The organism is Streptomyces sp. NPDC126499, from assembly GCF_040302485.1.
In the GTDB taxonomy this organism is placed as follows: Bacteria; Actinomycetota; Actinomycetes; order Streptomycetales; family Streptomycetaceae; genus Streptomyces.
Genome location: NZ_JBEOUO010000006.1, coordinates 113,330 through 168,927, shown reverse-complemented (window position 1 = coordinate 168,927; position 55,598 = coordinate 113,330). Strand labels below are relative to the sequence as shown.

Sequence of the window (55,598 nt, the reverse complement as noted above, 5' to 3'; positions counted from 1 at the left end):
CGCCCGGGCGGAGGGCGGGGCCGGGGGCCGGTCCTCCGCCGCCGGGACGGGCGCGGGGGCCCGGTTCGGGGCGGGGCCCCGGGGCGCGCTGCTCGCGCGCCCCGTGGTGCTCCTCGTCGGCATCGTGCTCGCCTCGCTCAACATGCGGGCCGCGCTGGCGAGTGTGTCGCCTCTGGTCGGGGAGATGGCGGAGGCGTACGGGCTGTCCTCGGCCGCCAGTTCCCTGGTCACCTCGGTTCCGGTGCTCTTCCTGGGCCTGGGCGCGCTGGTGGCGCCCTGGCTCGGCCGGCGGTTCGGCGCCGAACGGATCCTGTTCGCCGCCCTGTTGCTGCTCGGCGCGGGCATCCTGGCGCGGGTGCTGCCGTCGGCGGCCGCCCTTTACTGCGGCGGCGTCCTGGTCGGCACGGCCATCGCCCTGCTGAACGTGCTGATGCCCGGTCTGATCAAGCGGGACTTCCCGGACCGGGCCGCGTCGATGACCTCCGTCTACACGGGCGCGATGATCGCGGGCGCCACGCTCGTCGCGGCCTCCTCGGTGCCACTGGAGCGGGCGCTCGGCGGCTGGCGGGCCTCGCTCGCCTTCTGGTCGCTGCTCGCGGTGGTGGCGGCCGTCGCCTGGCTGCCGCAGGTCGTGCTCGCCCGGGGCGCGGGCCCTACGGGGCACGGCGCGGGGGCAGGCGCGGACCCCGCCACCGGGCCGGTCCGGTCGGTGTGGCGTTCGGCGCTCGCCTGGCAGGTGACCCTGTTCATGGGCCTTCAGTCGCTGTGGTCGTACGTCCTGATCGCCTGGATGCCGACGATCTTCACGGACCACGGCATGAGCCGCTCCGCGGCCGGTGTGGTCTTCGCCTTCAACAACCTGATCCAGGTCGCCGGCGCCTTCGCCGTCCCGCTGCTCGCCGGCCGGATGCGCAGCCAGCGGCCCCTGGTCGTCCTGGTGACGACGCTGGTGGCCGCCGGCTACGCGGGGCTGATGGTCGCGCCGGTGGAGGGGGCCTGGCTCTGGGCGGCGGTCCTCGGGGTGGGCCAGGGCGGGGCGGTGGGCCTCGCGCTCACCCTGATCGTGCTGCGCTCGGGCGACGCGGTGACGGCCGCCCGGCTCTCCGGGATGGCCCAGACCGTCGGCTACCTCCTCGCGGCGGCCGGCCCCCTGGCCGCCGGCGCCCTCCACCAGGCCACCGGCTCCTGGACGCCGCCGATCACCGCCGTGCTCGGCGTGTGCGCCGCGGCGCTCGCGATGGGCCTGCTGGCGGCCCGGAACCGTACGGTCTGAGTCCGCGAGGTCCGGGCCGCGGCGACGGGAGACCGCTACTCCTCCCCGGCGAGCGTCAGCGTGCGGAGCTTGTGGCCCGCGAACCAGGTGGCCGCGACCGTCACACCCGCCAGCAGGGCGATGGCCGTGGGCAGGCCGACCTCGGAGGAGACCAGGCCGTCGCCGGTGACCTTCTCCGCGAGGGCCAGCGCCCACTGCTGCACGCTCAGCGTCTTGGCGCCCGAGATGAGGGAGCCGAACAACGCCTCCCAGACCAGGGCGTAGACCAGGCCGATGACCACGGCGTGCCGGCTGACCGTGCCGAGGAGGAGGAAGAGGGCGCTGTACGCGATGGAGGCCACGAGCGCCGCGACGGTATAGGCGACCGCCACCTGCTGACCGTTGCCGTTGAGGATGAACCCGGCGAGGAGGGTGGGCAGGGCGGAGAAGACCATGGTGACCGCGACGGCGACGATCAGCTTGGTGAAAATGATCGTCGGCCGCTTCACCGGCTTGGCGAGGAGATAGACGATGGAGCCGTCGTCGATCTCCGGCCCGATGGCGCCCGTGCCGGCGATCACGCCGATCAGCGGCACCATCGTGGCGAGCGCGAACCCGCCGAGGACATCGGCGGCGACCTGGTCGTCGGCGCCGTTGAAGGCGCGGATCGCCGCCGCGATCACGAGCAGGAGTGCGGGCAGCACGAAGAGGATCAGTGCCCGGCGGCGGCCGAGCAGGGCCCGGTAGGTGAGCCGTGCGACGGTGGGGTTGTACATCGGTCGGGCTCCTTTCAGGCCGTGACGAGATACGAGAAGACGGATTCGAGGGACTCGTCCGAGGGCGAGACCGTCAGGAGCCGGATGCCACGCTCCTGGGCGACCCTCGGCAGCAGTTCGGTGAACCGGCCGAAGTCCACGGCCTGCACGCGCAGGCCGCCGTCGACGTGGTCGACCTCGATGCCGGCCGTCGACGGGTCCGCGATCAGCGCCGCCGCCAGGGCCCGGTCGTCGTCGGAGCGGACGAGATAGCGGTGCGGCCGGTCGGTCATCAGCCGCCGGATGCGGCGGAAGTCGCCGGAGGCCGCGTGCCGTCCGGCCACGATCACCTCGATGTGCGAGGCGAGCTGCTCGACCTCCTCCAGGATGTGCGAGGAGAACAGCACCGTGCGGCCCTCCGCGCCCATCCGGCGCAGCAGGTCCATCAACTGCATGCGCTGGCGCGGATCCATGCCGTTGAAGGGCTCGTCGAGCAGCAGCACGGACGGCTCGTGGACGAGGGCCGAGGCCATCTTCACGCGCTGCCGCATGCCCTTGCTGTACGTGGCGATCTTGCGGTCCTGGGCGTACTCCATCTCCACCGTGGCGAGGGCCCGCTGGGCCTCGGCGTCGCCCAGGCCCTGCAACTCGGCGTTGGCGACGACGAATTCGCGGCCGGTGAGGAAGTCGTACATCGCCTCGCGCTCGGGGACGACGCCGATCTCCTTGTAGACCGCCTCGTTGCGCCAGATCGTCGTCCCGTCGAGGGTGACGGTGCCGGTGGAGGGAGCGAGGAAGCCGCCCATCATGTTGATGAGGGTGGACTTTCCGGCGCCGTTGGGGCCGAGGAGTCCGGTGACGCCGGGGCCGATGGTCATGGTGACGTCGTTGACGGCCACGACGTTGCCGAACCAGCGTGAGACGTGATCGATGTGGAGCGTTGTCACAGCCCGACCTTTCGGTAGCGGCGCATCAGGACGCCGTACGAGCCGGCGATCAGGGCGAGGACGGCCAGCAGATAGACCACGCCGGCTCCGCCGCCAGGCGCCGCGTCCGTCCCTCCGGGGAAGGAGGAGGGCGCGCCGAGGAAGGCGGTCTGCACGCCGTCGATGAGGGTGACCGGCGAGAAGAGTCCGATCCACTGGATGGCGTCGAGGTTGTCCGTGCCGTAGGCGATGCCCTGGAGGGTGGAGACCGCTCCGTAGGAGATCACGAGCACGGCGATGACGGCGGCGACGCCGAAGCCGCGCCGCGGGGTGAGGGCCGCCATGACCAGGCCGATGCCGCCGAAGAGCAGCGAGAGCAGCACCACGGAGGCCAGGCCCTGCCCGAACAGCTTGGTCTGCTCGGCGAAGTCCATCTTGGCGAGCAGCGCGCCGATCCAGAGGATCAGGAGCGGGGCGGCGGTCAGGACGAACAGGGCCGAGGCCATCGCGCCGTACTTCGCGAGGACGTAGTCCAGGCGCTCGATCGGGCGGGAGAAGTACAGCGGCACCGTGCGGAAGCGGAGGTCGCGCGAGACGGACTGCGGTGCCTGCGCGGCCACGAAGATGGCGATCACCAGCTGGAGGTAGATCGCGTACTGGGTGTACTCGATGGACAGCTTGCTCTGCTTTCCGACGACCGCGACCGCGACGATGATCAGCGCGGGCACGCACATCACCGCGAAGAGGATCATCGGCAGCACCTTGGACTTGGCGCTGCGGCCTAGTCCGTAGGCGCCGCGCAGCGACTGCGAGAAGAGCGAGCGGCGCGCGTAGTCACGGCCGAGGCGCGGCCCGTCGTACGCGCGGTAGCCGATGTTGTGGATCCGCGTGGTCTCGGGGGTCCGGGAGCTCATCGCGTCGGCACCTCCTCCTGTTCCGTCGCCTTGAAGACCTCGGCGATGTGGTGACGGCGCTGCTCCATGCGCACCAGGCCGAGCCCGAGGCCGGCGACGGTGTCGCGGACGAGGTCGTAGGTCTCCTCGCCAACGGCCTCCAGGAGCAGGACGTGGCCGGCGCCGGGCAGGCCGTCCTCCACGCCCGCGTGGAGGGTGACACCGGCGGCGGCGAGGGCGGCGCGGAGCGCCTCGGTGCCGTCGGGGTGGGTGTCGGAGTCGGTGACCTCGACCGCGAGGGTCGTGGTGGACCGGGTGAAGTCGCTGGTGGAGCTGGAGCGCAGGAGCCGTCCGCCGTCGATGACGACGACGTGGTCGCAGGTGCGCTCCAGCTCGCCGAGCAGGTGGGAGGTGACCAGGACCGAGATGCCGAAGTCCGTCCACACCCGCCGGATCAGGCCGAGCATGTCGTCACGGCCGACCGGGTCGAGGCCGTTGGTCGGCTCGTCCAGGAGCACCAGCTGGGGGTCGTGGACGAGGGCCTGGGCGAGCTTCACCCGCTGCTTCATGCCGGTCGAGTAGCCGCCCATCGGGCGGTAGCGCTCCTCGTAGAGACCGACGTGGCGCAGGGTGTCGGCGGTGCGCTCGCGGGCTGCGGTCGGCGGCAGCCCGGACATGCGGGCCATGTGGACGACGAACTCGGTCGCCGAGACGTCGGGCGGCAGGCAGTCGTGCTCCGGCATGTAGCCGACGCGCTCGCGGATCTGCGCGCCGGAGGTCGCGACGTCGAGGCCGAGGACCTCGGCGCGGCCGTCCGTGGCGGGCGACAGACCGAGCAGGATCTTGATCATCGTGGACTTGCCGGCTCCGTTGGCACCCACCAGTCCGGTCACACCGGGCCCGATGTCCAGGGAGAGCCGGTCGAGAGCGGTCACCCGGGGGAACCGCTTGCTGAGGCTTTCGGTAGCGATCACAGTCACGCTTCGACGGTAGTGGCGTGGGTCACGGCGGTCGTCAGCCCAACGGCTCGATCCATGTCCGACCTCAGACGTACAAGCCCGTAGGGGAGTCGATACCTCAGTCGTTTTCCACAGGCTCGTGCACGCCCCTTGACGCCGCCGCCGGGCATTGTCACATTCATCAGTGGCAGGTTACGGACACGTAGCGCTACGGGTGCTCACACGGACGGACGGGTGGCATGACCCCAGCAGTGACAGGCGTACCGACCGCGGAGCTGCGGGGCTTCAGAGAAGTCCAGCGCCTCGCCTACGAGTGCGCGGAGGCCGTCGCGGCGCAGCTCAAGCCGGGCGTGACCGAGCGCGAGGCGGCGCGCATGCAGCGCGAGTGGCTGTCCGCGCGAGGGGTGAGGGACTGGTTCCACCGGCCGTTCGCCTGGTTCGGGGACCGCACCGCCTTCGTCGACTTCAAGATCCCGCTCCAGTTCTTCCCGACCAACCGTCGCCTGGAGCCCGGGATGCCGTTCATCCTGGACATGGCCCCCGTGTACAAGGGCTACACCGCGGACATCGGCTATTCCGGCTGCCTGGGCCTCGACCCGCTCCACGACAAGCTCCTGGCGGACCTGCGGGAGCACCGCGAGCTGATCCTGCGCGAGGTGCGCGAGCGCCGCACCCTGCGGGAGATCTACGAGGACGTGGACCGCCTCATGGTCCGCCAGGGGTACGCGAACCGGCACCGGGCGTATCCCTTCGGCGTCATCGCCCACAAGATCGACCGGGTGAAGGAGCGCCGCTGGTCGCCGACCCTGTTCGGCTTCGGCACCCAGTCCCTCAAGGGCCTGGCGAGCGACGCCCTGCACGGCCACCGGGACGGCTGGTCGCCGCTGTGGTCGCCGTACAGGTTCTCCGACCACCCGCCCAGGCCCGGCCTGTGGGCGGTCGAGCCGCACCTCGGATTCCGGGGGACGGGCGCGAAGTTCGAGGAGATCCTGGTCGTCACCGACTCCCGGGACCCCGAGCAGAGCGCGTTCTGGCTGGACGACGACCTGCCGCACGTGCGGCGCTGGAACGAGGAGAGGGCAGCGTGAGCGTGAGTCTCGACGGGGCGCGGGAGCGCCGGATCCGCACGGGCGGGATAGAGCTGTGCGTGGCCGAGCTGGGCGAGGCGAGCCGGCCGACGGTGCTGCTCGTCCACGGTTATCCGGACTCCAAGGAGGTCTGGTCCGAGGTCGCGGCCCGGCTCGCGGAGCGGTTCCACGTGGTGCTGTACGACGTGCGGGGCCACGGCCGGTCGACGGCGCCGGTCCCGCTGCGCGGCGGGTTCACGCTGGAGAAGCTGACGGACGACTTCCTGGCCGTCGCGGACGCGGTCAGCCCGGACCGGCCGGTCCATCTCGTGGGCCACGACTGGGGATCGGTGCAGTCCTGGGAGTTCGTGACCGTCCCGCGCACCGAGGGCCGGATCGCCTCCTTCACCTCCCTGTCCGGGCCGTCGCTCGACCACTTCGGGCACTGGATCAAGAGCAGGATGACCCGGCCCACCCCCCGCCGGGTCGGGCAGCTCCTCGGCCAGGGCGCCAAGTCCTGGTACGTGTACCTGCTGCACACGCCGGTGCTTCCGGAGCTGGCCTGGCGCGGGCCGCTCGGCAAGCGCTGGCCGCGGATCCTGGAGCGGTTCGAGCGGGTGCCGGCCGGGGACTACCCGACGTCCTCGCTGCCGAGCGACGCGGCGCACGGCGCCTGGCTCTACCGGGACAACGTGCGGGCGCGGCTCTCGCGCCCGCGGGCCGACGCGTACGCGCACGCGCCCGTGCAGCTGATCACGCCGACCGGTGACGCCTTCCTCTCCGAGCGGCTCTACGACGACCTGGCGGCCTGGGTGCCGGACCTGACCCGGCGCACCCTGCCCGCCAAGCACTGGGTGCCGCGCACCCGGCCCGACCAACTGGCGGCGTGGATCGCCGAGTTCGTCGAGGCGAACGAGGACCCGGCGACGAAGGCGCCGAGGACGGCCCCGAAGAGCGGCGTCCGGCCCGAGTACGCGGAGCGCTTCGGCGGCCAGCTGGTCCTGGTGACCGGCGCGGCCAGCGGCATCGGCCGCGCCACCGCCTTCGCGTTCGCCGAGGCCGGCGCCCGGGTCGTGGCGGTGGACCGGGACGGCGAGGGCGCGTCCCGTACGGCGGAGTTGGCCCGGCTCATCGGCGCTCCGGCGGCCTGGGGCGAGACCGTCGACGTCGCCGACGAGCAGGCGATGGAGAAGCTTGCCGCGAAGGTGGCGGGCGAGTACGGCGTGGTCGACGTGCTGGTCAACAACGCGGGGATCGGGCTGAGCGGTTCGTTCTTCGACACCACGAGCGAGGAGTGGAAGCGGGTCCTCGACGTCAACCTGTGGGGCGTCATCCACGGCTGCCGGGTCTTCGGCGCGCAGATGGCCGAGCGCGGCCAGGGCGGCCACATCGTCAACACGGCCTCGGCCGCCGCCTTCCAGCCCTCCCGGGCCCTTTCCGCGTACGGCACCTCCAAGGCGGCGGTGCTGATGCTCAGCGAGTGCCTGCGGGCCGAGCTCGCCGGCCAGGGCATCGGAGTCTCGGCGATCTGCCCCGGCATCGTCAACACCGGCATCACGGCGACCGCGCGGTTCGCGGGAGTGACGGACGAGGCCGAGGAGAAGCGGCGCCAGAAGAAGGCCTCGCGGCTGTACGGGCTGCGCAACTATCCGCCGGAGAAGGTCGCCGACGCGATCCTGCGCGCGGTCCTGCGCAACCAGGCCGTCGTCCCGGTGACCCCGGAGGCCCGCGGCGCCCACCTGCTGTCCCGGCTGTCGCCGGGCGTGCTGCGGTCGCTGGCCCGCTGGCAGCCGCCGGCATAGCGAAGAGCGGGGCGGTCGTACGATCCCTCGACGGGTGAAGGGAGCGGTCGGTGGGAGCGGGTTTGTCCGAGCAGTCAGCACAGCCGGAGTACCGGATCGAGGATCTGGCCCACCACAGCGGGGCCACCGTCCGGACGATCCGCGCCTACCAGGACCGCGGCCTGCTGCCCCGCCCGGAGCGGCGGGGCAGGTCGAACGTGTACGGGGACACGCATCTGGCCCGGCTCCGGCAGATCGCGGACCTGCTGGACCGCGGCTACACCCTGGCCTCCATCAAGGAACTCCTGGAGGCCTGGGACGCCGGGCGCGGGCTCGGTGGGGTGCTCGGCCTGGTCGCCGAGGTGGACAGGCCGTGGACGGACGAGGAGGCCGCCCGGATCTCGCGCGCCGAGCTCGACGCGCGCTTCGGCGGCACGCCCGACGAGGAGGCGGTGCGGGAGGCGATCGAGCTCGGCGTGCTGGAGCGCATTCCCGGCCGCGAGACGGAGGAGTACCTCGTTCCCAGCCCGCAAGAGCTGGCGGTGGCGGCCGAGTTGTACGCGGCGGGCGTCCCGCTGTCGGCGATCACCGGTCATCTGCGGGAACTTCGCGGCCAGGTCGAGCAGATCGCCTCCCGTTTCCTGGAGTTCACGACCGAGCACGTCTTCGCCCGCTATCTGGAGCACCGGCCTCCGACGGACGCGGACGCGGCGGAGGCGGCGACGATGGTGCGGCGGCTGCGGCCGCTCGCGCAGCAGACCGTCGACGCCGAACTGGCGCGGGCCATGCGGCTCTTCGCGACCCGCCATCTGCAGTTCCACCTGTCTCCGGACGGTCCCCCTCCGGAGGACCGGGAGCCCCGTTCCGTAGCGCTTCCGCCGGCCACGATCCGGGCCGTGGAGCGGCTTGTTGGCGCCGAGAACGTGGCCGCGTTCATCGCGGCGGCGGCCGAACGGGAGGTACAAACACGGACATTGGATACCCTTGCCTCAAATGCCGCACCCACCAACAAAGTCGAACAAGTGACGTAAAGGCCCGGGCTGTTGTCCACAGAAACGCCAACTCGCCTGTGGATAAATACAGTTGGCTGTGGAACAAACCTGCGGCTTCAATGAATTCATGAATGACGAGAAACGCACCGTGAAGGTGTCGAAATACCTCTCGAAACACCTGCGCCACCAGCCCGAACGCATCGGGCTCGTGCTCGACCCGCACGGTTGGACCGAGATCGACGCGCTCCTGCGGGCCGCCGCCGAGCACGGCTTCCCGATCACCCGCGACGAGCTCGACCACGTCGTCGCCGCCAACGACAAGAAGCGCTTCGCGATCGAGGGCACCCGCATCCGGGCCAGCCAGGGCCACACCGTGCCGGTCGACCTCGGCCTGCCGGCCGCCGAACCGCCCGCGTACCTCTACCACGGTACGGTCGCCGCCCGGCTCCCCGCCATCCGCACCGAGGGCCTGCGGCCCATGGCCCGCCACCACGTGCACCTCTCGCCCGACCGGGAGACCGCCACCCGTGTCGGCGCCCGCCGCGGCCGGCCCGTGGTGCTCAGCGTCGACGCCGGCGCCATGCACCGGGCCGGGCACGTCTTCCACGTGAGCGCCAACGGCGTCTGGCTCACCGACGCCGTACCGCCGCAGTACATCCGCTTTGCCTGAGGCAGGACTCCCCGGTCGCCCTGAGGCATGATCGTCCCCATGGGAGCCCCGTACCCGCACCTGCCGACCACCGAGTCCGCCGTCGCCGCCATCCGCGAGATCGCCCGGGAGCACGGCCTGGAGCTGCTCGTGACCGACGACATCGGGGCGGACCAGACCTCCCGCCGCACCTCCGCGGGCGCCTTCGCCGTCCTCGACCCCGACGGCTCCCTCCCCCACGAGGCCTTCGTCGAGCTCGGCGGCACTCCGTCGCTGTCCGTCCGCCTCTATCCCGAGGACGACGCCAGGATCACGGTCGAGGGCGTCGACTTCCACGACGTCCCCCGCGACACGGTGCCGGCCTTCCTGCGCGCCGTCCTCGACGGCCTCGCCCACGTGAGGAGCCGGCTCTTCCCGCCCGGCTGGTGGCTGATCGTCCCGCTCCCCGGCGACGAGACCTACAAGGAGCTCGTCACCCCCGCCATGGTCACCCCGTGGCTGTCCCGGAACGTCCGCTGACCTCCGCGTACGCTCGTCGTATGACCCTGCGCCTGAGCACCGTGATCCTCCCCGTCGACCGCTGGCACGCGGGAGGCCGTGCCGCATGGCAGCGGGCCGAGGAGCTCGGATTCCACGCCGGATACACCTATGACCACCTGTCCTGGCGCTCCTTCCGGGACCACACCTGGTTCGGCGCGCTGCCCACGCTCACCGCCGCCGCCACGGCCACCGAGCGGCTGCGGCTCGGCACCCTCGTGACCTCGCCGAACTTCCGGCACCCCGTCACCCTCGCCAAGGAGCTCATGTCGCTCGACGACATCTCCGGCGGCCGGATCACCCTCGGCATCGGCGCGGGCGGCGACGGCTTCGACGCCACCGTCCTCGGCCAGGAGCGCTGGACCCCGCGCGAGCGCGCCGACCGGTTCGCCGAATTCGTACCCCTGCTCGACCGGCTGCTCACCGAGGACGCCGTCACCCACCACGGCACCTTCTACTCGGCCGACGAGGCCCGCAACATCCCCGGCTGCGTGCAGCGCCCCCGGCTGCCCTTCGCGGTCGCGGCGACCGGCCCGCGCGGCCTGCGGCTCGCGGCGCGCCACGGCCAGGCCTGGGTGACGACCGGCGACCCCAAGCTGTACGCGGACGGGACCCCGGAGCAGTCCCTCGCGGCCCTCGGCGGCCAGATCGACAAGCTCGGCAAGGCCTGCGCGGACATCGGCCGGGACATGACGGAGCTGGACAAGATCCTCCTCACCGGCTTCACCCCCGAGCAGAACACGGTGCTGCGCTCCCTGGACGCCTTCGTCGACTTCGCCGGCCGCCACCAGGAGCTCGGCTTCACCGAGATCGTGATCCACTGGCCGATCCCCGACTCCGACTTCGCCGCCGACGAGGCCGTCTTCGAGAAGATCGCCACCGAGGCGGTCGCCCAGCTCGGCTGACCCCCGCGCACCGGGCGGGCGAGGGCAGCGACAGGCCGCACCAGGCCACTCAGATGTGCGCACCCTCGCACGCCCGTGCACTTCGTACGGAACAATGGATCGGTGACCTCAACCCGAACCGCGCGCACGCGCCTGATCGCCACCGACCTCGACGGCACCCTGCTGCGGGACGACAAATCCGTCTCGGAGCGCACGGTCGCCGCCCTCGCCGCCGCCGAGCGGGCCGGCATCGAGGTCTTCTTCGTCACCGGTCGCCCGGCCCGCTGGATGGACGTCGTCAGCGACCACGTCCACGGCCACGGCCTCGCGATCTGCGCCAACGGCGCCGCGGTCGTCGACCTCCACTCGGGAGGGACGTTCATGGAGGTCCGCCCGCTGCGCCGGCCCGTCGCCCTGGACGTCGTCCGCGCCCTGCGCGCCGCCGCCCCCGGCACCAGCTTCGCCGTCGAGCTCACCACCGGCATCCACTACGAGCCGCAGTACCCGCCGTTCTACCTCGACCCCGGCGCCACCGTCGCCACCGCCGAGAAGCTCCTCTACGAGGAGACCCCCGGAGCCGCCGCGCCCGTGCTCAAGCTGCTCGCCCAGCACCCGGAGCTCGACCCGGACGTCTTCCTCGCCACCGCCCGCGCGGCCGCCGGCCACCTGGCCTCCCTCACCCGCTCCAGCCCCACCGCCCTCCTGGAGATCAGCGGCCTCGGCGTCTCCAAGGCCTCCACCCTGGCCCACTGCTGCGCCGAGCGCGGTATCAGCCCCGACCAGGTCGTGGCCTTCGGCGACATGCCCAACGACATCGAGATGCTGAGCTGGGCAGGCCGCTCGTACGCCATGGGGAACGCCCACCCGGACGTCATCGCCGCCGCCTCCGGCCGCACGGTCGGCAACAACGAGGACGGCGTGGCGGTCGTCATCGAGCAGCTGGTCGCCGAAGCGGTGGGGGACCTGCGGCTGTAGGACCCGCCGGCCCGATCGCCACGACGTCCCCGGACGACCCGGCACGTCCCCGAACATCCAGGCACGTCGCGGCACGTCCCCGGACGACCCACCTAGAGCGGGGCCTCCCAGACCACCGTCGTACCACCGCCGTGGTCGCCGATCCCCGGGCCGCACCAGCTGGCGCCGCCCAGGGACTCGGCCCGGCGGGCCAGGTTGCGCAGGCCGCTGCGGCGGCCGCCCTCCGGGAGGCCGATGCCGTCGTCCGCGACCGTGAGCCGCACGCCCTGCGTGCCGTCCGGGAGGGTGACGGTCGCGTCCACGGCCACCTCGATCCGGGTGGCCTCCGCGTGGCGGAAGGCGTTGGAGAGCGCCTCGCGCAGGGCGGCGATCAGGTTCTTGCCGGTGAGGTCGCCGACCGTCGTGTCGATCGCGCCGGTGAAACGGTGGGCCGGCTTGAAACCCAGCGGCACCGCCGCCATGTTGATCTCCCGCAGGACCCGGGTGCGCAGCCCCGACGGCGCCTCGGCCGGTCCCTGCTGGAGGGCGAAGATCGCGGTGCGGATCTCCTGGATCGTGACGTCCAGCTCGTCCACGGCCTTCTCCACACCCTCCTGCACGGCCGGCACGACGGACCTGCGCTGGGCGCTCTCCAGCATCATCCCGGTCGCGAAAAGCCGCTGGATGACGAGGTCGTGCAGATCGCGGGCGATCCGGTCGCGGTCCTCGTAGACGGCGAGCCGCTCCCGGTCCCGTTGCGCCTCGGCCATCATCAGGGCCAGCGCCGCCTGGGAGGCGAACTGGGTGGCCAGGGTCCGCTCGGTCTCCGTGAACGGCCGCGCCCCACGCGCCCGCGGGGTGGCGAGCGCGCCCAGCACCCGGCCGCCGCTCTGCAGCGGCAGCAGCATCGCCGGCCCGTACTGCGCGGACAGCCGGTGGGCGATCCCCGGTTCACGGGCGGCGTCGGCGATGAACACCGCCTCGCCCTCCATCAGCCGCTCCACCACGGCGCTCTCGGGCCCGAGCACCACGCCGAGCGTCCGCGAGGCGCGCGGGGAGGACACCGCGACGACCTCCAGACCGCCGTCCTCGGCCGGCAGCAGCACGATGCCCGCCGCGGCGTCGGCGAGCCGGCGGGCCTGCTCGGCGACGACCGTGAGCGCGTCGTCGGCGTCGCCGCCGGAGAGCAGCGCGGTGGTGACGGCGACGGAGCCGTCGATCCACCGCTCGCGCTGCCGGGCGGCCTCGTACAGGCGGGCGTTGCCGATGGCGATCCCCGCCTCGGTGGCGAGCACCCGGACCATGTGGACGTCGTAGTCGTTGAACGCGCCGCCGCCGTTCTTCTCGGCGAGATAGAGGTTGCCGAAGATCTCGCCCTGGACCCGGATCGGGACCCCGAGGAAGGTCCGCATCGGGGGATGTCCGGGCGGGAATCCGGCCGCACGCGGGTCCGCCGTCAGGTCGGCGAGCCGGATCGTCTCCGGCTCGCGGATGAGCGCGCCGAGCAGTCCCGCGTGCCCGTCGGGCCGGTTACCGATGCGGCGGACGACGTCGTCCGGGACGCCGTACGTGACGAAGTCCGACAGGCCCTCGCCCTCGTCGTCGACCACTCCGATGGCGGCGTACCGGGCGTCGGCGAGCTCGGCGGCGGTCTCGCAGATCCGGTCGAGGGTGGAGTGCAGCTCCAGGCCGGTGCCGACGGAACGCATCGCCTCCAGGAGCTGGGGCACCCGGGCGGTGAGCTCCGTGGACAGGCCGTGCAGGCTGCGCGTGGCCTGGGTCGCGGCTTCGAGCGGGTCCGGGGAGGGGAGCGGGTCCGGGACGTCGGGCACGGCGGCGGTCATGACCCCGAGCCTAGTAAGTCCTATTTGGCGAGAAAAGTCGGGGTGTTCACGGTCGTCGGACTCCTGCCGTCAGCAGCAGGTCGCTCGCCCGTTCCCGCTCCAGCATCCGCCGCAGCGGCCCCTCGGCCGCCGAGAGCTCCGCGTAGGTGCCGCGCTGCACGGTACGGCCCCGGTCCAGGACCACGACCTCGTCGACGGCGTCGAGGCCGTGCAGACGGTGGGTGATCAGCAGGGTCGTGCGGCCTTCCGTGGCCCGCAGCAGGTCGTCGGTCAGCGCGTCGGCGGTGGCCAGGTCCAGGTGCTCGGCCGGCTCGTCGAGGACGAGGACGGGGAAGTCGGCCAGGAACGCCCGGGCGAGCGCGAGACGCTGCCGCTGGCCGCCGGAGAGCCGCGAGGCGTGCTCGCCCACGAGGGTGTCGAGCCCGTCCGGCAGCCCCTCCACCCAGTCCAGGAGCCGGGCCCGGCGCAGCGCCTCGCGCAGCTCGTCGTCGCTCGCGTCCGTACGGGCGAGGCGCAGGTTCTCGCGCAGCGTGCTGTCGAAGAGATGGGCGTCCTGCGCGCACAGGCCGACGAGACGGCGCACGTCGTCCCCGTCGAGGTCGGTCGCGAGCTGCCCGCCGAGCCGGTACGTGCCGCGCTCCACGTCCAGGAAGCGCAGCAGCACCTGCGCGAGCGTCGTCTTGCCGGAGCCGGACGCTCCGACCACGGCGACGCGGCGCCCCGCCTCCAGCGTGAGCCCGAAGTCCACGAGCGCCGGCCGCTCCTGCCCGGCGTACCGCGCCGAGAGACCGGCCAGCTCCAGCGGGAAGGGACTCGCCGGGGCGGCGGCGGGCGTCGCCGGCTCGTGTACGGGCACGGGCGCGTCGAGCACGTCGAAGACCCGCTCGGCGCTGCGCCGCACGCGCTGGCGGTACTGGACGGCGAGCGGCAGACCGGTGACGGCCTCGAAGGCGGCGAGCGGGATCAGCACGACGACCGCCAGCGCCACGCCGTCCAGGCGCCCCTCGCGCACCGCCTGCACACCGACGAGCGCGGCCGCGGCGACGGTGAGTCCGCAGACCAGGGCGGAGAGCCCGGCACCGAGCGCGGTGGCGGCCGACTGCCGGGAGGCGATGGCGGTGAGGGTACGGTCGGCCGCGGCCGACCGGGCCACCCGGTCGTTCAGGGCCCCGGCCACGGTGAGTTCGGCGCAGCCGCGCAGCAGGTCGACCACGGTCGTCGTCAGGGCGCCCCGCGCGGGGGCCAGCTGCCGTTCGGCCCGCCGGGCGAGCGCCGCGCCGGTCAGCGGTACGACCACCCCGGCGAGCACCAGGCCGACGGCGAGCACGGCGCCCGCCTCGGGCAGCAGCCAGGCGGTGAAGGCGACCGATCCGGCACCGACGAGGAGCGCGGCGCCCACGGGGAGCAGCCAGCGCAGCCAGTAGTCCTGGAGGGCGTCGACGTCCTGCACCAGCCGGGTGAGCAGATCACCACGCCGGGTCCGGCGCAGCCCGGCCGGGGCGATCCGTTCGAGCCGCCGGTAGACGGCGACCCGCAGATCGGCGAGCATCCGCAGCACGGCGTCGTGCGAGACGAGCCGCTCGGCGTAGCGGAAGACGGCGCGCCCGATGCCGAAGGCGCGGGTGGCGGTGACGGCGACCATCAGATGGAGCACCGGCGGCTGCTCGGACGCCCGGGAGATGAGCCAGCCGGACACGGCCATGAGCCCCACGGCGGACCCGAGCGCCAGGCTGCCGAGCACCAGCGCGAGCCCCATCCGCCCCCGCAGCTCCCCGGCCATGCCCCGCACCCGCGCGAACACGGCCCGCGCACCGACTGCGGCGCCCCCCGCACCGGCGACCCGGGCACGACCACGGCCGCCCGAGCCCGCAGCGCCCGCATCCCGTGCGGGGGCCACACCGTCGCCACCGGGCGAACCGATACCGGCACCCGCCCGACCACGACTCCCCGGGCCCGCGAGGCCCCCGTCCCCCGCGGCGGCCACGCCGTCCGCGCCGGGCGAACCGGCACCCGCGGTCACACCGTCACCACCGGGCAAACCGATACCGGCACCCGCACCGGCGGCCGACGGCTCCCGGCCGCCCTCGGGGTCCACGGGCCCCTGGCCGTACTCGGCCTGCACGACGCTGTCCGCCGAACCGGAGGCGCCCGGGCCGGAGCTGGCCTCCGCGCCGGTGTCTTCGCGGCCCGGCTCGGCGCCGACCGGCTCGCCCGCCGGGGCGCCGAGCGTCGGCGAGACCGGTGAGCCGTCGGGCAGCAGCCCGGCCACCCGCGGGCTCACCGCACCGGACGCACCCGACGCCCCCGTCACACCGGACGCACCGGACACCGCCGGCTCGCCCGCCCGCTCGCCCTCCCCCCGCCGCGTCAGACGCACCACGCGGTCCGCGACCGCGAGCAGGGCCGGGCGGTGGACGACAAGGAGGACGGTGCGGCCGGCGGCGAGGCGGCGGACGGTGGTGACAACGGCCGCCTCGGTGTCGCCGTCGAGCGCGGCCGTCGGCTCGTCCAGGAGGAGCAGCGGGCGGTCCGCCAGGAAGGCCCGGGCCAGGGCGAGGCGCTGGCGCTGACCGGCGGAGAGTCCGGCGCCGTCCTCGCCGAGGACGGTGTCCGCTCCCTCCGGCAGTTCCGTGACGAACCCGTCCGCGCCCGCGTCCCGCAGGGCCTGCCGGACCGCCTCGTCGGAGGCGTCCGGCCGGGCGAGGCGTACGTTCTCGGCGATCGTCCCGGCGAAGAGATAGGGGCGCTGCGGCACCCAGGCGATCCTGGACCGCCACTCCTCCAGGTCCAGCGAGGCGAGGTCGACGCCGCCGACCTTGACGGTTCCGTCCTCGGGCGTCGTGAAGCCGAGCACCACGTCGAGCAGGGTCGACTTGCCGACGCCGCTCGGCCCGACCAGGGCCACCGTCTCGCCGGGCTCCACGGTCAGGGTGGCCGCGTCCAGCGAGGGCTCGCCGCGCCCCGCGTGACGTACGGTCACCCCGTCCAGCTCAAGCCGTACGGACGCGGGCACCGCGCCCGTACCGCCGCCCGGCAGCGGGCTCTCCAGGACCTCGAAGATCTCCTCGGCGGCCGCGAGTCCTTCCGCGGCCGCGTGGTACTGCGTGCCCACCTGCCGCAGCGGCAGATACGCCTCGGGCGCCAGGATCAGGATGACGAGCCCGGTGTAGAGGTCCAGGCCGCCGTGGACCAGCCGCATGCCGATGCCGACCGCGACCAGCGCGACCGACAGGGTCGAGAGGAGTTCCAGGGCGAAGGAGGAGAGGAACGCGATCCGCAGCGTCCTCATGGTCGCCCGCCGGTACTCCGAGGTGATCGACCGGATGTTCTCGGCCTGGGCCTTGGCCCGGCCGAAGACCTTGAGCGTCGGAAGCCCGGCGACCACGTCGAGGAAGTGCCCGGAGAGCCGGGAGAGCAGCTTCCACTGACGGTCCATCCGGGCCTGGGTGTACCAGCCGATCAGGATCATGAAGATCGGGATGAGCGGCAGCGTCACCACGATGACCGCGGCCGAGACCCAGTCCTCGGTGACGATCCGGGCGAGCACCGCCACCGGGACGACGACCGCGAGCCCCAGCTGCGGCAGATAGCGGGCGAAGTAGTCGTCGAGCGCGTCCACGCCCCGGGTCGCGAGCGCGGCCAGCGAACCGGCCTTCTGTCCGCTGAGCCATCCCGGCCCGAGCCGCGCGGCCTGCTGGAGCAGCCGGCCGCGCAGTTCGGACTTGACCGCCGCGCTCGCCCGGTGGGCGGCGAGCTCGGTCAGCCAGGAGACCAGCCCCCGCCCCGCCGCCACTCCGGCGAGCAGCAGCAGGGGCGTGGTGAGCCCGGAAACCGACAGGCCCTTCTGGAAGGCGCCCACCACGACCTCGGCGATGAGCATCGCCTGGGCGACGATCAGCGCGGCCCCGACGAGGCCGAGCACGATCACCGCCCCGAGGAAGAAGCGGGTGGCCCGCGCGTAGCGCAGCAGTCGCGGATCGATCGGTTTCACGTGAAACATGCTCCCCTGAGACGGCCGACCGGGTCGGCTAGTGAGCCTCGGCGATGTGCTGCGTGCCGATCCTCTTGCGGAACACCCAGTAGGTCCAGCCCTGGTAGAGCATCACCAGCGGGGCCGCGATCGCCGCACACCACGTCATGATCCTGAGCGTGTACGGGCTCGACGACGCGTTGGTGACCGTGAGGCTCCAGGCGGGGTCGAGCGAGGACGGCATGACGTTCGGGAAGAGCGTCAGGAACAGCATCGCCACCGCTGCGGCGATCGTGATGCCCGACAGCGCGAACGACCAGCCCTCGCGTCCGATCCTGATCGCGCCGATCGCCCCGACCAGGGACGCCACCGCGATCACCAGCGCGGCCAGGCTTCCGCCGTCCCCCTTGTCCATCTGGGTCCAGAGGAGGAAGACCAGCGCGAGCACCGCCGCGACCAGGCCCAGCCTGAAGGCCAGCGCACGGGCCCGGACCCGGATGTCCCCGACCGTCTTGAGCGCCGCGAACACCGCACCGTGGAAGGTGAAGAGGGTGAGCGTGACCAGTCCGCCGAGGAGGGCGTACGGGTTGAGCAGGTCGAAGAGGGTGCCGACGTACTCCATGTCCCGGTCGATCTTCACCCCGCGCACGATGTTGCCGAACGCCACGCCCCACAGGAAGGCCGGACCGACGGAGGTCCAGAAGATGGCCCGCTCCCAGTTGCGCTGCCACCTCTCCTCGGGCCGCTTCACCCGGTACTCGAAGGCGACACCGCGGATGATCAGGCAGACCAGGATGAGCAGCAGCGGCAGGTAGAAGCCGGAGAAGAGCGTCGCGTACCACTCGGGGAAGGCGGCGAAGGTGGCGCCGCCCGCCGAGAGCAGCCACACCTCGTTGCCGTCCCAGACGGGGCCGATCGTGTTGATCAGCACGCGCTTCTCCGCGCGGTCACGGGCGAGCAGCTTGGTCAGGACGCCGACCCCGAAGTCGAAGCCTTCGAGGAAGAAGTAGCCGATCCAGAGGACGGCGATGAGTACGAACCAGACGTCGTGGAGTTCCATGCCTCGATCTCCTCAGCCTCAGTACGAGAAGGCCATGGGCCGGTCGGGGTCGCGGGCGTCCCCGCCGATCTTGGTGGGCGGGTTGAGGTCGTCCTCGGTGAGCTCGGGCGGGCCGGCCTTCGCGTACTTGACGAGCAGCCTCACCTCGATCACGGCGAGGACGGCGTAGAGCAGGGTGAAGGTGATCATCGAGGTGAGGACCTCGGCCGTGGAGACCCCGGGGGAGACGGCGTCACGGGTGCGCAGCACGCCGTAGACGACCCACGGCTGGCGGCCCATCTCGGTGAAGATCCAGCCCCAGGAGCTGGCGATCAGCGGGAAGCCCATGGTCCACAGGGCGACGATCCAGTACCACCGGCCCAGGCGGGGGCTCAGCGCCTTCCGCTTGAACAGGACCAGATGCGGCACTTCGTCCTCACCGGTCCGCAACCCGGGGGCGAGCATGAACTTCTTGCGGGTCAGCCAGAGGCCGGCGACGCCGATGGCCAGCGAGGCCATGCCGAAGCCGATCATCCAGCGGAAGCCCCAGTAGGCGACGGGGATGTTGGGCCGGTAGTCGCCGGGCCCGAACTTCTCCTGCTCCGCCTTGTTGATGTCGTTGATGCCGGGGACGTACGAGCTGAAGTCGTCGTTCGCGAGGAAGGACAGCAGGCCGGGGATCTCGACGGCGACCTTGTTGTGCCCCTTGTCGACGTCGCCGTAGGCGAAGACGGAGAAGGGCGCGGGCGCCTCGCCGTCCCACAGGGCCTCGGCGGCGGCCATCTTCATCGGCTGCTGCTTGAACATGACCTTGCCGAGCAGGTCACCGCTGACGGCGGTGCCGAGGCCGGCGATGATCAGGGTGATCAGGCCGAGCCGCAGCGAGGTCCGCATGACCGTGACGTGCTTCTTGCGGGCCAGGTGGAAGGCGGAGATGCCGACCATGAAGGCGCCGCCGACCAGGAACGCCGCGGTCATGGTGTGGAAGAACTGGGTGAGTGCGGTGTTCTGGGTCAGCACCAGCCAGAAGTCGGTGAGCTCCGCCCGCATCCGGCCTCCCTTCTCCACCATCCGGTAGCCGACCGGGTGCTGCATCCAGGAGTTGGCCGCGAGGATGAAGTACGCGGACAGGATGGTGCCGAGCGACACCATCCAGATGCAGGCGAGGTGGACCTTCTTCGGCAGCTTGTCCCAGCCGAAGATCCACAGACCGATGAAGGTCGACTCGAAGAAGAAGGCGATCAGCGCCTCGAACGCCAGCGGAGCGCCGAAGACGTCACCGACGAAGCGCGAGTAGTCGGACCAGTTCATGCCGAACTGGAACTCCTGCACGATGCCGGTGACCACACCCATCGCGATGTTGATCAGGAAGAGCTTGCCCCAGAACTTCGTCGCCCTGAGGTACTTCTCCTTCTCCGTGCGCACCCAGGCCGTCTGGAGCCCGGCCGTGAGGGCGGCGAGGGAGATCGTCAGCGGGACGAAGAGGAAGTGGTAGACGGTGGTGATGCCGAACTGCCAGCGCGCCAGAGTCTCTGGCGCAAGAGCGAGGTCCACGGCGTCTTCTCCTTACTTCGCGTGGTCACACGGCCGGCCTGCCCTTCGAATCCCACCCATCTCGGGAGGAAGCAGGCACGCTTGTGAACGCGTTCACATTCACAAGCATTATGGCTTATACGAAATCCGTACGTACAGGCGGGGCCCCTATGCCGAAGGTCACCCCTTCCCAAGACCTTCAACATATTGTTGAATCCGGGCCATGAACCTTCGGATACGCATCTCCTGGCCCGCCGGCCACACCACCGCCACCATCGACGAAACCCCCACGAGCAAGGCGCTCGCGGGGGCTCTCCCGATCTCCTCCACCGCCCGGACCTGGGGCGAGGAGGTCTACTTCGACACTCCGGTCTCCGCCGCCGTCGAGGACGACGCCCGGCAGGTCGTCCCACCGGGCACGGTGGCCTTCTGGACCGAGGGGGACGCACTCGCCCTCCCCTACGGCCCCACTCCCCTCTCCCGCGGTGACGAACCGCGGCTCGCCAGCCCCTGCAACATCCTGGGCAGGCTGGACGGGGACCCGAGGATCCTGGCCACCGTCAGGGACGGCGACCCGATCCGGGTGGAACGCGTCGACTGACGGACGGCGACCCGATCGGGGTGGGACGCGTCGACCGACGGACGGCGACCCGACCCGGCCGGACGCGCCGGGCGAGGGCCGGCGCCCGGCCCCGGCGCCCCGCCCCGGCGCACATGTCGACCGAAGGCCGGCCGCCACCACGCCGACCTGACGGACCGCCCTGCCGACCTGACGGACTACGCCTCCTTGCGGAAGCCCTCCGCCGCCTTCAGGAACAGGTCGTTCGCCTCGCACTCACCGATCGTGACGCGGACGCCCTCACCCGCGAACGGCCGGACCACCACACCGTGCCGCTCGCACTCCGCCGCGAAGTCCATCGTCCGCTCACCCAGCCGCAGCCAGACGAAGTTCGCCTGGGTGTCCGGCACCGTCCAGCCCTGGGCCACGAGCCCCGCATGGACCCGCTCGCGCTCCGCCACCAGCGAGCCGACCCGCCCGAGCAGCTCGTCCTCCGCCCGCAGCGAGGCCACCGCCGCGTCCTGCGCGAGCTGGCTCACCCCGAACGGCACCGCCGTCTTGCGCAGCGCCGCGGCCACCGGCTCGTGGGCCACCGCGAAGCCCACCCGCAGGCCCGCGAGGCCGTACGCCTTGGAGAAGGTCCGCAGCACCGCCACGTTGGGCCGGTCACGGTAGAGCTCGATGCCGTCGGGGATCTCGGTGTCGCGGACGAACTCCCGGTACGCCTCGTCGATCACCACCAGGACGTCGGAGGGCACCCGGTCGAGGAAGCGCTCCAGCTCCGCGCGGCGCACGGCGGTGCCCGTGGGGTTGTTGGGGTTGCAGACGAAGATCAGCCGCGTCCGGTCGGTGATCGCCGCCGCCATCGCGTCCAGGTCGTGCACCTCATCCTCGGTCAACGGCACCTGCACCGAGGTGGCCCCGCTGATCTGCGTGATGATCGGGTACGCCTCGAAGGAGCGCCAGGCGTAGATGACCTCGTCGCCCGGCCCGGAGGTGGACTGGAGCAGGGACTGCGCCACGCCCACCGACCCCGTGCCGGTGGCCAGGTGGGAGACGGGCACGCCGAAGCGGTCGGCGAGCTCCGCCATCAGCCCCGTACAGGCCATGTCCGGGTAGCGGTTGAAGCTCCCGGCGGCGGCCACCACGCCCTCCATCACACCCGGCAGCGGCGGATACGGGTTCTCGTTGGAGGACAGCTTGAAGGCGACCGGACCGCCCGCGGCGGCCGGCTTGCCCGGCTTGTAGGTGGGGATGCCGTCCAGCTCGGCGCGCAGCTTCGGGCCGGCCCCGCTCGTCCCGCTGTTCTCGCTCACAGTGTGTCCTCCTCGACCGTCCGTACCACCAATACTCCTCACCTTATGAGGATTCGCCTCCCCTGCGAATGGCCTGTGGACAACGGAGCGGCAACGGACCGCGAGCTGTGGACAACCCGGGGAGCGCGCGCAGGGGTGGCGCGCGCTGGTGGCGAGCGCCGTGGCGCGCATCCCCCGTAGAGGTGAGTTGAGACCTCTTCGAGACCTCGCCCTCACGCCAGGCACACGGGCATTGACGACCGCAGGTCCCACGTCGGGCGCCCCAACATCCTTGGATTCCAAGGTGGTTGACCATCAATGATCATGCAGAAACGTGCCTGTCAATGCCTGCATATGCGACCGGCCCGACCCACTCCCCTCGCCCTACTATCGGCTCGCCATGACAGCAGCAGGGAAGCACCAGGTGAGCCGGGCACAGACCCGAGGAAGCCGGCAGGGCCGGGCGGGCATCCGGGACGTGGCCGCCGCCGCCGGAGTCTCCATCACGACTGTCTCCGACGCGCTCAACGGCAAGGGCCGGCTCCCGGACGCCACCCGCCGTCACGTCCGCGAGGTCGCAGACCGACTGGGCTACCGTCCTTCCGCGGCGGCCCGCACCCTCCGTACCGGCAAGTCCGGCCTCATCGGCCTGACCGTGACCACGTACGGGGATGAACCTTTCACCTTCACCGAATTCGCGTACTTCGCGGAGATGGCCAGAGCCGCCACCTCGGCCGCGCTCGCCCGGGGTTACGCCCTGGTCATCCTGCCCGCCACCTCCCGTCACGACGTCTGGTCGAACGTCGCCCTCGACGGCACCGTCGTCATCGACCCCTCCGACCACGACCCCGTCGTCACCGAACTCGTCCGCCAGGGGCTTCCCGTCGTCTCCGACGGCCGCCCGGCCGGCACCCTGCCGGTCACCGCGTGGGTCGACAACGACCACGAGGCCGCCGTCCTCAACCTCCTCGACCACCTCGCCGCCGCCGGCGCCCGCCGGATCGGCCTGCTCACCGGCACCACCACCGACACCTACACCCGGCTCTCCACCACCGCGTACCTCAACTGGTGCGAGCGGGTCGGCCAGGACCCCGTCTACGAGGCCTACCCGGCGCACGATCCGTGCGCGGGCGCCGTCGCGGCCGACCGGCTGCTCGCCCGCCCCGACCGCCCCGACGCCGTGTACGGACTCTTCGACCCCAACGGCACCGACCTGCTCGCGGCGGCCCGCCGCTACGGCCTGCGGGTGCCGGACGACCTGCTGCTCGTGTGCTGCAGCGAGTCCACCGTCTACGCCAACACCGAGCCGCCCATCACGACCCTCTCGCTCAAGCCCCGCCGGATCGGCACCGCCGTCGTCCAGCTCCTCATCGACGCCATCGAGGGGATCGAGACGGACGGCCCGGTCGAGCAGGTGATACCGACGGAGCTGATCGTCCGCACCTCCTCCCAGCGGCGCTCGCCGCGGACCACCGTGAGCCCGCCCCGCTCTCCCTCGAAGGACTGATCCCGCGGAGGGGGAGGGATCAAGCAGGGGAGGGGACGGGGGTAAACCTCACGGCTCCCCCGTCCCTTCCCTGGCCTGGACCTTCCCAATTCGGGCGAAACAACCGGTGAACCCGGAGCGGACCCGGATTCACCACCCCTGGTGCGTCACACAGGAGGACCCTCATTCCTATGATGGGCGGACGACACCGCGGACCACCACGACCAGGCCGGTCCGCGATGTGCAGGGCATCGCGACGGTGGTGGAGGGGTCGATGACACAGGGGGACGGGCAGGAGCCCGTGGTGCGCACGGCGACGTTGCGTGACTTCCGTGTACCTCCGTACGCCCGCGTGCCCGTCCAGGGCCACCCGGTCGAGCCGCTCCCCGCGCCCGGGCCCACGGCCGCGCCCGGGCACGCGACCGGGCCCGCCTCCGGGCCCGCCTCCGGACCCGCACCGGCGCCCGTCCCGGCCGACGCCACCCTCCGGCTCGGCGGCCACCCCGAGCCGTACGGCTCCACCGGGCACCCGGGCAACGCCTTCCCCGACGACGAGCCGCCCGAGGGCTACACCCCGACCGAGCGCGACCTCCCGGTCATCAACCGGGGCGACACGGTCCAGGTCCATGTCACGCCCGTGCCCCAGCCGGTCCCCGCCACCACCGACGGCCGCGGCCCGCTCTACGTCGTGGGCGACGTCCACGGCTATCTGGACGAGCTCCTCCAGGCCCTCCACGCCCAGGGCCTGATCGACGAGAACGGCGTCTGGTCCGCCGGCAACGCCCGCCTGTGGTTCCTCGGCGACTTCACCGACCGCGGCCCCGACGGCATCGGCGTGATCGACCTCGTCATGCGCCTGTCCGCGGAGGCCGCCGCCGCCGGCGGCTACTGCAAGGCCCTCATGGGCAACCACGAGCTGCTCCTCATCGGCGCAAAACGGTTCGGCGACACCCCGGTCAGCTCCGGCGCCGGCACCGCCACCTTCCAGGCCGCCTGGCTCCTCAACGGCGGCCAGAAGCAGGACATGGACCGCCTCCAGGACGTCCACCTCCAGTGGATGTCCCGGCTCGACGCCGTGGTGGAGGAGGACGGGCACCTGCTCCTGCACTCGGACACCACCGCGTACCTGGAGTACGGCAGCACCATCGAGGACGTCAACGACACCGTCCACGAGATCCTCACCCGGAACGACGCGGACGAGGTCTGGGACCTGTTCCGCAAGTTCACCAAGCGCTTCGCCTTCCGCGACGAGGCCGCCGGGCCGCAGGCGGTGCAGGAGCTGCTCGGCACCTACGGCGGTCGCCGGATCGTCCACGGCCACAGCCCCATCCCGTACCTTCTCGGCCAGGTCGGCACGGACGACGGCGAGGAGGGCGAACGCCCGGTCGTCGACGGCCCGCACGTCTACGCGGACGGTCTGGCCATCGCGATGGACGGGGGAGTGACCATGGCCGGAAAGCTGCTGGTCGTCCAACTCCCGCTGCCCGCCTGACGCATAACACTCCGCATCCGGGGAAGTCGATTTCCCGAAACACCCTGTCACCACGGGCCGTCAGCGCAATACCATCGGCTCATCCGTAGCAGGCTCTCCTCCGTTTCCGCCCGACCCGCCGTCCGCGACGGCCGGTTCCGGCCCCTACGGAGCATCGGGGGATGCACATGAACGTGGCTCCGCACCTGCTGACCGAGGACCGCGCCGAGTTCGAGCGGATCCTCGACGACGCACTGCGCAACGCGCCGGACCATCCGGATCTGGCCGGGGTCGGCGAGCGGCTCACCACCGCCCAGCTGCGCGCGATGGCGCTGAACGCGACAGCGCTGATCACGACCGCCGCCGCGGTCGAGTACGACCACTTCGTCAAGGTCCGCGAGCGGGTCCGCTCGACGGCTCCCGGTACCGCCGAGATGCTGGGCGAGTCCGCCGGTGCGGGCGCCGTCGCCGTCGTCACCGTCCTCGCCCCGATCCTCGCGGGCACGGCGGCGGTCATCTTCCTGCTGGTCGGCGCGGTCCTGAAGATGCTCGACCCGGCACCCGCGTTCGCCGACACCCTGCTCACCGCCGGCCTCCTCTTCGGCGCCGTGGGCGCGGCGGGCCTGCTCCTCGCCGCCGTCGGCCTGCTCATGGCCGCGTTGCGCAACAGCGCCACCCAGGTCCCCGCCCCGAGCCCCGACGACGAGCTGTCGCGCGCGAAGGACGCCTGGTGCCGGGCGCTCCTGGACCGCGGCATCCTGCCCTTCCTCCGCGAGGCCCTGACCTCGGCGGCCACCGCCCCGCCCCTCCCACGGCAGTCCCCGCCCCCGTCGGGCCGCATACCCAAGGTCGGCTACAGCGGCCCCGACTTCACCAGCCCCGCCGCGGGCACCCCGGCGCCCCGCCCGAGCTACACGAGCCCCGATTTCACCAGCCCGGACTTCGGCCCGTCCGAGACCCGCCCGGAATGACGGCCCCGGGCCGACCGAGACCTCGTTGCCGACCACCGCGACCCCGGCCAACGGTCATGATCTCTCCCTGCCCGTGATGGAAAACCCCCTGGTCACCGGCTATTCGCGCCACTAGCGTCGGCCTCTCGTTCATACCGTCCGCAGGGGGAGTCATGCATGTCCGCACGACACGGCTGGCGACCTCAGCCGTAGCAGCTGTCGTCGGGCTCTCCCTCATGTCAGGGTGTGCCCCGGCGCAGGAGCCGACGACCCCCGCCGGAGCCTCGTCCACCGCCCCTTCGGCCGAGGCCGCCCTCGCACCCCTGACGACGGCCCAGCTCAGGACACTCGCCCTGAGGGACGAGGAAGTCCCGCAAGCCCACCCGCCCGTCGAGGTGCACGAACCGGCGCCGGAGGGCAACGGGCGCGCCTTCCCTCCTGTTTCCGAACCCTCCTGCCGGCCGCTCGTCGACGTACGTACGGGCAAGGGCTCGGTCACTCACGTCTTCCAGACCTTCAACTGGAAGGAGAACGTCATGGGAGGCGGCTCCACACTCGCCTCCTACGAGGACGGCAGAGCCGCACAGCTTTTCGCGGAGCTCAAGCGGGCCCTCGCCACCTGCCGGTCGTACGAGGGCGAGGGCTATACCGGGAAGTTCAAGGCGACGGTGAAGGCGGAAGCAGCACCGCAGGTCGGCGACGAAGCGGTGGCCTTCAGGGAGGTCATCCCGAAGGGACCGGAACAACCCGGAGACCGCAACGAGCAGTTCGTCGTCGTACGCGCGGGGAACACCATCGTCACGTTCTCCGAGCTCAGCGTAGGCGCAGACCTGTCGTTCCCCACCGAGCTGATCAGCCGCCAGGTGGAACGGCTGCGGGACGCTCAGCGAAGGTGAACGACCTGCTGATCCCCGCGCGTGCCCGTCAGGCCGAGGTGTCCCGGCACGTTCGCGGCCGACGGGCCCACGCCGCCGTACGACAGACGGGCCGGCCCGCGACTCCCCCGGGGTCGCGGGCCGGTGCCGGACGGTGCCGGTCCGTGCAGGGCCCTGTCGACCGGTGCAGGACCGTGCCGGCCGGTGACGGGCCGTTGCCGTACGGGCGCGAGCCGGGCGCCGGCGGTCCCCGCCCTACTCCGCCATCGGCAGGTAGACCCGGTTGCCCGACGCCGCGAACTCGGCCGACTTCGCGGCCATGCCCTGCTCGATCTCGTCCGCCTTCAGATCCCCGCCGTGTTCACGGCGGATGTCCTGGGAGATCTTCATCGAGCAGAACTTCGGCCCGCACATCGAGCAGAAGTGCGCCGTCTTCGCGGGCTCCGCCGGCAGCGTCTCGTCGTGGAACTCCCGGGCGGTGTCCGGGTCGAGGGCCAGGTTGAACTGGTCCTCCCAGCGGAACTCGAACCGCGCGTCGGACAGGGCGTCGTCCCACTCCTGCGCGCCCGGGTGGCCCTTGGCCAGGTCCGCCGCGTGCGCCGCGATCTTGTAGGTGATGACGCCCGTCTTCACGTCGTCCTTGTTGGGCAGGCCCAGGTGCTCCTTCGGCGTCACGTAGCAGAGCATCGCCGTGCCCCACCAGGCGATCATCGCCGCGCCGATGCCCGAGGTGATGTGGTCGTACGCCGGGGCGACGTCCGTGGTCAGCGGGCCGAGCGTGTAGAACGGCGCCTCCTCGCAGATCTCCTGCTGGAGGTCGATGTTCTCCTTGATCTTGTGCATCGGGACGTGGCCCGGGCCCTCGATCATCGTCTGCACGTTGTGGCGCTTGGCGATCGTGTTCAGCTCGCCGAGCGTGCGCAGCTCGGCGAACTGCGCCTCGTCGTTGGCGTCCGCGATCGAGCCGGGGCGCAGGCCGTCGCCCAGCGAGTACGTGACGTCGTACGCGGCCAGGATCTCGCAGAGCTCCTCGAAGTGGGTGTAGAGGAAGTTCTCCTTGTGGTGCGCGAGGCACCAGGCGGCCATGATCGAGCCGCCGCGCGAGACGATGCCGGTCTTGCGGCGGGCGGTCAGCGGCACGTACGGCAGCAGCACGCCGGCGTGCACGGTCATGTAGTCGACGCCCTGTTCGGCCTGCTCGATGACCGTGTCCTTGTAAATCTCCCAGGTCAGCTCCTCGGCCTTGCCGTCGACCTTCTCCAGCGCCTGGTAGAGCGGCACGGTGCCGATCGGCACGGGGGAGTTGCGCAGCACCCACTCGCGGGTGGTGTGGATGTTCCGGCCGGTGGAGAGGTCCATGACCGTGTCGGCGCCCCACTTGGTGGCCCAGGTCATCTTCTCCACCTCCTCCTCGATGGAGGAGGTGACCGCGGAGTTGCCGATGTTCGCGTTGACCTTCACCAGGAACCGCTTGCCGATGATCATCGGCTCGATCTCCGGGTGGTTGACGTTCGCCGGCAGCACCGCGCGGCCCGCCGCGATCTCCTCCCGTACGACCTCGGGAGAGACGTTCTCGCGGATGGCGACGTACTCCATCTCCGGGGTGATCTCGCCCCGGCGGGCGTACGCGAGCTGCGTGACGGCCTGGCCGTCGCGGCCCCGGCGGGGCAGCCGGGGGCGCCCGGGGAAGACCGCGTCGAGGTTCCTCAGCCCGCCGCCGCGCGGCGAGGTGTGCTTGATGCCGTCGTCCTCGGGACGGACGGGACGGCCCGGATACTCCTCGGTGTCGCCGCGCGCGATGATCCAGTTCTCGCGCAGCGGCGGCAGCCCGCGCCGTACGTCGGTGTCGATGGTCGGGTCGGTGTACGGCCCTGACGTGTCGTACAGCGTCACGTCCTTGCCGTTGGTGAGGTGCACCTGCCGGACGGGCACCCGGATGTCGGGGCGGGAACCCTCGACGTATCCCTTGTGCCAGCCGGGCGTGCGCTCCGGTCGGCCGCTCTGGTCGTCCTGGCTGGAGGCAGGCGTGCGTGCATCCTGAAGGGTCATGAGACCTATCTCCCTACGCCGGCATTACCCGGTAACAGGTTCGGCGGTCGGCGCAGCCTCTTCCCGTACGTGCGTACGGTGATCAGCGCCCTCTCAGCCCGGTGCTCCGAGCTCCCGCGTGTGCAAAGGTGTCACCACGCTAGCGTCATCCCGGGCGTGCTGAACAGTGGGCCCCCCGACGTTCTTGCGATGATCGGTCGGTGACCTCCTCGCAGCAGACCCCCGAACCGCACGGCCACGAGCACGGCCACGAGCCCGGCCGAGCGCCCGGCCACGGGCACTCCCACGCGCACAGCCACGGCCCCGCCGCGCCGGTCTCCCGGCATCTGCGCAAGGTCATCGCCGCGGTGCTGATCCCCTTCGCGACCGCCGTGGTCGTCGGGCTCCTGGCGCTGTGGCCGGGTGGCGCGCCGGCGCACGAGCGCACCGGCGTCGGCTTCGACCGGCAGACCGAGCAGGGCAAGGTGGTCGCCGTCGAACGGGTCGACTGCAAGGACGTGAACGCCGCCCAGGTCCCGCCGACCGGGGACACCTCCACGCCGGAGGGCCGCGAGGCGGTCCAGGCGCAGCAGGGGCAGTGCGAGAAGGCGACCGTCGAGGTCACCACCGGACCGGACAAGGGCCGGAAGTTCGTGGAGATCGTCCAGCCGGACGCCCCGCGGCAACTCGACGAGGGCCAGGGCGTGGTGGTGGCGTACGCGCCGGACGCGCCGCGCGACCTGCAGTACTCCGTCACGGACGTGAACCGGAAGCTGCCGATCGGCCTGCTCGCCGGCATCTTCGCGCTCGCCGTGGTGGTCGTCGGCCGGATGCGCGGGCTGATGGCGCTGATCGCGCTCGCCGTGAGCTTCCTCGTGCTGACCCTCTTCATCCTCCCGGCGATCCTCCAAGGTTCGAACCCTCTGGTGGTCGCCGTCGTCGGATCGAGCGCGATCATGCTGATCGCCCTCTACATGTGCCACGGCCTCTCGGCCCGCACCTCGGTCGCGGTGCTCGGGACCCTGGTCTCGCTGCTGCTGATCGGGCTGCTCGGCTCGCTGTTCATCGGCTGGGCCTCGCTCAGCGGCAACACGGACGACAACACCGGGCTCATCCACGGGCTGTATCCGGACATCGACATGTCCGGCCTGCTCCTTGCCGGCGTGATCATCGGCTCGCTCGGCGTCCTCGACGACGTGACGGTGACCCAGACCTCGGCGGTGTGGGAGCTGCACCAGGCCGATCCGCGGATGGGGCCGCGGGCGCTGTACCGGGCCGGGATCCGGATCGGGCGCGACCACATCGCCTCGGTGGTCAACACCCTGGTCCTGGCATACGCCGGTGCCGCCCTGCCCCTGCTCCTGCTGTTCTCGATCGCGCAGAGCAGCGTGGGGACGGTGGCCAACAGCGAGCTGGTCGCGGAGGAGATCGTGCGCACGCTGATCGGCTCGATCGGTCTGGTCGCCTCGGTGCCGGTCACCACCGGCCTGGCGGCGCTCGTCGTCTCGGCCGACCGGCCGGGGCCGGCGGGGCCGGGTCCGACGGGGTCGGGGCCGGGCGCCGGAGGACAGCGGCAGGGACGGGGCGGACGGCGTCGCCGGGCCAAGTGACCCGGCGCTCGCCCTGGCATCAGCAGATGCTCTGACTCAGCCGATGCTCCGACCTCGGTCGGCGTTCCGGCTCAACGGGTGCTCTGGTCTCAGCTGCTGCTCTGACCTCGGTCGGCCTTCCGGCTCAACCGGTGCTCTGGTCTCAGCCGGCGTTCTCCTCCGCCAGGATCCGTCCGAGCGCGGCCTCCAGGTTGTCCTCGAAGTCGCCCAGTGTTCGTTCCTGTCCCAGCGGAACGAGCTTGTCCGTACGGTCGAGGAAGGCGACCAGCGGCGGCGCGCTCGCCCGGAACAGGGCGCGGTCGCTGCCGACCTGGAGCCTGATCACCACGTCCGACAGCCCCTCGGGCTCCGTCGGAGCGATGTGCACATCGCCGTCACCGCTGGGCCTGTTGATCCCGTCGACCAGCAGTTCCCTGCCGAACGCCCAGGTGACGGGTGCGTCTCCGGGCAGGTGGAAGGTCATCCGCACCGCATAGGGATCGCGGGTCTCGTATCGCAGTTCCACCGGGATCCTGAAGGAGAGCTCCTCGGAGACGAGGAAGCTCATCAGGACCTCGGCCTGAACCGTCTCTCGCATCTTGTACCCCGCAATGGATGGGCAGTTGTGGAAACGTCGCTGAAAGCTGTGGTCGAAACGGCCAGGAATGATCCCTCATGGCCCTCTTGCGCCATCGTGCTGCACGCGCTAGCAGATCACAAGGAGTGATTTTTCAGATACTGATAGAGAAGGCGAGGGAACTGAAGAGCCTTCCGATCTCGTTCTGTAGCCGCCCGATTGCAGGGAGCAACCGTTCTTCCTGGTGGAGAGGGAGCGAGATCGCCATCGCGGCCGCCGTGGACCCCGCGGTGAGGGGAATGGCGGCGCATACCGTGCCCAGGGCATATTCCTGACGCTCCACCAGGGGTTCCATCCTCCCCATTCCGCCCAAACGGTTCAAAAGGGCGCGGCGATTACGCACCGTATAGGGCGTCAGGGCTTCCACCGGATGCCGGTCGAGGTGGTCTTGACGACTCTTCAGATCCAGTTGGCTCAGCAGACACTGCCCGATGGCGTGCGCGTGGCCGGTCTCACGGAAGTCCGCCCACTCCTCGACGGCGGGGGCCGCGGGGGTGTCGGCCACGGCGACGAGCTCGATCTCGCCGTCGCGGTAGATGGCGAAGTAGACGGGGACGCCGATGGCGTCGCGCCAGTGCGCGAGAGAGTCTTCGATCTTGGTGCGACGATTCTGCAGAACGCCGCCACCGACCAGACGGCCGGCGGCGTCACCGAAGACGAACACCCCCTTCTCGCGGCGCAGATAGCCCTCGTGCGTCAGGGTGCGAAGCAGGTGGTACGCGGTGGGAAGCGGGAGTCCCGCCTCGCGCGCGAGCTGTTTGGCGGGCGCCCCGTCCTCGTGGGAGCCCACGGCTTCCAGCAGTCTCAGGGCCCGCTGGACCGAGCCGATCAGGGTAGGAGCAGCGGGCTGCGAAGCAGTGGCCAAAGGTCACCCCCAGGCGTGTCGACGAGTGCGTCGCACCCGCCCGCGGGGGCCGCCCCCGCGCGCCCACCGCGGCCTGGGACCGGTGGGGTCCGGTGGCGGACCCGTCCGGGGACAGGCACGATCACGCTGGTCGGCACGGAGTCCATGCCTGTGGTTCCCGGGGCGGCAGAGGATTTCCACTCTAATGGCAGGCACTGCGAGGAAAGCCCGTTTCCATCCGGGCGTTCGCTCGGCCGGGCTAACCGCCGGACCGGACTTCATACCAGCGGGTAACCGGGTTACCAGTCCCCGCGCGAGGTGGACGAGGACGTGAACTTCCGGACCACGTAGATCAGACCGCCGACCAGCGCCACGAACACCAGCAGCTTGAAGAGCAGCCCGACCACGAAGGTCAGCACGCTGGTGATCAGTCCGCCGAAGACGACCAGGGCGATGAGGGGTATGGCGACCCACTTCACCCACCACGGCATTCCCGCGAGAATCTCCTTCACCGCCATTGCGCTTACCTCTTCTCCGAAGGGCTCACCGGCACGCCGTGCGCCGACACCCTCGATGCTAGGGGCGAGGACCGGGCGAACGGGGGCCTCGCGGCCCCCGCTCTTCCCTGATCCGCCCCCTAAGGGGTCGGTTCCGAGCCGGGAAGGCCGTCAAGGGGAGAGGTCTCAGGCCTCCGGCGGCGAGAACACCACCATCACCCGCAGGTCCTCGGTGATGTGGTGGAACTTGTGCGGCACCCCGGCCGGCACGTAGACCACGCTGCCCCGCGCCACCTGGGTCGTCTCCGTCCCCACCGTGATCGCGGCCCGGCCGCTGACCACGAAGTACACCTCGTCCTGACCGTGCGGCCGCTGCGGGTCCAACTGGCCCGCGTCGAGCGCGTACAGGCCGACCGACATGTTCCGCTCGCGCAGGAACTGGAGGTAGGCGCCCTCGTTGGCCGCCCGCTCCGCTTCCAGCTCGTCCAGTCGGAATGCCTTCATCGCTCGTTCGCCCCTGCCCTTGGCCAGATCATGTCTGCCACGATCTGACACATGAAGAATTTCGTCGTCAAGACGCTCGCGAACGCGGGCGCCCTGGGTATCGCCATCTGGCTGCTCCAGGACATCACACTGACCGGTGACAGCACCGGCAAGAAGGCCTGGACCCTGATCCTGGTCGCCCTGGTTTTCGGCCTGGTGAACTTCCTGGTGAAGCCGGTCGTGAAGCTGCTCACGTTCCCGCTCTTCGTCCTGACCCTCGGTCTGATCACCCTGGTCGTCAACGCGCTGATGCTGCTGCTGACCTCCTGGCTCGCCGACAAGCTCGACCTCAGCTTCCACGTGGAGGGCTTCTGGACCGCCGTACTCGGCGGCCTGATCATCTCGGTCGTCTCCTGGGCGCTGAACGTCATCCTTCCCGACGGCGACTGAGGGCCGGCCATGACATGCGCCCGCCCTCTCGGCGCCCACGACGAGCCACAGGAGCAGCCGGAATGAGCCACACCATCGGGGAGGGGACGCGGGCGGTGCGGGCCGGTCTGCCCGAGCCCGTGAAGTACGAGCCGACCCTCCCGGGTCCGGTCTTCGCGGCCCACTTCCACCTGCCCGGCGAGCCGACCGGCCCGTACACCTACGGCCGTGACGAGAACCCCACGTGGACCCATCTGGAACGCGCCATCGGCGAACTGGAGGCACCGGGGGAGAGCGGCGCCGCGACGCTGGTCTTCGCCTCCGGCATGGCCGCCATCTCCGCCGTCCTCTTCTCGCAGCTCAGGAGCGGCGACGCCGTCGTCCTGCCCGACGACGGCTACCAGGCGCTGCCGTTGCTGCACGAGCAGCTGCGGGCGTACGGGATCGAGGTGCGCACCGCGCCGACCGGCCAGGACGCCCAGCTGTCCGTCCTCGCCGGGGCGAGGCTGCTGTGGCTGGAGACGCCGTCCAACCCGGGGCTCGACGTGTGCGACGTGCGCCGGATGGTGGCCGCCGCCCACGAGGCCGGAGCCCTCGTCGCCGTCGACAACACCCTGGCCACCCCGCTCGGACAGCGGCCGCTCCAGCTCGGCGCCGACTTCTCCGTGGCAAGCGACACCAAGGGGATGACCGGGCACGGCGACATCCTGCTCGGGCACGTCAGCTGCCGTGACCCGGAGCGGGCCGCCGAGGTACGGCGCTGGCGCAAGATCGTCGGTGCGATTCCGGGCCCCATGGAGGCCTGGCTCGCCCACCGCTCCCTGGCCACCCTCGCGCTGCGGATCGACCGCCAGTGCGCCACCGCCCTCGCCCTCGCCGAGGCGCTCTCCGAACACCGGGACGTCACCGGGCTGCGCTACCCGGGGCTGCCCGGAGACCCCTCGCACGAGGTGGCCGCCCGGCAGATGCGGCGGTTCGGCTCCGTCGTCTCCTTCGTCCTGCCGGACCAGGAGTGGGCCGACCGCTTCCTGGACGCGCTGCGGCTGGTCGACGACGCGACCAGCTTCGGCGGGGTGCGGTCGACGGCCGAGCGGCGCGGACGCTGGGGCGGGGACGCCGTGCCCGAGGGCTTCGTCCGCTTCTCGGTGGGCGCGGAGGACCCGGACGATCTCGTCGCGGACGTCCTCAGGGCCCTCGACGAGGCCGCACGGTGAGGAAGGGGCGTTCCGAACCTCCCCCCTCGTGGCTCGGAACGCCCCGGTGCACCGCGGAATCGACACGCGGAGACCTGTCTGTACAAGGCTAGTTGACTCTGCGTCAGTGTCCAATCACGGTAGCGACAGCGACCTATCGACTTATTTATAGTTGGACGGTCCTGAGGCGCCGTCAGCGGACCGCCTGAGTCGAACGGCCGCACGCGGCCGGGAGGGGGCGGACATGGACCTGACCCTGCTGCGCACGTTCGTCACGGTGCACCGGGCCGGCTCCTTCACCCGCGCCGCCGCGCTGCTCGGCCTCTCCCAGCCGGCCGTCACCAGCCAGATCCGCACCCTGGAACGCGAACTCGGCCGGCCCCTCTTCCTCAGGCGGGCCCGTGGCGTCACCCCCACCACCATCGGCGACGAGCTCGCTCACCGCGCCGCCCCGCACCTGGACGCGCTCGTGGAGATCGCCGAGACCGGCCTGGACGAGCAGAGCGGCGTACGCACCCTGCACGTCGCCGGGCCGCCCGAGTTCGTCTCGGCCCGGGTGCTGCCCGCCCTGACCCCGCTGGTCACCCAGGGGCTCGCGGTCCGCGCGGCCCTCCTGGGCAACGCGGAAGACACCCTCGACGGTCTCGCCGCGGGTCACCACGATCTGGCCGTCGCCACCGCCCGCCCGCGCGGCGGCCTGTTCGCCGCCACCCCGCTCTGCGACGAGGAGCACGTCCTGGTCGCCGCGCCGCGCTGGGCCGCCCGGCTCTCCCCCGGAGTGCTGCTGCGCAAGGGCGCGGTCGTCCTGGAGCAGCTGCCCGTGGTCGAGGTGCACGAGTCGCTGCCCTTCGTCACCCGCTACTGGGCGGCCGTCTTCGAGACCAAACCGGCCGCCGCCGCGACCGTGATCGCTCCCGACCTGCGGGCCGTCCTGGAGTCCGCCGCCTCCGGCGCGGGACTCGCCGTGCTGCCGCGCTATCTGTGCGAGGACGACCTGGCGCGGGGGCGGCTGGTGGCGCTGCTCGACCCTCCGGTGCCGCCGCTGCGCACCTACTTCCTGGTCGTCCGCACCGGCAGCCTCGCCCTGCCGCACATCGCGCGGGCCCACGACCGGCTGCTGCGGGCCGCTGGAGACTGGTGAGATTCCGGACAGCGCGCGTTTCAGGACACCGGGGAGCGGCCATTTTCTTCCCATGACCGAACGACCGGTGGTCAAGCGCACCGCACGCGCCATCCTGCTCGACGGGGACGACCTGATCCTCATCAAGCGCACCAAGCCCGGCATGGATCCCTACTGGCTGACGCCCGGCGGCGGGGTGGAGCCCACGGACGCGACCGTCGTCGAAGCCCTGCACCGCGAGGTCCACGAGGAGCTGGGCGCCAAGATCGTCGACGTGGTGCCCTGCTTCGTCGACACCGTGGAGCACATCGTCGACGGCGGGGTCTCCGGGGTGAAGGTGCAGCACTTCTTCGTCTGCCGCCTGGAGTCGATGGACCCCTCGCAGCGGCACGGCCCCGAGGTCGAGGAGCCGCAGGGCGAGTACGAGATCGTGCGCGTGCCGTTCAGCCGGGTCGGGATCGCCGCCGTCCACCTCGTACCGCTCTCGCTGCGGCACTACCTGGACGCCAACATCGAGGGCGTCCGCGCGATGCACGCCCCCGACCTCGGTTAGGAGGCGACCAGCTCCCCCAGATAGTCGTGGCGGATCCGGTCGGTGGGGATGCCGGCGCCCCTCAGGGCGTCGACCCCGCTGCGGATCATGCCGAGCGGGCCGGAGAGATAGGCGTCGTACTCGGCCCAGGGCCCGTACCGGCGCACGGCGTCCGGGAGCCGTCCCTCCTTCTCGGTGACCGGCCGGACGGCGAGCCACGGGAAGGTCTGCTGGAGCCGCATCATCGTGTCGATGTCGTAGAGGTCATGGCCGCTGCGGGCACCGTAGAACACCTCGACGGGCCGTCGGTCCCCGTGCTCGGCGACGTCCTCGACCAGCGCCTTGATCGGAGCGATGCCGGTCCCGCCGCCCAGACAGAGCAGGCCGTTGTCCGTGGAGTGGTCCACGGTCATGGAACCGGCGGGCGGTCCGAGCCGCAGCACGTCCCCCGGGCGGGCCCGGTGCACCAGGGCGTTGGACACCCAGCCCGCCGGCACCGCCTTCACGTGCAGGGAGAGCAGTCCGTCCGGCCGGGGCGCGGAGGCGAAGGAGTAGTGCCGCCAGATCCGCGGCCACCACGGCGTCTCCAGGGTCGTGTACTGCCCCGCGAGGAACGGATAGGGCTGATCGGGCCGGAGCGTGATCACGGCGACGTCGGGGGTGCGCAGATCGTGGGAGACCACCTCGGCCTGCCACCAAGCGGGTGCGTGCTGCTCGTCCTCGGCCGCGGCGTCGATCATGATCTGCGAGATCGTCGTGTACGTCCGGACCCAGGCCGCCTCCGTGTCCTCGTCCCAGGTGGAGACGGCGTACCGGTCGAGCGCGCCGATCAGGGCCTCGCCCACGGCCGGGTACTGCTCGGGCCGGGTGCCGTACTTGCGGTGTCCGCGCCCGAGGTTCCGGAGGTACTCGGTGAGCACGGCGTCGTCGTCGAGGTGCTCGGCCGCCGTGAGCAGCGCCTTGAGGAGCCGGTCGCGCTGGGTGTCCATGGCGGCGGGGAACATCGCCCGCAGCTCGGGACGGCGGGTGAAGAGCAGCGCGTAGAAGTACGAGGTCACCCGGTCGGCCACCGGGGCGATCTCCGCCAGGGTGCGGCGGACCAGGACCGCGTCCGCCGAGGGCGGGTCCGCCGGGAGCGAGGGCTGGGGTTCCTCCTCCGCGGCCGGCTGTGCGGCCGGTATTCGGGGCAGCGCCTCCGTGGCCGCAGCCGGAGCATCCGTCATGTCCTTGCCTCCCCGCAGTCGGCCTCCGTGTTCGCAGGATGGCAGTCCGATGGCGAGAACGGGCAGAAAGCGGGATTCCCGGTGATTCGCCCTCCCCGGACGACTAGGCTGCGCTCTTTCGGACCAGCGCGTAGGCCTCGCGCAGATCCGCTCCGGAATAGCGGTGCCGTGCCAGGTGGGCGAGGTGGTGGTCCGCGTTCACGGCCACGGTCTCGGGGACGAGGGCGAAGAGCTCCGCGTCGGACATGGAGTCGCCGTAGGCCACGCAGTCGGCGGGCGAAACACCGAAGCGCGCGCAGAGCTCTGTGGCGATCCGTACCTTCGCCGAGGCGTTGAGGATGCCGGGCCGGTGGATCGGCTCGGTGAACGGCACGGCAGGCCAGCGGGACCCGTGGGCCGCGTCGGCGCCCCATTCCAGGAGGCGTTCGACGAAGAAGTCGGGCGAGAGGGAGATGACCGCGCAGCGGCCGCCCTCGGCCTGGATCTCCGCCCACACCTCGCGGATGCCGGCGAGCCACGGAGCTCCCTCGAAGGCCGCCGTGACCTGTGCGTCGGTGAGCTCCGCCCAGAGCTCACGGGCCTGCACCGCGAACTCGTCCGGACTGAGTCCCCGCAGCAGGAAGTCCTGCTCCAGCTTCTCGATCTCCCTGCTCAGTCCCAGCTGCCGGGAGATCTCCACCGCGGCGGCGGAGCCACGGATCAGGGTGCCGTCGAGATCGAAGAGGTGCAGTCTGCGCCTGCCGTCGAGGGTCGTCATGGACGCCGAGGCTAGTACGGCGGGTTGCTCCCCGGTCAGACGCGGGAGCCAGGCTGCGTTCGGCACGGTGTTTCACGTGAAACATCTCCAGCGGCTCGGCCACTTCCCGTAAAGCGGTGGACGTGTCCTCCTCGCGTCGGACAGCCTGATCACCATGCCCCTCTCACATCCTCCGCTCGATCAGCTCCCGATCCGACGCCTCACCTCCGACGACCTCGTGGCGTGCGCCGATCTCTCCGAGAACCGGGGATGGCTCCGCGAGGAGCACAAGTGGGGGCTGCTGCTGACCGCGGGTGTGGGGTACGGCATCGACGACCCCTCGGGCAAGGGTCTGGTCACCGCCTGCGTGGTCACCTCGTACGGCCCCGGCCTCGCCGCGATCGGCATGGTCCTCGTCGCCGAGCAGTACGCCCGCCAGGGCATCGGACGCCGTCTGATGCGGCACGTCCTCGCCGAGGCCGGGGACACTCCCCTCAGTCTGTACGCCACGAGCAACGGGCAGCCGCTCTACGAACAGCTGGGCTTCACCTCCACCGGCCGGGCGGAGATGCTCAAGGGTCGGTTCGTCCCGACCGAGCCGGCACCGGCCCGCACCGTCCGCCCCGCGACCGCGGAGGACCTCCAACACATCCTGCGCCTCGACCACGAGGTCTTCGGAGCCGATCGCACCCACCTCGTCACCCGCCTTCCCGCCTTCGCCGATCACCTGCGGGTCGCCGAGCAGGACGGCGAGATCATCGGTTTCGGCGCCCTGTGGCCGAACATGGACACCCATGTCATCGGACCGCTGATCGCCCGTGACCCGGGTACGGCGCAGGCGCTGGTCGCCTCGCTCGCCGCCGTGACGGACCGGCCGCTGCGCACGGACGTCGACACCCGCCACACCACGCTGGTGACCTGGCTGAAGGCGAACGGCCTCGATCAGATCGCGACGAACGCCATCATGATCCGCTCGCTGCCGGACGTTCCGGGTGACTGGAGCCGCCGTTTCGCCCCCCTGACCGTCGCCGCGGGATAGCGCCCGAAATTTACTTGCGCACGCCGACTTTTGCGCTTCATCGTCTACTCTGGTAGCAAGCCGCTCCGGACCGAGGAGAGACCGAGGAAGCGAGGAAAGACCATGACCGCGACGGACCCCGCCCTGACGGCGCTCTCCCAGAGGTGGTGTGCCCTGTCCCTGCTGCACGGCAGGATCGAGGCACACATCGAGCGCGCCCTGGAGTCCCGGCACGGTCTGAGCGTCCGCGAGTTCTCCCTCCTCGATGTCCTCAGCCGCCAGCACGACGGTCCCGGCGGACACCTCCAGATGAAGCAGGTCGCCGACGCCGTCGTGCTCAGCCAGAGCGCGACCACCCGGCTCGTCACCCGCCTCGAGGACCGCGGTCTGCTCACCCGGTATCTGTGCGCGACGGACCGACGCGGCATCTACACCGATGTCACCGAGGCCGGCCTGAAGCTGCTCGACGAGGCCCGCCCCACCAATGACGCCGCCCTGCGCGAGGCCCTGGACGAGGCGGCCAAGAACCCGGAGCTGGCCCCGCTCGTCCGCGTCGTCGAGGGCCTCGGCGTCCCCGCCTGAGCCGGCCGGGCCCCAGGGCGTAGCCTGCCCACCATGAGCGATCTTGAGATCCGTCCCGCCGAGCGGGGAGACCTCCCCGCGATCGTCGCGATGCTCGCCGACGACCCGCTGGGCGCCCAGCGCGAGTCCCCCGACGACCTCACGCCGTACACCGCCGCCTTCGACCGCCTCGCCCCGGACCCGAACCAGCATCTGGTCGTCGCCGTACGGGCCGGGAAGGTCGTCGGCACGCTTCAGCTCACCGTCATCCCCGGGCTCTCCCGCCGGGGCACCACCCGCTCGATCATCGAGGGGGTCCGCATCCACGCGGAGGGACGCGGCAGCGGCCTCGGCACCCGGCTCATCGAATGGGCCGTGGAGGAGTCCCGGGCCCAGGGCTGCCGGCTCGTGCAGCTGACCTCGGACGTGACCCGCACCGACGCCCACCGGTTCTACGAGCGGCTCGGCTTCGAGCCCTCGCACGTGGGGTTCAAGCTGTCCCTCTGAGCGGTCGGACCCGCCGCATCTCGTGACGGAGGGCGATGTTTCACGTGAAACATCGCCCTCCGTCATCGCCCTCCGTCATCGCGCCCCGTCTGTGAGCCCGCTCAGAGGCCGCGCCAGCCCGCCTCGTCCACGCCACCGGGTACGGCGTCCCCCTGCTCATAGGGCTCCCGGGTGAAGACGAAGGAGCCCAGGTCGAGATGGCTCACCGAGCCGTCCGGACGCCGCACCACCCGGAGCGTCTCCCCCTGGTAGTAGCCGTCGAGACCGATCCAGCCTCCCTCGGGCAACGCCCGGAAGCTCGCCCGCCGCCCGGCGCCCCGCAGCGGCTCCAGGACCAGCCCGCGCCCGGCGCCGATCCTCAGACCGTACGCGTACGTCCCCCAGTACCAGGGGCCGGTGAGCGCCAGGAGCTCCTCGTCCACCTCGGCCTCGGGAAGGGGCCTCCACGGCTCGGGAATCCGCGGCTCGGCCTCCGCCACGATCCGCACGAGATCGGCCGCCACGGCGGCGGTGAGGGGGCCGGAGGTGGCGTTGGCGAGGGCCACCGCGGCCAGGCCGTCCGCCGCGCTCACCCAGAGGCAGGCGACGAAGCCGGGCAGCGAGCCCGTGTGCCCGACGAGGGTCCGATCCCCACCGCGCAGCAGCTGGAGCCCGAGACCGTAGCCGCCCTGACCGTCACCGGCCGCCGGGGGGACCGCCGGCACACGCATCTCCTCGACGGACGCGCGGCACAGCACCCGGTCGTCCCCCTCCGCCAGGAACACGGCGAAACGGCAGAGGTCGCCGACCGTCGACCAGAGCTGCCCGGCCGGTGCCATGAGCCCCAGGTCGTGTGCGGGTTCGGGCATCATCACATCGGCCCATGGGTGCACCGCCCAGCCACCGGCGTGCGGAGCCACCGGCTGGGCCGTCGTCCGGCCCAGACCCAGCGGCTCCAGGACCTCGACGCGCAGTGCCTCCTCCCAGGGCACCCCGCGGACGGCCTCCACGAGCGAACCCAGGAGCGTGTAGCCCGGGTTGGAGTAATGGTGGACCCGCCCGGCCGGGTGCACCATCGGTCGCTCCCCCAGGACGTCGGCCAGCTCGGGCCGCGTCGTGCCCGGCGTGCGCTCCCACCACGGTGACGGTGTCTCGGCGGCCAGGCCGGCGCTGTGTCCGAGGAGTTGAGCGATCGTCACCTCGCCCACTCCGGTGCCCTCCAGATGCTTCTCCAGCGGGTCGTCGAGCGCGATGAGCCCCTCGTCCCGCAGCCGCATCACCAGGACGGCGGTGAACACCTTGGTGATCGAGCCGATCCGGTACTGCGTCTCGGCGTCCGGGGCATGTCCGTCGACACAACTGCGGCCCCCGAACCAGACCATCCGCCCCTCCCGCGCCACGCCCCCGACGAGGGACGGCGCGCGCCCCTCGGACTGGGCGACGGCGATCCGGTGGAACAGGGCGCGTTCGGTGCTGGGCAGCAGGGCTTCGAAGGCTGAGGTCATGCGCTCATCATCGCGGCTCGTTCCGTTCATCCCGCTCAACCCGTTCACCCCAGGGTGAGCGGGGTCTCGGTCCCGACGCGGCCCAGTTTCTCGGGGTTACGGACGTAGTAGAGGCCGGTGATGCGGTCGTCCTCGACCCGGATCGCCATGACGCCGTCGACCTCGCCGTTCATCCGGACGAGCAGCGCCGGGCTGCCGTTGACCACGGTGGGGGTCAGGCCGATCTCGATCATGGTCCGGGTCCTGGCCCTGTGCAGGCCGCCGAGCATGAAGCGGGCCACCTTGTCGGCGCCGGTGACCGGCCGTGGCGACGCCTGCTTGACGCCGCCTCCATCGCTCACCAGGACGACCTGCGGGGCGAGCACGTCAAGGAGCCCTTGCGGGTCGCCGGATTCGATGGCTCGCCGGAAGGACTCCAGAGCCGCGCCGGCCACCCTCGGAGCGACCACCTGGCGGGGACGGCGCGCGTCCACGTGCTTGCGCGCCCGGTGGGCTATCTGCCGGACGGCCGCGGGGCTCTTGTCGACGGCGGCGGCGATGTCGTCGTAGTCGACGTCGAAGACCTCACGCAGCACGAAGACGGCCCGCTCGGTCGGCGACAGCGTTTCGAGGACGAGCATCATCGCCATCGACACGCTCTCGGCGAGCTCGACGTCCTCGGCCACGTCCGGCGCGGTGAGCAGCGGCTCGGGCAGCCACTGGCCGACGTACGCCTCCTTGCGCCGCTTCATCGTGCGCAGCCGGTTGAGAGCCTGCCGGGTCGTGATCCTGACCAGATACGCCCTCTGGTCCTCGACCTCCTCCAGGTCGACCTTGATCCACCGCAGCCAGGTCTCCTGGAGCACGTCCTCCGCGTCCGCCGCGGATCCGAGCATCTCGTAGGCGACCGTGAAGAGCAGATTGCGCTGGGCGACGAACGCCTCGGTCGCCGCGTCAGTGCGGTCGCCTCTGACAGGGCTGCCGTTGTTCATGCCGGGGGACCTCCGGGGCCGCGAAGGGGCCGCCGGATGCGACCCGCGACAAGATCATCACGGCGCCCCGCTCCACCGACAAGACCACTGCCTCAGTGACGGCAGGCCAAAAGCGCCGGACGCGTCAGTCCTCCTCGCCCTGGAAGTCGTAGGGCGGGGGTGTCAGCCCCTTCGATCAGGTCTGCGCCATGTCCACGAAGCGCGAGTAGTGGCCCTGGAAGGCCACGGTGATGGTGGCCGTCGGGCCGTTACGGTGCTTGCCGACGATGATGTCGGCCTCGCCCGCGCGGGGGGACTCCTTCTCGTAGGCGTCCTCGCGGTGCAGCAGGATGACCATGTCCGCGTCCTGCTCGATGGAGCCGGACTCACGGAGGTCGGAGACCATCGGCTTCTTGTCGGTGCGCTGCTCCGGGCCACGGTTCAGCTGGGAGAGGGCGATCACCGGGAGCTCCAGCTCCTTGGCGAGGAGCTTGAGGTTTCGCGACATGTCGGAGACCTCCTGCTGGCGGCTCTCGGCGCGCTTGGAGCCGCCGGACTGCATCAACTGGAGGTAGTCGATGATGACCAGCTTGAGGCCGCTGCGCTGCTTGAGGCGGCGGCACTTGGCGCGGATCTCCATCATCGACAGGTTCGGCGAGTCGTCGATGTAGAGCGGCGCCTGCGAGACGTCCGGCATCCGGCGGGCGAGCCGGGTCCAGTCCTCGTCGGTCATGGTGCCGGAGCGCATGTGGTGCAGCGCGACCCGGGCCTCGGCCGACAGCAGACGCATCGCGATCTCGTTGCGCCCCATTTCGAGGGAGAAGATGACGCTGGGCAGGTTGTGCTTGATGGAGGCGGCCCGGGCGAAGTCCAGCGCGAGCGTGGACTTACCCATGGCGGGTCGCGCCGCGATGATGATCATCTGGCCGGGGTGCAGACCGTTGGTGAGCGCGTCGAGGTCGGTGAAGCCGGTGGGCACACCTGTCATCTCGCCGCTGCGGGAGCCGATCGCCTCGATCTCGTCGAGCGCTCCCTCCATGATGTCGCCGAGCGGCAGATAGTCCTCGGTGGTGCGCTGCTCGGTGACCTGGTAGATCTCGGCCTGGGCGCGGTTGACGATCTCGTCGACGTCGCCGTCGGCCGCGTATCCCATCTGCGTGATCTTGGTGCCGGCCTCCACGAGGCGGCGCAGCACGGCCCGCTCGTGCACGATCTCCGCGTAGTACGAGGCGTTGGCGGCGGTGGGCACCGACTGGACGAGCGTGTGCAGATACGAGGCGCCGCCGACCCGGGTGATCTCGCCGCGCTTGGTGAGCTCGGCACCGACCGTGATGGGGTCGGCCGGCTCGCCCTTCGCGTACAGGTCGAGGATCGCCGCGTAGATGGTCTCGTGGGCCGGCTTGTAGAAGTCGTGGCCCTTGATGATCTCGACGACATCGGCGATGGCGTCCTTGGAGAGCAGCATGCCGCCGAGGACGGACTGCTCGGCGTCCAGGTCCTGCGGGGGGACGCGCTCGAAGCCGGAGAGTCCGGCGTCCCAGCCGCCCTCGCTGCCGCGCTCGTGCTGGTCCTCCCGGCCCCTGCCCCGTCCGCGGGCCTCGCCGCGGGTCCGGGTGGGCAGCCGGTCACTGGGCCCGCTGTCGGCCCAGGGATCGTCCAAGGGCTCGGGAATGCTCACCAAGCCACCTCCTCCCGTCCGCTCCGCGGACCTCACCGTGCCACTTTTTCTTACGCCACGGCTCGGACAAACAAGAGGCGTTGACTCCGCTTCTGGCGCGTCGGGCGCCGGACCACGGTAGGCCCGCGGGCACCGTCAGCCAATCTGGTTATCCACAGGGCCTGTGGGTGAAGACCCAGAAGCTGTGGAGAACTCGCCGGATCCTGTGCACGGACCAGGGGACAGCCGTGTGGACAAACTCATAGCCGACCCCGGGGACGGCCACTGACCTGCGGTTTTTCCATCCACTGGCTGTGGGGGAGAAAAACTTTGGCCACAGGGCCAAGATCAGAACAAACGGCGCACACCCGAAGGCCCTGCCGCAGGTTCAGTAATGGTCACGGAGTCATTGCATCTCTTACCTGTGGAAGATTAGATTGGGCGTGTGCACCAGGCTCCCGCGACCCCCAAGGCCGTTCGACGGCAACACGACCGCGAGATCGTCTCACTCGCCGTCCCGGCCTTCGGCGCTCTCGTCGCCGAGCCCCTCTTCCTCCTGGCCGACAGCGCCATTGTCGGCCACCTCGGCACCCCCCAGCTCGCCGGCCTCGCCATCGCCTCGACGCTTCTGGCCACCGCGGTGAGCGTCTTCGTCTTCCTCGCCTACGCCACCACCGCCGCCGTCGCGCGCCGCGTCGGTGCGGGCGACCTCCCGTCCGCCATCCGCCAGGGCATCGACGGCATCTGGCTCGCCCTCCTGCTGGGCGCCGCCGTGGTCGCCCTCACCCTGCCCACCGCGCCCTGGCTCGTGGACGTCTTCGGCGCCTCCGACACGGCCGCGCCCTACGCCATCACGTATCTGCGGATCTCCAGCCTCGGCATCCCCGCCATGCTCGTGGTCCTGGCGGCCACCGGCGTTCTCCGTGGCCTCCAGGACACCCGGACCCCGCTCTACGTCGCCATCGCCGGTTTCGCGGCCAACGGCGTCCTCAACGTCGTTCTGGTCTACGGCGCCGGGCTCGGTATCGCGGGCTCCGCCTGGGGCACGGTCATCGCCCAGGTCGGCATGGCCGCTGCCTATCTGTTCGTCGTCATCCGGGGCGCCCGACGCCACGGAGCGTCCCTGCGCCCCGACGCCGCCGGCATCAGGGCCAGCGCCCAGGCCGGCGTCCCGCTCCTGGTCCGTACGCTCTCGCTGCGGGCCGTCCTGATGATCGCCACCGCCGTCGCCGCCCGGCTCGGCGATGCCGAGGTCGCCGCCCACCAGATCATCCTGTCGCTGTGGAGTCTCATGGCCTTCGCCCTCGACGCGATCGCCATCGCCGGGCAGGCCATCATCGGCCGCTACCTCGGCGCCGACGACGCGGACGGCGCCCGGCAGGTCTGCCGCCGCATGATCCAGTGGGGTGTGGTCTCCGGCGTGGGCCTCGGACTGCTGCTCGTCCTCACCCGGCCCCTCTTCATCCCGCTCTTCACCAGTGACGCGGCGGTCCAGGACACCCTGCTCCCCGCCCTTCTCGTCGTGGCCCTCTCCCAGCCGGTCTCGGGCGTGGTCTTCGTCCTCGACGGGGTCCTCATGGGCGCGGGCGACGGCCCCTACCTCGCCTGGGCCATGCTGCTGACCCTCGCCGTCTTCGCTCCCGTCGCCCTGCTGGTCCCCACGCTCGGAGGCGGCCTGACGGCGCTCTGGGGCGCGATGACGCTGATGATGACCGTCCGCCTGGCGACCCTCTGGTTCCGCACCCGCTCCGGCCGCTGGATCGTCACCGGCGCCACCCGCTGACCGTGGCGGACCGGGCCGTAGGTCCACTCCGGGATGTTTCACGTGAAACGGCGGAAAGGCCGCACCCCGAGGGGTGCGGCCCTTCCTTCTGCTGAGCGACCGCTGAGCGCGGACTGCCCGGGAGCAGCGTTACGCGGCGACGACCTCGACGCCGAGCTTCGCGGCAACCTCGGGGTGCAGACGCACGGACACCTGGTGCGAGCCCAGGGTCTTGATCGGCGAACCGAGCTCGACGCGACGCTTGTCGACGTCGGGGCCACCCGCGGACTTGATCGCGGCAGCGATGTCGGCCGGGGTCACGGAGCCGAAGAGACGGCCGGCGTCGCCGGAGCGAACGGCCAGGCGCACCTTCGTGCCCTCGAGCTGGGCCTTGATCTCGTTGGCCTGCTCGATGGTCGCGATCTCGTGGATCTTGCGGGCGCGGCGGATCTGCGCCACGTCCTTCTCGCCACCCTTGGTCCAGCGGATCGCGAAACCGCGCGGGACCAGGTAGTTGCGAGCGTAGCCGTCCTTGACGTCCACGACGTCGCCGGCGGCACCGAGGCCGGAGACCTCGTGGGTGAGGATGATCTTCATTGTTCGGTCACCCTTCCCTTATCGCGCGGTGGACGTGTAGGGCAGCAGCGCCATCTCACGGCTGTTCTTGACGGCCGTGGCGACGTCACGCTGGTGCTGCGTGCAGTTGCCGGTCACGCGGCGGGCACGGATCTTGCCGCGGTCGGAAATGAACTTCCGCAGCATGTTCGTGTCCTTGTAGTCGACGTACGCGACCTTGTCCTTGCAGAACGCGCAGACCTTCTTCTTAGGCTTGCGCACAGGCGGCTTCGCCATGGTGTTTCTCCTGTGTGATCAAGAAGTTTGGGTACGAGCTGCTTCCGGGGCGCGTGCCCTAGAAGGGAGGCTCGTCCGAGTAGCCGCCGCCGGAGTTGCCACCCCAGCCGCCACCGCCGCCACCCTGCGGGCCGCCGGACGGGGCGCTGGAGGCCCAGGGGTCGTCGGCGGGAGCTCCGCCGCCCTGCTGGGCGCCGCCGGAGTTGCCACCCCAGCCGCCACCGCCGCCACCCTGCTGACCGCCGCCGAAGCCGCCCTGGCCACCGCGACCGGTGGTGCGGGTGACCTTGGCCGTGGCGTTGCGCAGGCTGGGGCCGACTTCCTCGACGTCCAGCTCGAAGACCGTGCGCTTGACGCCCTCACGGTCGTCGTAGGACCGCTGCTTCAGACGGCCCTGCACGACGACGCGCATGCCCTTCTGAAGCGACTCGGCGACGTTCTCCGCCGCCTGACGCCAGACCGAGCAGGTCAGGAAGAGGCTCTCGCCGTCCTTCCACTCGTTGGTCTGACGGTCGAAGGTGCGGGGAGTGGACGCGACACGGAACTTCGCGACCGCCGCACCGGACGGGGTGAAGCGCAGCTCGGGGTCGTCGACAAGATTGCCGACGACCGTGATGACGGTCTCGCCTGCCATGGGTGAACCTCTCGGCGGGATTGCTTCTGGCTGCTTACTGCTACTCGGACCCGAGTACCTGTGAGCGGAAGGCTCAGTGGGTCTCGGGGCGGAGGACCTTGGTCCGGAGGACCGACTCGTTCAGGTTCATCTGGCGGTCGAGCTCCTTGACGACCGCAGGCTCGGCCTGCAGGTCGATGACCGAGTAGATGCCCTCGGGCTTCTTCTTGATCTCGTAGGCGAGACGACGACGGCCCCAGGTGTCGACCTTCTCGACCTTTCCGTTGCCCTCACGGACGACGGAGAGGAAGTTCTCGATCAGCGGGGAGACAGCGCGCTCCTCGAGATCGGGGTCGAGGATGACCATCACCTCGTAGTGACGCATGTGGAACCCACCTCCTTTGGACTCAGCGGCCACGGTCGTTCCGTGGCAGGAGGGTCGTGATGCGTGAGCAACGGTATCGGCCGCCACTGACAGTCCCCCTCGACTGGCGAGGAGGGTGCTGTCGGGATCCAGGACGGACCTGGGCAGACACCGGTGCAGACCGTACAGACTACCCGTACATCGGTCTGCGGTTGAAATCCGGTGGTGAGGGGCCGCAATCTGGACACATCGGATGTCGGCGGCGTCGCAGGGCGCCGCCGACAGGACGGCACGCCAGGAGGCCCCCCATGGCACAGGCAATGCGACCCGACCCCGGACACTCCCTCTTCGCCACGGACGGCAAGCCCCACCCGCTCCAGGACACCCTCGTCGCCGTGACGCTCGTGCTCGGCGTCCTCTCCTTCGTCACGGCCCAGTTCCACGATCTGCACGTGCTGGCCTCGTGGACCGGCCTGATCGGAATCCTCGCCGGCGGCTACGGCCAGTTCATCTCCGCGACGACCCGGGAGCGCTTCCTGCTGATCATCGGTCTGGGCGCCGCCGGAGTGGGCTTCTACCTCGGCATGGCCCACGGAGGGCTCTTCAGCGGCATCGTGATCAACTAGATCCGCCCCGCGACATGGGCCGGAAGGGTCACCACGGCCATTCGGGGTGCTCCCCGATCGCAGTAGGCTTCGGCGCGAGAGCCGGAGCCCCTGAACCGATGGGGACACACCTGCCGAGGAGCGCCCCGCATGAGCCTGACCCTGAGGACCATCAGCCGAGAGCAGCATCTGGCATTCATCCAGAGCCGGCCCGCGGCGAGTCACTGCCAGGTCCCGGCGTGGGCTGATGTGAAGACCGAGTGGCGCTCGGAGAGCCTCGGCTGGTTCGACAAGACGGGCGAGCTCGTCGGTGCCGGCCTGGTGCTCTACCGCCAGCTGCCGAAGATCAAGCGCTACCTCGCCTATCTGCCCGAGGGCCCCGTCATCAACTGGTACGCCCCGAACCTGGAGGAGTGGCTGCAGCCGATGCTCGCGCATCTGAAGCAGCAGGGCGCCTTCTCCGTGAAGATGGGCCCGCCGGTCGTCATCCGCCGCTGGGACGCCGCCGCCATCAAGGCCGGCATCCAGGACCCGGACGTCAAGCGCCTGCGGGACGTCGAGGCCACCCACATCGAGGCGCGCGCCTTCGAGGTCGCCGACCGGCTGCGCAAGATGGGCTGGCAGCAGGGCGAGGACGGCGGCGCCGGCTTCGGCGACGTCCAGCCCCGCTACGTCTTCCAGGTCCCGCTCGCCGGCCGCTCGCTCGACGACGTCCTCAAGGGCTTCAACCAGCTGTGGCGCCGCAACATCAAGAAGGCCGAGAAGGCCGGCGTCGAGGTCGTCCAGGGCGGCTACGAGGACCTCGCCGAGTGGCAGCGCCTCTACGAGATCACGGCCGTCCGCGACCACTTCCGCCCGCGCCCGCTCTCGTACTTCCAGCGCATGTGGACCGTCCTCAACAACGAGGACCCCAACCGCATGCGGCTGTACTTCGCCCGGCACAACGGGGTGAACCTCTCCGCCGCCACCATGCTCGTCGTCGGCGGCCACGTCTGGTACTCCTACGGCGCCTCCGACAACATCGGCCGCGAGGTCCGGCCCTCGAACGCGATGCAGTGGCGGATGCTGCGCGACGCCTACGCGATGGGCGCGACCGTCTACGACCTGCGGGGCATCTCGGACTCGCTGGACGAGACCGACCACCTCTTCGGTCTGATCCAGTTCAAGGTCGGCACGGGCGGCGAGGCGGTGGAGTACGTCGGCGAGTGGGACTTCCCGCTCAACAAGCTCCTGCACAAGGCCCTGGACATCTACATGTCGCGTCGCTGACGACGCGACCGAGGCTTGCGTAGTCTCGTACACACCTTTGATACACCGCAGCCACCAGAAAGGTTCCGGGCCGGCCATGGCGCTCTCCCTCTACGTCGACACCGCTCGTTGGCGGGCGCACCAGAAGACCGTCATCGACCAGTTCCCCGGCCTCGTCCCGGTCTGCAAGGGCAACGGCTACGGCTTCGGCCACGAGCGGCTCTCCGACGAGGCGGCCCGCTTCGGCGCCGACATGCTCGCGGTGGGCACCACGTACGAGGCCGCCCGGATCAAGGACTGGTTCGGCGGCGACCTGCTGGTCCTCACCCCGTTCCGGCGGGGCGAGGAACCGGTTCCGCTGCCCGACCGGGTGATCCGCTCGGTCTCCTCCGTGGACGGGGTCCACGCGCTGGTGGGCGCCCGGGTCGTCATCGAGTGCATGAGCTCGATGAAGCGCCACGGCATCAAGGAGGAGGAGCTTCCGCAGCTGCACGCCGCCATCGAGGACGTACGGCTCGAGGGCTTCGCCCTGCACCTGCCGCTCGACCGCACGGACGGCACCGACGCCGTCGAGGAGGTCATCGGCTGGATGGACCGGCTGCGGGCCGCCCGGCTGCCGCTGCACACCATGTTCGTCAGCCATCTGCGCGCCGAGGAGCAGGCCCGGCTCCAGCAGCAGTTCCCGCAGACCCGCTTCCGCGCCCGGATCGGCACCCGGCTGTGGCTCGGCGACCACGAGGCGACCGAGTACCGCGGCGCGGTGCTCGACGTCACCCGGGTCGCCAAGGGGGACCGCTTCGGCTACCGCCAGCAGAAGGCCGCCTCCGACGGCTGGCTCGTGGTGGTCGCCGGCGGCACCTCGCACGGGGTGGGCCTGGAGGCCCCCAAGGCGATGCACGGCGTGATGCCGCGGGCCAAGGGCGTGGCCCGCGCCGGTCTCGCGACCGTCAACCGGAACCTTTCCCCGTTCGTCTGGGCCGGCAAGCAGCGCTGGTTCGCCGAGCCGCCGCACATGCAGGTGTCGATCCTGTTCGTGCCGGCCGACGCCCAGGAGCCGAAGGTCGGTGACGAGCTGGTCGCCCATCTGCGCCACACCACGACCCAGTACGACCGGCTCGTCGAGCGCTGAGCCGCCGGAGCGCGACGCCTGGCGCCCGAAGTCCCAAGAGCGGCCCCCGGGAAACCCCGGGGGCCGCTCCTCGTTCAGCGCGCCCCCGGCGAGGGGGCACGGCCCGTCACTCCCGCGAGACGCCCCAGTCCACCCGCGGCCCCTCCACCGCCGGTGCGGCGTGCCGGGCCGGGTGCGCAGCCCTGCCGAGCACGAAGACGTCCTCGGCGCCGTCCAGGACGCCTCCCGAGGGGTCGTCCGAGCCGTCCCGCCGCACCCCGTCCCGGTCGGGCACCAGGATGTCGCGCACGACCACGGCGCACAGGAAGAGCGTCCCCAGCACGTGGAGCACGATCGTGAACTGGTAACCGTCGGTCGGCAGGCCCTGCTTGTTGCCGCTGGTGGTGTAGGCGAGGTAGAGCCAGATGCCCAGGAAGTACATGACCTCGCAGGCCTGCCAGACCAGGAAGTCCCGCCAGCGCGGCCGGGCGAGCGCGGCGAGCGGCACGAGCCACAGGACGTACTGCGGTGAGTAGACCTTGTTGGTGAGGACGAACGCCGCCACGATCAGGAAGGCGAGCTGGACGAGACGGGGCCTGCGGGGCGCGTTGAGCGCCAGATAGGCGAGTCCCGCGACGGCGAGCATCATCAGGAACAGGGCGTAGTAGTTCGCCGTCTCCGGCCGGATGGACTCGCCCGTGGTCTGGCTGATGAGCAGCCAGACGGAGCCGAAGTCGATGTTGCGTTCCGCGCTGAAGACGTAGAACTGCTTCCAGCCCTCGGGCGCGAGCAGCATCACCGGAAGGTTCACCGCCAGCCACGCGCCGGCCGCGCCGAGCACCGCCGTACCGCACGCGCGCCACTTCCCGGCCCGCCAGCACAGCAGGAACACGGGTACGAGCAGCAGGACCGGGTAGAACTTGGCGGCCGTCGCGAGCCCGATCAGGACGCCGAAGCCGAGCGGCCGCCCGCGCGACCACATCAGCAGCGCCGCCGCCGTCAGGGCGACGGCCAGCAGGTCCCAGTTGATGGTGGCGGTGAGCGCGAAGGCGGGTGCGAGGGCCACCAGGAGCCCGTCCCAGGGGCGCCGGCGGTGAGTCCGGGCCACACAGACCGCGAGGACGGCCGCGCACACCATGAGCAGGCCCGCGTTGGCCATCCAGAACGCCTGCTCGCGCTCGGTCATGTCACCGCCGCCGGGCGTCAGCCAGGCGGCGACCTCCATGAACAGACCCGTCAGGACGGGGTACTCCAGGAACGGTATGTCGCCGCCGATCCGGTCGAAGTACGGGACGAGGCCGTCCGCGAAGCCCCGCCCGGAGAAGAGGTGCGGGATGTCGGAGTAGCAGGCGTGGGTGTACTGGGAGGTGGTCCCGCGGAACCAGGCCCAGTTGTAGCAGGGCAGCTTCTGCACCATGCCGAGCGCGAACATCCCGATCGCCACCAGCACGACCACGCGCACCGGGGTGAGCTGACCGGCGCCGAGCAGCGCCCGGCGTCCGATCGGCCCGCCGATCAGCCCGCTGCCCGCGGCGGCCACGTCGTCCTCACGCGTCGGGCAGACCACCGGGTCCTGCGGAGGGCTCGTCTTCTGGAGGCTCGGCATGGGGACATCCTGCCGTACGCCTCCCGGAAAACGACGAGGGCCGCCGCGCCCGGCGCCGTACACGAGGTACGGACCGGGCGCGACGGCCCTGTCAGGAGACGTGCCTGGCGGGTCAGCCGCCCAGGCTTCCCCAGGTCCCTCCGCCGCCGCCGGGCCTTCCGCCGCCGCCGCTGTCGGCGCTCGGAGTGTCGGTCGGTTCCGGTGGCGGTGTCGTGGTGGGCCCGCCGTTGGACCCGCCGTTGTCGTTGCCGTTGGTGGCGCCGCCGTCGGTGTCGCACGGCCAGTCCCAGACGCTGCAGCTCTTGCCCGGGTCGGGCGACTTGGTCGGCTTCTGCGTGGGCGGCGTCGTCGAAGGCGTCGTCGACGGGGTCTGCGACGGGGTCTGCGTGGGCGTCGGGGTCGGGCTGACCATGCCGCCGCCGTAGACGCCCTCGGCGTCCTCCAGCTTCTCGGGCTCCGGGAAGCTCTTCGGGTCGGTGCCCTTGAGCGCCTCGGTCATGTAGTCGTGCCAGATCTGCGAGGGGAACGACGAGCCGTGGATCTTCGGCTGGGCACCGGTGCCGAACATGGACTCGAACTTGCGCTTCGTGTTGGTGGCGTCGTCGTCGAAGCGGTACATGTCGATCGCGGTCGACAGCTGCGGGGTGTACCCGACGAACCAGGCCGAGTTGTTGCCGTCGGTGGTACCCGTCTTGCCGGCCGCCTCGCGGTCGTCGAGCGCGGCCTTCTTGCCGGTGCCGCCGGTGACGACGTCCTTCAGCACGTCGGTGATGTTGCTGGCGACGGCCGTGGAGAACACCCGCTTGGGCTTGGTCTCGTGCTTGTACTTCTCCTGGCCCTGCTTGAGGACCCGCTCCACCGAGTACACGTCGTTGCGCTCGCCGTTGTTGGCGAAGGTGGCGTAGGCACCGGCCATGCGGATCGCGCTCGGGCTGGAGATACCGAGGGAGAAGGAGGGCACGTTGGCCTTGACGAGCGAGCCCTCGCGCAGACCGGCGTCGACGGCCGCCTGGCGGACCTTGTCGATGCCGACGTCCATGCCGAGCTGCACGTACGGCGAGTTGGCGGACTTCATCATCGCCGTGCGGAGGTTGATCCGGTCGTAGCTCGCGTCGTCGTCGTTGACCTGGAGCCACTCCTTGCCGTTCTCGTCGCGCCAGATCGTGCCGTCGTAGTTCTTGATCTTCAGCTTGTTCTGGCCGTTGTAGTAGCTCTTGTCGGGGTCGACGAGCGTACGGGTGGCGGGACCCTGGACGACATCTCCACGCGGGTCACGGACACCGTCGCGCATCGCGGCCGCCAGCACGAAGGGCTTGAACGTCGAACCGACCTGGGCACCGGTCTCGTCCGCGTTGTTGGTGAAGTGCTTCGTGGCGTCGGTGCCGCCGTAGATCGCCACGATCGCACCCGTCTCGGGGTTGACCGAGGCGCCGCCGAACTGGACGTGGGTGTCCGTCTTGGGGCGCTTCTCCGGGTCGATGTGCTCTTCGTAGATCTTCTTGATCGAGCTCTCGAGCGCCTGGACCTTCTTCTTGTCGAAGGTCGTGTAGATCTCGTAGCCGCCGCGGGCCAGGTCCTGCTCGCTGATGCCCAGCTCGTCCTTGTTCAGGATGCTCGACTGGGCGGTCCGCACCAGGTAGCCGATCTGGCCGCCGAGCTGGGGCCCCGTCGTGCGCGCCTTCACCTTGGGGAAGGTGTACGTCGCACGGTCCGTGGCCGACAGGTGCCCGTCCTTGACCATCTCGTCGAGGATCCACGCCCAGCGCTTGTGCACGCGCTCGGTGTTCGCCTCCTGGGTGGCGTCCGGGTCGATGTCGGGGTTTCCGGCCGGGTCGTAGTACGTCGCGCCCTTGAGCAGGGAGGCGAGGAAGGCGGACTCGCTGGCGTCGAGCTCGTGGGCGTTCTTGCCGAAGTACGTGCGGGCCGCGGCCTGGATGCCGTACGCACCGCGCCCGTAGTACGCGGTGTTGAGGTAGCCCGCCATGATCTCGGGCTTCTCCATCTCGTTGCCCACGCGCATGGAGATGAAGAGTTCCTTCACCTTGCGGGTCAGCGTCTGCGACTGGTCGTCCAGGCGGTTGTTCTTGACGTACTGCTGGGTGATCGTCGAGCCGCCCTGGGTCTCGCCGCCCTTGGCCATGTTCCACACGGCACGGCCGATGCCCATGGGGTCGATGCCGGAGTCGGTCCAGAACGTCTTGTTCTCGGCCGAGATCACCGCGTTCTGCATGACCTTCGGGATCTGCGCGTACCCGACGATCTGGCGGTTGACCTCTCCGCCGGTCGCGGCCATCACGGTCTTGTCGGACCAGTAGAAGACGTTGTTCTGCTGCTTGGCGCTGAGGGCCTCATTGGGAATGCCGACCATGGCGTACGCGATCGTCGCCGCGCCCATGAGGCCGCCGAAGAAGGTCAGGAACAGGCCCGCCGTGAGCTTCCACGAGGGCACCCAGCGACGCCAGCCGTACTTTCCGTACCGCGGGTAGTCGATGGCCCTCTTCTTGCCCGGCGGGCGACCGCTCCCGCGCCCCCGCCCGGGACCGCCGCCGTGACCGCCGCCCCCACCGCGCCGACCGCCGCCGGGTCCTCCCGGGCCGCCGGCCTCGGGCGCGCGCCTGCGCCCGCCCCGCTGCGCGGCGCGCCGGGCCTCGGCACGTCCTCCGTAGGGACGCGGCTCCTCCCCGTAGGAAGAAGGCGGACCGTACGAGGCCGACGGGGACCCCGTGGGGACCTCGCGGCCCTGGGCCGACCTGCGGCCCATCGGCTGCTGGGCGGCGCGCCGGGCCGCAGCGCGACCGCCACTCGGCGGCTGCTGCTGCGGCATTTTGCGACGATGCTCGCTCATCGAACGACTACTCCTCGGGCAGGCGCGTACGCCTGGAAGCGGCAGTTGAGTTCCGGTCCCCCCGAAATGCACACGGCCGGACCTCGGAAAAAGCCCCGCCGTGCCGCAGCCGGTCACCCGCTTCACTGACGCCCCGCGGCATCGCGTGGTTCCCGGTGGTCTGCATGCCGCACAGACTACGCACGGCCAAAACCCACCTAGGGCCGAACTTCACCCCAAATCCGGCAAGTCGATTGCTGTGAATTGACGATGTGACGCCGGTCACCCGAGTCCCACTTGTCGGAAGAAGAGGCCCGTTCTATCGTCGGGATGTATCGAGTCGATACATCAGTGCGGCACATCGACTCGTCATATCGAGTTTTTCGCACGTGGTCCGAGAGGCAGTCCGGGAAGCGGAGGAGGCGACGGATGAGCAGGCGCTCAGGAATCCTCGAGT

General features: G+C 71.0%; 51 protein-coding genes and 1 riboswitch (1 of these 52 cut by a window edge). Of the genes, 26 read left to right on the top strand and 25 right to left on the bottom strand.

Annotated elements, in window-relative coordinates; genetic code table 11:
- Positions 1 to 88 precede the first annotated feature (88 nt).
- Positions 89 to 1,273 carry an MFS transporter gene (locus ABTZ91_RS11040; protein ID WP_352076994.1) on the top strand — a complete coding sequence of 395 codons (1,185 nt, stop codon included), beginning with the start codon at positions 89 to 91 and terminating at the stop codon, positions 1,271 to 1,273.
- Between the two features lie 35 nt (positions 1,274 to 1,308).
- On the opposite strand, the gene ABTZ91_RS11035 is transcribed toward ABTZ91_RS11040, so the two are convergent.
- From ABTZ91_RS11035 to ABTZ91_RS11020, 4 genes are read right to left on the bottom strand one after another with little or no spacing between them, the layout of a single operon-like run.
- A complete protein-coding gene (locus tag ABTZ91_RS11035) occupies positions 1,309 to 2,028 on the bottom strand; it encodes an ABC transporter permease subunit (protein WP_352076847.1) in 720 nt (239 codons plus the stop codon).
- A 14-nt stretch (positions 2,029 to 2,042) separates the two neighbouring features.
- Complete coding sequence (locus ABTZ91_RS11030) at positions 2,043 to 2,954, bottom strand: ABC transporter ATP-binding protein (protein WP_352076846.1); 912 nt, start codon at positions 2,952 to 2,954, stop codon at positions 2,043 to 2,045.
- Positions 2,951 to 3,847, bottom strand: coding sequence for an ABC transporter permease (locus ABTZ91_RS11025; protein ID WP_352076845.1), 897 nt, complete (start codon positions 3,845 to 3,847; stop codon positions 2,951 to 2,953). The genes ABTZ91_RS11030 and ABTZ91_RS11025 overlap by 4 nt, the downstream gene beginning before the upstream one ends.
- Positions 3,844 to 4,800, bottom strand: a complete 957-nt coding sequence (locus ABTZ91_RS11020) for an ABC transporter ATP-binding protein (RefSeq protein WP_352076993.1) — start codon at positions 4,798 to 4,800, stop codon at positions 3,844 to 3,846. Before ABTZ91_RS11020 ends, ABTZ91_RS11025 begins: the two co-directional genes overlap by 4 nt.
- Positions 4,801 to 5,024: 224 nt before the next feature.
- Here ABTZ91_RS11020 and ABTZ91_RS11015 point away from each other — a divergent pair, with 224 nt between their 5' ends.
- From ABTZ91_RS11015 to ABTZ91_RS10985, 7 genes are all read left to right on the top strand, one after another.
- The gene (locus tag ABTZ91_RS11015) at positions 5,025 to 5,873 is read left to right on the top strand and encodes a M24 family metallopeptidase (protein WP_352076844.1); all 849 of its coding nucleotides are present in this window, start codon (positions 5,025 to 5,027) and stop codon (positions 5,871 to 5,873) included.
- A 2-nt stretch (positions 5,874 to 5,875) separates the two neighbouring features.
- The gene (locus tag ABTZ91_RS11010; protein ID WP_352076992.1) at positions 5,876 to 7,654 is read left to right on the top strand and encodes an SDR family oxidoreductase; all 1,779 of its coding nucleotides are present in this window, start codon (positions 5,876 to 5,878) and stop codon (positions 7,652 to 7,654) included.
- A gap of 62 nt (positions 7,655 to 7,716) precedes the next feature.
- Positions 7,717 to 8,664, top strand: a complete 948-nt coding sequence (locus ABTZ91_RS11005) for a MerR family transcriptional regulator (RefSeq protein WP_352076843.1) — start codon at positions 7,717 to 7,719, stop codon at positions 8,662 to 8,664.
- An 88-nt stretch (positions 8,665 to 8,752) separates the two neighbouring features.
- Complete coding sequence (locus ABTZ91_RS11000; RefSeq protein WP_352076842.1) at positions 8,753 to 9,295, top strand: RNA 2'-phosphotransferase; 543 nt, start codon at positions 8,753 to 8,755, stop codon at positions 9,293 to 9,295.
- Positions 9,296 to 9,334: 39 nt separating this feature from the next.
- Positions 9,335 to 9,793 (top strand): hypothetical protein, encoded by a 459-nt coding sequence (locus ABTZ91_RS10995; RefSeq protein ID WP_352076841.1) that lies wholly within the window; start codon positions 9,335 to 9,337, stop codon positions 9,791 to 9,793.
- A gap of 20 nt (positions 9,794 to 9,813) precedes the next feature.
- Positions 9,814 to 10,716 carry an LLM class flavin-dependent oxidoreductase gene (locus ABTZ91_RS10990; protein ID WP_352076840.1) on the top strand — a complete coding sequence of 301 codons (903 nt, stop codon included), beginning with the start codon at positions 9,814 to 9,816 and terminating at the stop codon, positions 10,714 to 10,716.
- Positions 10,717 to 10,818: 102 nt separating this feature from the next.
- Complete coding sequence (locus ABTZ91_RS10985; RefSeq protein ID WP_352076839.1) at positions 10,819 to 11,670, top strand: HAD hydrolase family protein; 852 nt, start codon at positions 10,819 to 10,821, stop codon at positions 11,668 to 11,670.
- A gap of 92 nt (positions 11,671 to 11,762) precedes the next feature.
- On the opposite strand, the gene ABTZ91_RS10980 is transcribed toward ABTZ91_RS10985, so the two are convergent.
- The 4 genes from ABTZ91_RS10980 to ABTZ91_RS10965 are packed head-to-tail and all read right to left on the bottom strand — an operon-like array spanning position 11,763 to position 20,056.
- A complete protein-coding gene (locus tag ABTZ91_RS10980; protein WP_352076838.1) occupies positions 11,763 to 13,493 on the bottom strand; it encodes a GAF domain-containing protein in 1,731 nt (576 codons plus the stop codon).
- A gap of 46 nt (positions 13,494 to 13,539) precedes the next feature.
- Positions 13,540 to 17,484 carry a thiol reductant ABC exporter subunit CydD gene (cydD, locus tag ABTZ91_RS10975; RefSeq protein WP_352076837.1) on the bottom strand — a complete coding sequence of 1,315 codons (3,945 nt, stop codon included), beginning with the start codon at positions 17,482 to 17,484 and terminating at the stop codon, positions 13,540 to 13,542.
- Positions 17,485 to 17,521: 37 nt separating this feature from the next.
- Positions 17,522 to 18,523, bottom strand: coding sequence for a cytochrome d ubiquinol oxidase subunit II (gene cydB / locus ABTZ91_RS10970; RefSeq protein ID WP_352076836.1), 1,002 nt, complete (start codon positions 18,521 to 18,523; stop codon positions 17,522 to 17,524).
- 18 nt (positions 18,524 to 18,541) lie between these two features.
- Entirely contained in the window at positions 18,542 to 20,056 is a 1,515-nt protein-coding gene (locus ABTZ91_RS10965) for a cytochrome ubiquinol oxidase subunit I (RefSeq protein ID WP_352076835.1), read from the bottom strand.
- 202 nt (positions 20,057 to 20,258) lie between these two features.
- On the opposite strand from ABTZ91_RS10965, the gene ABTZ91_RS10960 reads away from it, so the two are divergent.
- Entirely contained in the window at positions 20,259 to 20,636 is a 378-nt protein-coding gene (locus tag ABTZ91_RS10960) for a cyclophilin-like fold protein (RefSeq protein ID WP_352076834.1), read from the top strand.
- Between the two features lie 176 nt (positions 20,637 to 20,812).
- Here ABTZ91_RS10960 and hisC read toward each other — a convergent pair whose 3' ends face one another.
- Positions 20,813 to 21,910, bottom strand: coding sequence for a histidinol-phosphate transaminase (gene hisC, locus ABTZ91_RS10955; RefSeq protein ID WP_352076833.1), 1,098 nt, complete (start codon positions 21,908 to 21,910; stop codon positions 20,813 to 20,815).
- 379 nt (positions 21,911 to 22,289) lie between these two features.
- On the opposite strand from hisC, the gene ABTZ91_RS10950 reads away from it, so the two are divergent.
- From ABTZ91_RS10950 to ABTZ91_RS10935, 4 genes are all read left to right on the top strand, one after another.
- Positions 22,290 to 23,396: a LacI family DNA-binding transcriptional regulator gene (locus tag ABTZ91_RS10950; RefSeq protein ID WP_352076832.1), complete on the top strand. Its 1,107-nt coding sequence runs from the start codon at positions 22,290 to 22,292 to the stop codon at positions 23,394 to 23,396.
- A gap of 253 nt (positions 23,397 to 23,649) precedes the next feature.
- Entirely contained in the window at positions 23,650 to 24,867 is a 1,218-nt protein-coding gene (locus ABTZ91_RS10945; protein WP_352076831.1) for a metallophosphoesterase, read from the top strand.
- A 161-nt stretch (positions 24,868 to 25,028) separates the two neighbouring features.
- Positions 25,029 to 25,817, top strand: coding sequence for a hypothetical protein (locus ABTZ91_RS10940; RefSeq protein ID WP_352076830.1), 789 nt, complete (start codon positions 25,029 to 25,031; stop codon positions 25,815 to 25,817).
- Positions 25,818 to 26,032: 215 nt separating this feature from the next.
- The gene (locus ABTZ91_RS10935; RefSeq protein ID WP_352076829.1) at positions 26,033 to 26,692 is read left to right on the top strand and encodes a hypothetical protein; all 660 of its coding nucleotides are present in this window, start codon (positions 26,033 to 26,035) and stop codon (positions 26,690 to 26,692) included.
- 234 nt (positions 26,693 to 26,926) lie between these two features.
- Here the strand turns inward: ABTZ91_RS10935 and thiC are convergent, their stop codons facing one another.
- Positions 26,927 to 28,720 carry a phosphomethylpyrimidine synthase ThiC gene (thiC, locus tag ABTZ91_RS10930; RefSeq protein ID WP_352076828.1) on the bottom strand — a complete coding sequence of 598 codons (1,794 nt, stop codon included), beginning with the start codon at positions 28,718 to 28,720 and terminating at the stop codon, positions 26,927 to 26,929.
- Positions 28,714 to 28,848, bottom strand: a riboswitch (TPP riboswitch). Its footprint overlaps the gene before it by 7 nt.
- A gap of 72 nt (positions 28,849 to 28,920) precedes the next feature.
- Here thiC and ABTZ91_RS10925 point away from each other — a divergent pair.
- Positions 28,921 to 30,309: a YibE/F family protein gene (locus ABTZ91_RS10925; protein ID WP_352076827.1), complete on the top strand. Its 1,389-nt coding sequence runs from the start codon at positions 28,921 to 28,923 to the stop codon at positions 30,307 to 30,309.
- Positions 30,310 to 30,451: 142 nt separating this feature from the next.
- On the opposite strand, the gene ABTZ91_RS10920 is transcribed toward ABTZ91_RS10925, so the two are convergent.
- The 4 genes from ABTZ91_RS10920 to ABTZ91_RS10905 all read right to left on the bottom strand — a co-directional run bounded on the left by ABTZ91_RS10920 (position 30,452) and on the right by ABTZ91_RS10905 (position 32,770).
- Positions 30,452 to 30,886 (bottom strand): SsgA family sporulation/cell division regulator, encoded by a 435-nt coding sequence (locus ABTZ91_RS10920; RefSeq protein ID WP_345486857.1) that lies wholly within the window; start codon positions 30,884 to 30,886, stop codon positions 30,452 to 30,454.
- A gap of 133 nt (positions 30,887 to 31,019) precedes the next feature.
- Positions 31,020 to 31,790, bottom strand: a complete 771-nt coding sequence (locus tag ABTZ91_RS10915) for a helix-turn-helix domain-containing protein (RefSeq protein WP_352076826.1) — start codon at positions 31,788 to 31,790, stop codon at positions 31,020 to 31,022.
- Between the two features lie 278 nt (positions 31,791 to 32,068).
- Entirely contained in the window at positions 32,069 to 32,287 is a 219-nt protein-coding gene (locus ABTZ91_RS10910) for a DUF5326 family protein (RefSeq protein WP_352076825.1), read from the bottom strand.
- Between the two features lie 165 nt (positions 32,288 to 32,452).
- Complete coding sequence (locus tag ABTZ91_RS10905) at positions 32,453 to 32,770, bottom strand: cupin domain-containing protein (protein ID WP_352076824.1); 318 nt, start codon at positions 32,768 to 32,770, stop codon at positions 32,453 to 32,455.
- A 51-nt stretch (positions 32,771 to 32,821) separates the two neighbouring features.
- On the opposite strand from ABTZ91_RS10905, the gene ABTZ91_RS10900 reads away from it, so the two are divergent.
- The 4 genes from ABTZ91_RS10900 to ABTZ91_RS10885 all read left to right on the top strand — a co-directional run bounded on the left by ABTZ91_RS10900 (position 32,822) and on the right by ABTZ91_RS10885 (position 36,044).
- The gene (locus tag ABTZ91_RS10900; RefSeq protein ID WP_352076823.1) at positions 32,822 to 33,199 is read left to right on the top strand and encodes a phage holin family protein; all 378 of its coding nucleotides are present in this window, start codon (positions 32,822 to 32,824) and stop codon (positions 33,197 to 33,199) included.
- Positions 33,200 to 33,261: 62 nt separating this feature from the next.
- The gene (locus tag ABTZ91_RS10895) at positions 33,262 to 34,392 is read left to right on the top strand and encodes a cystathionine gamma-lyase (protein WP_352076822.1); all 1,131 of its coding nucleotides are present in this window, start codon (positions 33,262 to 33,264) and stop codon (positions 34,390 to 34,392) included.
- Positions 34,393 to 34,615: 223 nt separating this feature from the next.
- Positions 34,616 to 35,512: a LysR family transcriptional regulator gene (locus ABTZ91_RS10890; protein WP_352076821.1), complete on the top strand. Its 897-nt coding sequence runs from the start codon at positions 34,616 to 34,618 to the stop codon at positions 35,510 to 35,512.
- Between the two features lie 52 nt (positions 35,513 to 35,564).
- Positions 35,565 to 36,044, top strand: a complete 480-nt coding sequence (locus ABTZ91_RS10885; RefSeq protein ID WP_352076820.1) for an NUDIX hydrolase — start codon at positions 35,565 to 35,567, stop codon at positions 36,042 to 36,044.
- Here the strand turns inward: ABTZ91_RS10885 and ABTZ91_RS10880 are convergent.
- Both ABTZ91_RS10880 and ABTZ91_RS10875 read right to left on the bottom strand, forming a co-directional pair.
- Positions 36,041 to 37,246, bottom strand: a complete 1,206-nt coding sequence (locus tag ABTZ91_RS10880; protein WP_352076819.1) for a globin domain-containing protein — start codon at positions 37,244 to 37,246, stop codon at positions 36,041 to 36,043. The two genes, ABTZ91_RS10885 and ABTZ91_RS10880, sit on opposite strands and share 4 nt — an antisense overlap.
- 103 nt (positions 37,247 to 37,349) lie before the next feature.
- Positions 37,350 to 38,003, bottom strand: a complete 654-nt coding sequence (locus tag ABTZ91_RS10875; protein ID WP_352076818.1) for an HAD-IB family phosphatase — start codon at positions 38,001 to 38,003, stop codon at positions 37,350 to 37,352.
- A gap of 154 nt (positions 38,004 to 38,157) precedes the next feature.
- Here ABTZ91_RS10875 and ABTZ91_RS10870 point away from each other — a divergent pair, with 154 nt between their 5' ends.
- The 3 genes from ABTZ91_RS10870 (at position 38,158) to ABTZ91_RS10860 (ending at position 40,068) form a co-directional block, all read left to right on the top strand.
- Positions 38,158 to 39,021, top strand: coding sequence for a GNAT family N-acetyltransferase (locus ABTZ91_RS10870; protein ID WP_352076817.1), 864 nt, complete (start codon positions 38,158 to 38,160; stop codon positions 39,019 to 39,021).
- A 102-nt stretch (positions 39,022 to 39,123) separates the two neighbouring features.
- Complete coding sequence (locus tag ABTZ91_RS10865; protein WP_352076816.1) at positions 39,124 to 39,582, top strand: MarR family transcriptional regulator; 459 nt, start codon at positions 39,124 to 39,126, stop codon at positions 39,580 to 39,582.
- Between the two features lie 33 nt (positions 39,583 to 39,615).
- Positions 39,616 to 40,068, top strand: coding sequence for a GNAT family N-acetyltransferase (locus ABTZ91_RS10860; protein ID WP_352076815.1), 453 nt, complete (start codon positions 39,616 to 39,618; stop codon positions 40,066 to 40,068).
- Between the two features lie 101 nt (positions 40,069 to 40,169).
- On the opposite strand, the gene ABTZ91_RS10855 is transcribed toward ABTZ91_RS10860, so the two are convergent.
- The 3 genes from ABTZ91_RS10855 to dnaB form a co-directional block, all read right to left on the bottom strand.
- Complete coding sequence (locus ABTZ91_RS10855) at positions 40,170 to 41,552, bottom strand: serine hydrolase domain-containing protein (RefSeq protein WP_352076814.1); 1,383 nt, start codon at positions 41,550 to 41,552, stop codon at positions 40,170 to 40,172.
- A gap of 44 nt (positions 41,553 to 41,596) precedes the next feature.
- On the bottom strand, positions 41,597 to 42,523 hold the full coding sequence (locus tag ABTZ91_RS10850; RefSeq protein WP_352076813.1) for an RNA polymerase sigma-70 factor: 927 nt from the start codon (positions 42,521 to 42,523) through the stop codon (positions 41,597 to 41,599).
- A 175-nt stretch (positions 42,524 to 42,698) separates the two neighbouring features.
- Entirely contained in the window at positions 42,699 to 44,180 is a 1,482-nt protein-coding gene (dnaB, locus tag ABTZ91_RS10845; RefSeq protein WP_352076812.1) for a replicative DNA helicase, read from the bottom strand.
- Positions 44,181 to 44,604: 424 nt separating this feature from the next.
- Between dnaB and ABTZ91_RS10840 the strand changes: the two genes are divergently transcribed.
- On the top strand, positions 44,605 to 45,942 hold the full coding sequence (locus ABTZ91_RS10840) for an MATE family efflux transporter (RefSeq protein ID WP_352076811.1): 1,338 nt from the start codon (positions 44,605 to 44,607) through the stop codon (positions 45,940 to 45,942).
- Positions 45,943 to 46,071: 129 nt separating this feature from the next.
- Here the strand turns inward: ABTZ91_RS10840 and rplI are convergent, their stop codons facing one another.
- The 4 genes from rplI to rpsF all read right to left on the bottom strand — a co-directional run bounded on the left by rplI (position 46,072) and on the right by rpsF (position 47,771).
- On the bottom strand, positions 46,072 to 46,518 hold the full coding sequence (gene rplI, locus ABTZ91_RS10835) for a 50S ribosomal protein L9 (RefSeq protein WP_345486874.1): 447 nt from the start codon (positions 46,516 to 46,518) through the stop codon (positions 46,072 to 46,074).
- 18 nt (positions 46,519 to 46,536) lie between these two features.
- A complete protein-coding gene (gene rpsR / locus ABTZ91_RS10830; protein ID WP_128983236.1) occupies positions 46,537 to 46,773 on the bottom strand; it encodes a 30S ribosomal protein S18 in 237 nt (78 codons plus the stop codon).
- 58 nt (positions 46,774 to 46,831) lie between these two features.
- Positions 46,832 to 47,407, bottom strand: coding sequence for a single-stranded DNA-binding protein (locus ABTZ91_RS10825; protein ID WP_352076810.1), 576 nt, complete (start codon positions 47,405 to 47,407; stop codon positions 46,832 to 46,834).
- 73 nt (positions 47,408 to 47,480) lie between these two features.
- Positions 47,481 to 47,771, bottom strand: coding sequence for a 30S ribosomal protein S6 (rpsF, locus tag ABTZ91_RS10820; protein ID WP_004950685.1), 291 nt, complete (start codon positions 47,769 to 47,771; stop codon positions 47,481 to 47,483).
- 287 nt (positions 47,772 to 48,058) lie between these two features.
- Here rpsF and ABTZ91_RS10815 point away from each other — a divergent pair, with 287 nt between their 5' ends.
- From ABTZ91_RS10815 to ABTZ91_RS10805, 3 genes are all read left to right on the top strand, one after another.
- A complete protein-coding gene (locus ABTZ91_RS10815; RefSeq protein ID WP_352076809.1) occupies positions 48,059 to 48,376 on the top strand; it encodes a hypothetical protein in 318 nt (105 codons plus the stop codon).
- Between the two features lie 129 nt (positions 48,377 to 48,505).
- A complete protein-coding gene (locus ABTZ91_RS10810) occupies positions 48,506 to 49,624 on the top strand; it encodes a peptidoglycan bridge formation glycyltransferase FemA/FemB family protein (RefSeq protein ID WP_352076808.1) in 1,119 nt (372 codons plus the stop codon).
- A 76-nt stretch (positions 49,625 to 49,700) separates the two neighbouring features.
- A complete protein-coding gene (locus tag ABTZ91_RS10805) occupies positions 49,701 to 50,732 on the top strand; it encodes an alanine racemase (protein WP_352076807.1) in 1,032 nt (343 codons plus the stop codon).
- 106 nt (positions 50,733 to 50,838) lie between these two features.
- Here the strand turns inward: ABTZ91_RS10805 and ABTZ91_RS10800 are convergent, their stop codons facing one another.
- Complete coding sequence (locus ABTZ91_RS10800; RefSeq protein WP_352076806.1) at positions 50,839 to 52,317, bottom strand: glycosyltransferase 87 family protein; 1,479 nt, start codon at positions 52,315 to 52,317, stop codon at positions 50,839 to 50,841.
- 112 nt (positions 52,318 to 52,429) lie between these two features.
- Entirely contained in the window at positions 52,430 to 55,162 is a 2,733-nt protein-coding gene (locus ABTZ91_RS10795) for a transglycosylase domain-containing protein (RefSeq protein ID WP_352076805.1), read from the bottom strand.
- 408 nt (positions 55,163 to 55,570) lie between these two features.
- On the opposite strand from ABTZ91_RS10795, the gene ABTZ91_RS10790 reads away from it, so the two are divergent.
- A protein-coding gene (locus ABTZ91_RS10790) for a helix-turn-helix transcriptional regulator (RefSeq protein ID WP_352076804.1) crosses the window boundary here: on the top strand, positions 55,571 to 55,598 show its 5' portion. The gene runs 662 nt beyond the window's last position; only the first 28 of its 690 coding nucleotides appear in the window; the start codon lies at positions 55,571 to 55,573; its stop codon lies beyond the right edge, outside the window.

Excerpts from the sequence above, each read along its gene's own strand:
- ABTZ91_RS10810 (WP_352076808.1), top strand. The coding sequence starts at position 48,506 with ATGAGCCTGACCCTGAGGACCATCAGCCGAGAGCAGCATCTGGCATTC.
- ABTZ91_RS10900 (WP_352076823.1), top strand. The coding sequence starts at position 32,822 with ATGAAGAATTTCGTCGTCAAGACGCTCGCGAACGCGGGCGCCCTGGGT.
- ABTZ91_RS10920 (WP_345486857.1), bottom strand. The coding sequence starts at position 30,886 with ATGCGAGAGACGGTTCAGGCCGAGGTCCTGATGAGCTTCCTCGTCTCC.
- ABTZ91_RS10875 (WP_352076818.1), bottom strand. The coding sequence starts at position 38,003 with ATGACGACCCTCGACGGCAGGCGCAGACTGCACCTCTTCGATCTCGAC.
- ABTZ91_RS10990 (WP_352076840.1), top strand. The coding sequence starts at position 9,814 with ATGACCCTGCGCCTGAGCACCGTGATCCTCCCCGTCGACCGCTGGCAC.
- ABTZ91_RS11015 (WP_352076844.1), top strand. The coding sequence starts at position 5,025 with ATGACCCCAGCAGTGACAGGCGTACCGACCGCGGAGCTGCGGGGCTTC.
- ABTZ91_RS11025 (WP_352076845.1), bottom strand. The coding sequence starts at position 3,847 with ATGAGCTCCCGGACCCCCGAGACCACGCGGATCCACAACATCGGCTAC.
- ABTZ91_RS10860 (WP_352076815.1), top strand. The coding sequence starts at position 39,616 with ATGAGCGATCTTGAGATCCGTCCCGCCGAGCGGGGAGACCTCCCCGCG.
- ABTZ91_RS10870 (WP_352076817.1), top strand. The coding sequence starts at position 38,158 with ATGCCCCTCTCACATCCTCCGCTCGATCAGCTCCCGATCCGACGCCTC.
- cydB (WP_352076836.1), bottom strand. The coding sequence starts at position 18,523 with ATGGAACTCCACGACGTCTGGTTCGTACTCATCGCCGTCCTCTGGATC.
- ABTZ91_RS10940 (WP_352076830.1), top strand. The coding sequence starts at position 25,029 with ATGCACATGAACGTGGCTCCGCACCTGCTGACCGAGGACCGCGCCGAG.
- ABTZ91_RS10895 (WP_352076822.1), top strand. The coding sequence starts at position 33,262 with ATGAGCCACACCATCGGGGAGGGGACGCGGGCGGTGCGGGCCGGTCTG.
- ABTZ91_RS10850 (WP_352076813.1), bottom strand. The coding sequence starts at position 42,523 with ATGAACAACGGCAGCCCTGTCAGAGGCGACCGCACTGACGCGGCGACC.
- ABTZ91_RS10995 (WP_352076841.1), top strand. The coding sequence starts at position 9,335 with ATGGGAGCCCCGTACCCGCACCTGCCGACCACCGAGTCCGCCGTCGCC.
- ABTZ91_RS10890 (WP_352076821.1), top strand. The coding sequence starts at position 34,616 with ATGGACCTGACCCTGCTGCGCACGTTCGTCACGGTGCACCGGGCCGGC.
- ABTZ91_RS10865 (WP_352076816.1), top strand. The coding sequence starts at position 39,124 with ATGACCGCGACGGACCCCGCCCTGACGGCGCTCTCCCAGAGGTGGTGT.
- ABTZ91_RS10800 (WP_352076806.1), bottom strand. The coding sequence starts at position 52,317 with ATGCCGAGCCTCCAGAAGACGAGCCCTCCGCAGGACCCGGTGGTCTGC.
- ABTZ91_RS10945 (WP_352076831.1), top strand. The coding sequence starts at position 23,650 with ATGACACAGGGGGACGGGCAGGAGCCCGTGGTGCGCACGGCGACGTTG.
- ABTZ91_RS10935 (WP_352076829.1), top strand. The coding sequence starts at position 26,033 with ATGTCAGGGTGTGCCCCGGCGCAGGAGCCGACGACCCCCGCCGGAGCC.
- ABTZ91_RS10825 (WP_352076810.1), bottom strand. The coding sequence starts at position 47,407 with ATGGCAGGCGAGACCGTCATCACGGTCGTCGGCAATCTTGTCGACGAC.
- ABTZ91_RS10905 (WP_352076824.1), bottom strand. The coding sequence starts at position 32,770 with ATGAAGGCATTCCGACTGGACGAGCTGGAAGCGGAGCGGGCGGCCAAC.
- ABTZ91_RS10960 (WP_352076834.1), top strand. The coding sequence starts at position 20,259 with ATGAACCTTCGGATACGCATCTCCTGGCCCGCCGGCCACACCACCGCC.
- ABTZ91_RS11035 (WP_352076847.1), bottom strand. The coding sequence starts at position 2,028 with ATGTACAACCCCACCGTCGCACGGCTCACCTACCGGGCCCTGCTCGGC.
- rpsR (WP_128983236.1), bottom strand. The coding sequence starts at position 46,773 with ATGGCGAAGCCGCCTGTGCGCAAGCCTAAGAAGAAGGTCTGCGCGTTC.
- ABTZ91_RS10980 (WP_352076838.1), bottom strand. The coding sequence starts at position 13,493 with ATGACCGCCGCCGTGCCCGACGTCCCGGACCCGCTCCCCTCCCCGGAC.
- ABTZ91_RS10880 (WP_352076819.1), bottom strand. The coding sequence starts at position 37,246 with ATGACGGATGCTCCGGCTGCGGCCACGGAGGCGCTGCCCCGAATACCG.
- ABTZ91_RS10815 (WP_352076809.1), top strand. The coding sequence starts at position 48,059 with ATGGCACAGGCAATGCGACCCGACCCCGGACACTCCCTCTTCGCCACG.
- ABTZ91_RS11000 (WP_352076842.1), top strand. The coding sequence starts at position 8,753 with ATGAATGACGAGAAACGCACCGTGAAGGTGTCGAAATACCTCTCGAAA.
- rplI (WP_345486874.1), bottom strand. The coding sequence starts at position 46,518 with ATGAAGATCATCCTCACCCACGAGGTCTCCGGCCTCGGTGCCGCCGGC.
- ABTZ91_RS10805 (WP_352076807.1), top strand. The coding sequence starts at position 49,701 with ATGGCGCTCTCCCTCTACGTCGACACCGCTCGTTGGCGGGCGCACCAG.
- ABTZ91_RS10950 (WP_352076832.1), top strand. The coding sequence starts at position 22,290 with ATGACAGCAGCAGGGAAGCACCAGGTGAGCCGGGCACAGACCCGAGGA.
- ABTZ91_RS10885 (WP_352076820.1), top strand. The coding sequence starts at position 35,565 with ATGACCGAACGACCGGTGGTCAAGCGCACCGCACGCGCCATCCTGCTC.
- thiC (WP_352076828.1), bottom strand. The coding sequence starts at position 28,720 with ATGACCCTTCAGGATGCACGCACGCCTGCCTCCAGCCAGGACGACCAG.
- rpsF (WP_004950685.1), bottom strand. The coding sequence starts at position 47,771 with ATGCGTCACTACGAGGTGATGGTCATCCTCGACCCCGATCTCGAGGAG.
- ABTZ91_RS10795 (WP_352076805.1), bottom strand. The coding sequence starts at position 55,162 with ATGAGCGAGCATCGTCGCAAAATGCCGCAGCAGCAGCCGCCGAGTGGC.
- ABTZ91_RS10855 (WP_352076814.1), bottom strand. The coding sequence starts at position 41,552 with ATGACCTCAGCCTTCGAAGCCCTGCTGCCCAGCACCGAACGCGCCCTG.
- ABTZ91_RS10910 (WP_352076825.1), bottom strand. The coding sequence starts at position 32,287 with ATGGCGGTGAAGGAGATTCTCGCGGGAATGCCGTGGTGGGTGAAGTGG.